This is a genomic window from Stenotrophomonas sp. TEPEL (assembly GCF_004348785.1).
Classification (GTDB): Bacteria; Pseudomonadota; Gammaproteobacteria; order Xanthomonadales; family Xanthomonadaceae; genus Stenotrophomonas; species Stenotrophomonas indicatrix.
Map to the genome: position 1 here is coordinate 2,003,778 of NZ_QQXJ01000001.1, position 57,671 is coordinate 2,061,448.

General features: G+C 65.4%; 48 protein-coding genes (1 of these 48 only partly in view). 31 read left to right on the top strand and 17 right to left on the bottom strand.

Features of this window, described 5'->3' with window-relative positions; translation table 11 throughout:
- Positions 1-159: 159 nt before the first annotated feature.
- From TEP_RS09070 to TEP_RS09080, 3 genes are all read left to right on the top strand, one after another.
- Positions 160-768 (top strand): hypothetical protein, encoded by a 609-nt coding sequence (locus TEP_RS09070; RefSeq protein WP_132825049.1) that lies wholly within the window; start codon positions 160-162, stop codon positions 766-768.
- Between the two features lie 122 nt (positions 769-890).
- Positions 891-1,343 (top strand): GFA family protein, encoded by a 453-nt coding sequence (locus TEP_RS09075; protein WP_132825050.1) that lies wholly within the window; start codon positions 891-893, stop codon positions 1,341-1,343.
- Between the two features lie 60 nt (positions 1,344-1,403).
- Positions 1,404-2,525, top strand: a complete 1,122-nt coding sequence (locus TEP_RS09080) for a hypothetical protein (RefSeq protein ID WP_132825051.1) — start codon at positions 1,404-1,406, stop codon at positions 2,523-2,525.
- Between the two features lie 93 nt (positions 2,526-2,618).
- Here the strand turns inward: TEP_RS09080 and TEP_RS09085 are convergent, their stop codons facing one another.
- Both TEP_RS09085 and TEP_RS09090 read right to left on the bottom strand, forming a co-directional pair.
- Positions 2,619-4,280, bottom strand: coding sequence for a fatty acid--CoA ligase (locus TEP_RS09085; RefSeq protein WP_132825052.1), 1,662 nt, complete (start codon positions 4,278-4,280; stop codon positions 2,619-2,621).
- Positions 4,281-4,305: 25 nt separating this feature from the next.
- Positions 4,306-6,150, bottom strand: coding sequence for a 3-hydroxybutyrate oligomer hydrolase family protein (locus tag TEP_RS09090; protein ID WP_132825053.1), 1,845 nt, complete (start codon positions 6,148-6,150; stop codon positions 4,306-4,308).
- An 88-nt stretch (positions 6,151-6,238) separates the two neighbouring features.
- Here TEP_RS09090 and TEP_RS09095 point away from each other — a divergent pair, with 88 nt between their 5' ends.
- Entirely contained in the window at positions 6,239-6,913 is a 675-nt protein-coding gene (locus tag TEP_RS09095) for a response regulator transcription factor (RefSeq protein WP_132825054.1), read from the top strand.
- Positions 6,914-6,920: 7 nt separating this feature from the next.
- Here TEP_RS09095 and TEP_RS09100 read toward each other — a convergent pair whose 3' ends face one another.
- The 4 genes from TEP_RS09100 to TEP_RS09115 form a co-directional block, all read right to left on the bottom strand.
- Entirely contained in the window at positions 6,921-10,253 is a 3,333-nt protein-coding gene (locus tag TEP_RS09100; RefSeq protein WP_132825055.1) for a PAS-domain containing protein, read from the bottom strand.
- 69 nt (positions 10,254-10,322) lie between these two features.
- A complete protein-coding gene (locus tag TEP_RS09105) occupies positions 10,323-10,796 on the bottom strand; it encodes a MaoC family dehydratase (RefSeq protein ID WP_132825056.1) in 474 nt (157 codons plus the stop codon).
- Positions 10,797-10,804: 8 nt separating this feature from the next.
- Entirely contained in the window at positions 10,805-11,683 is an 879-nt protein-coding gene (locus TEP_RS09110) for an alpha/beta hydrolase (protein WP_132825057.1), read from the bottom strand.
- Positions 11,684-11,694: 11 nt separating this feature from the next.
- Positions 11,695-13,869, bottom strand: a complete 2,175-nt coding sequence (locus TEP_RS09115) for a TonB-dependent receptor (RefSeq protein WP_132826490.1) — start codon at positions 13,867-13,869, stop codon at positions 11,695-11,697.
- A gap of 181 nt (positions 13,870-14,050) precedes the next feature.
- Here TEP_RS09115 and TEP_RS09120 point away from each other — a divergent pair, with 181 nt between their 5' ends.
- From TEP_RS09120 to TEP_RS20010, 3 genes are all read left to right on the top strand, one after another.
- Positions 14,051-15,454 (top strand): GntP family permease, encoded by a 1,404-nt coding sequence (locus TEP_RS09120; RefSeq protein WP_132825058.1) that lies wholly within the window; start codon positions 14,051-14,053, stop codon positions 15,452-15,454.
- Positions 15,455-15,541: 87 nt separating this feature from the next.
- Positions 15,542-16,546, top strand: a complete 1,005-nt coding sequence (locus TEP_RS09125) for a PHB depolymerase family esterase (protein ID WP_132825059.1) — start codon at positions 15,542-15,544, stop codon at positions 16,544-16,546.
- A 185-nt stretch (positions 16,547-16,731) separates the two neighbouring features.
- Positions 16,732-17,043: an excalibur calcium-binding domain-containing protein gene (locus tag TEP_RS20010; RefSeq protein ID WP_132826491.1), complete on the top strand. Its 312-nt coding sequence runs from the start codon at positions 16,732-16,734 to the stop codon at positions 17,041-17,043.
- 143 nt (positions 17,044-17,186) lie between these two features.
- Here the strand turns inward: TEP_RS20010 and TEP_RS09135 are convergent, their stop codons facing one another.
- Genes TEP_RS09135 through msuE form a run of 3 tightly spaced genes read right to left on the bottom strand, consistent with a single transcriptional unit; the run spans position 17,187 to position 19,885 of the window.
- Positions 17,187-18,227: a methionine synthase gene (locus TEP_RS09135; protein ID WP_132825060.1), complete on the bottom strand. Its 1,041-nt coding sequence runs from the start codon at positions 18,225-18,227 to the stop codon at positions 17,187-17,189.
- A 40-nt stretch (positions 18,228-18,267) separates the two neighbouring features.
- On the bottom strand, positions 18,268-19,245 hold the full coding sequence (locus tag TEP_RS09140) for a DUF1852 domain-containing protein (RefSeq protein ID WP_132825061.1): 978 nt from the start codon (positions 19,243-19,245) through the stop codon (positions 18,268-18,270).
- Between the two features lie 58 nt (positions 19,246-19,303).
- Positions 19,304-19,885, bottom strand: a complete 582-nt coding sequence (msuE, locus tag TEP_RS09145) for an FMN reductase (RefSeq protein WP_025874527.1) — start codon at positions 19,883-19,885, stop codon at positions 19,304-19,306.
- 175 nt (positions 19,886-20,060) lie between these two features.
- Here msuE and TEP_RS09150 point away from each other — a divergent pair, with 175 nt between their 5' ends.
- The 11 genes from TEP_RS09150 to TEP_RS09200 all read left to right on the top strand — a co-directional run bounded on the left by TEP_RS09150 (position 20,061) and on the right by TEP_RS09200 (position 33,210).
- Complete coding sequence (locus TEP_RS09150) at positions 20,061-20,975, top strand: LysR family transcriptional regulator (protein ID WP_132825062.1); 915 nt, start codon at positions 20,061-20,063, stop codon at positions 20,973-20,975.
- Complete coding sequence (locus TEP_RS09155) at positions 20,975-21,883, top strand: methylenetetrahydrofolate reductase (protein ID WP_132825063.1); 909 nt, start codon at positions 20,975-20,977, stop codon at positions 21,881-21,883. The genes TEP_RS09150 and TEP_RS09155 overlap by 1 nt, the downstream gene beginning before the upstream one ends.
- Before the next feature lie 140 nt (positions 21,884-22,023).
- A complete protein-coding gene (locus TEP_RS09160; protein ID WP_240790666.1) occupies positions 22,024-23,196 on the top strand; it encodes a beta-lactamase family protein in 1,173 nt (390 codons plus the stop codon).
- Between the two features lie 69 nt (positions 23,197-23,265).
- Entirely contained in the window at positions 23,266-23,847 is a 582-nt protein-coding gene (locus TEP_RS09165) for a hypothetical protein (protein ID WP_132825065.1), read from the top strand.
- Positions 23,848-23,971: 124 nt separating this feature from the next.
- On the top strand, positions 23,972-24,781 hold the full coding sequence (locus TEP_RS09170) for a trypsin-like serine protease (protein ID WP_132825066.1): 810 nt from the start codon (positions 23,972-23,974) through the stop codon (positions 24,779-24,781).
- A 277-nt stretch (positions 24,782-25,058) separates the two neighbouring features.
- Positions 25,059-25,685, top strand: a complete 627-nt coding sequence (locus tag TEP_RS09175; protein ID WP_132825067.1) for a TetR/AcrR family transcriptional regulator — start codon at positions 25,059-25,061, stop codon at positions 25,683-25,685.
- Positions 25,686-25,750: 65 nt separating this feature from the next.
- Entirely contained in the window at positions 25,751-26,863 is a 1,113-nt protein-coding gene (locus TEP_RS09180) for an efflux RND transporter periplasmic adaptor subunit (RefSeq protein WP_132825068.1), read from the top strand.
- A complete protein-coding gene (locus TEP_RS09185) occupies positions 26,860-29,925 on the top strand; it encodes an efflux RND transporter permease subunit (protein WP_132825069.1) in 3,066 nt (1,021 codons plus the stop codon). The genes TEP_RS09180 and TEP_RS09185 overlap by 4 nt, the downstream gene beginning before the upstream one ends.
- 36 nt (positions 29,926-29,961) lie before the next feature.
- On the top strand, positions 29,962-31,239 hold the full coding sequence (gene fabF / locus TEP_RS09190; protein WP_132825070.1) for a beta-ketoacyl-ACP synthase II: 1,278 nt from the start codon (positions 29,962-29,964) through the stop codon (positions 31,237-31,239).
- 2 nt (positions 31,240-31,241) lie between these two features.
- Positions 31,242-31,874 (top strand): TetR/AcrR family transcriptional regulator, encoded by a 633-nt coding sequence (locus TEP_RS09195; RefSeq protein ID WP_132825071.1) that lies wholly within the window; start codon positions 31,242-31,244, stop codon positions 31,872-31,874.
- Positions 31,875-32,007: 133 nt separating this feature from the next.
- The gene (locus TEP_RS09200; protein ID WP_240790667.1) at positions 32,008-33,210 is read left to right on the top strand and encodes a beta-lactamase family protein; all 1,203 of its coding nucleotides are present in this window, start codon (positions 32,008-32,010) and stop codon (positions 33,208-33,210) included.
- A gap of 12 nt (positions 33,211-33,222) precedes the next feature.
- Here the strand turns inward: TEP_RS09200 and TEP_RS09205 are convergent, their stop codons facing one another.
- From TEP_RS09205 to chrA, 5 genes are all read right to left on the bottom strand, one after another.
- The gene (locus tag TEP_RS09205; RefSeq protein ID WP_132825072.1) at positions 33,223-34,824 is read right to left on the bottom strand and encodes a phosphoethanolamine--lipid A transferase; all 1,602 of its coding nucleotides are present in this window, start codon (positions 34,822-34,824) and stop codon (positions 33,223-33,225) included.
- Positions 34,825-34,936: 112 nt separating this feature from the next.
- A complete protein-coding gene (locus tag TEP_RS09210) occupies positions 34,937-35,329 on the bottom strand; it encodes a diacylglycerol kinase (protein WP_132825073.1) in 393 nt (130 codons plus the stop codon).
- A 60-nt stretch (positions 35,330-35,389) separates the two neighbouring features.
- Positions 35,390-36,646, bottom strand: coding sequence for a HAMP domain-containing sensor histidine kinase (locus tag TEP_RS09215; protein ID WP_132825074.1), 1,257 nt, complete (start codon positions 36,644-36,646; stop codon positions 35,390-35,392).
- A gap of 9 nt (positions 36,647-36,655) precedes the next feature.
- Positions 36,656-37,351 (bottom strand): response regulator transcription factor, encoded by a 696-nt coding sequence (locus TEP_RS09220; protein ID WP_132825075.1) that lies wholly within the window; start codon positions 37,349-37,351, stop codon positions 36,656-36,658.
- A gap of 104 nt (positions 37,352-37,455) precedes the next feature.
- Positions 37,456-38,628 (bottom strand): chromate efflux transporter, encoded by a 1,173-nt coding sequence (gene chrA, locus TEP_RS09225; protein WP_240790668.1) that lies wholly within the window; start codon positions 38,626-38,628, stop codon positions 37,456-37,458.
- A gap of 239 nt (positions 38,629-38,867) precedes the next feature.
- Here chrA and TEP_RS09230 point away from each other — a divergent pair, with 239 nt between their 5' ends.
- The gene (locus TEP_RS09230; RefSeq protein ID WP_132826493.1) at positions 38,868-39,215 is read left to right on the top strand and encodes an RcnB family protein; all 348 of its coding nucleotides are present in this window, start codon (positions 38,868-38,870) and stop codon (positions 39,213-39,215) included.
- Positions 39,216-39,294: 79 nt separating this feature from the next.
- Here the strand turns inward: TEP_RS09230 and TEP_RS09235 are convergent, their stop codons facing one another.
- A complete protein-coding gene (locus tag TEP_RS09235) occupies positions 39,295-39,573 on the bottom strand; it encodes a hypothetical protein (RefSeq protein WP_132825077.1) in 279 nt (92 codons plus the stop codon).
- A gap of 141 nt (positions 39,574-39,714) precedes the next feature.
- On the opposite strand from TEP_RS09235, the gene TEP_RS09240 reads away from it, so the two are divergent.
- Genes TEP_RS09240 through arsN2 form a run of 3 tightly spaced genes read left to right on the top strand, consistent with a single transcriptional unit; the run spans position 39,715 to position 41,308 of the window.
- Positions 39,715-40,365 (top strand): hypothetical protein, encoded by a 651-nt coding sequence (locus TEP_RS09240; protein WP_132825078.1) that lies wholly within the window; start codon positions 39,715-39,717, stop codon positions 40,363-40,365.
- A 51-nt stretch (positions 40,366-40,416) separates the two neighbouring features.
- Positions 40,417-40,830, top strand: coding sequence for a Rap1a/Tai family immunity protein (locus TEP_RS09245; RefSeq protein ID WP_240790669.1), 414 nt, complete (start codon positions 40,417-40,419; stop codon positions 40,828-40,830).
- A gap of 52 nt (positions 40,831-40,882) precedes the next feature.
- Complete coding sequence (gene arsN2, locus TEP_RS09250; protein WP_165933909.1) at positions 40,883-41,308, top strand: arsenic resistance N-acetyltransferase ArsN2; 426 nt, start codon at positions 40,883-40,885, stop codon at positions 41,306-41,308.
- 86 nt (positions 41,309-41,394) lie between these two features.
- On the opposite strand, the gene TEP_RS09255 is transcribed toward arsN2, so the two are convergent.
- Positions 41,395-42,369 carry a LacI family DNA-binding transcriptional regulator gene (locus tag TEP_RS09255; RefSeq protein ID WP_240790753.1) on the bottom strand — a complete coding sequence of 325 codons (975 nt, stop codon included), beginning with the start codon at positions 42,367-42,369 and terminating at the stop codon, positions 41,395-41,397.
- A 404-nt stretch (positions 42,370-42,773) separates the two neighbouring features.
- Here TEP_RS09255 and TEP_RS09260 point away from each other — a divergent pair, with 404 nt between their 5' ends.
- The 8 genes from TEP_RS09260 (at position 42,774) to TEP_RS09295 (ending at position 56,249) form a co-directional block, all read left to right on the top strand.
- The gene (locus TEP_RS09260) at positions 42,774-45,905 is read left to right on the top strand and encodes a TonB-dependent receptor (protein WP_132825080.1); all 3,132 of its coding nucleotides are present in this window, start codon (positions 42,774-42,776) and stop codon (positions 45,903-45,905) included.
- A gap of 65 nt (positions 45,906-45,970) precedes the next feature.
- Positions 45,971-46,729, top strand: coding sequence for a SapC family protein (locus TEP_RS09265; RefSeq protein ID WP_132825081.1), 759 nt, complete (start codon positions 45,971-45,973; stop codon positions 46,727-46,729).
- Positions 46,730-46,732: 3 nt separating this feature from the next.
- Complete coding sequence (locus TEP_RS09270; RefSeq protein WP_132825082.1) at positions 46,733-47,752, top strand: cupin-like domain-containing protein; 1,020 nt, start codon at positions 46,733-46,735, stop codon at positions 47,750-47,752.
- Between the two features lie 13 nt (positions 47,753-47,765).
- Positions 47,766-49,295: a tryptophan halogenase family protein gene (locus TEP_RS09275; protein ID WP_132825083.1), complete on the top strand. Its 1,530-nt coding sequence runs from the start codon at positions 47,766-47,768 to the stop codon at positions 49,293-49,295.
- 64 nt (positions 49,296-49,359) lie between these two features.
- On the top strand, positions 49,360-50,853 hold the full coding sequence (gene xylB / locus TEP_RS09280) for a xylulokinase (RefSeq protein ID WP_132825084.1): 1,494 nt from the start codon (positions 49,360-49,362) through the stop codon (positions 50,851-50,853).
- Positions 50,854-50,896: 43 nt separating this feature from the next.
- On the top strand, positions 50,897-52,231 hold the full coding sequence (gene xylA / locus TEP_RS09285; RefSeq protein WP_132825085.1) for a xylose isomerase: 1,335 nt from the start codon (positions 50,897-50,899) through the stop codon (positions 52,229-52,231).
- Positions 52,232-52,278: 47 nt separating this feature from the next.
- The gene (locus TEP_RS09290; RefSeq protein WP_132825086.1) at positions 52,279-53,688 is read left to right on the top strand and encodes a sugar porter family MFS transporter; all 1,410 of its coding nucleotides are present in this window, start codon (positions 52,279-52,281) and stop codon (positions 53,686-53,688) included.
- Positions 53,685-56,249 (top strand): exo 1,3/1,4-beta-D-glucan glucohydrolase, encoded by a 2,565-nt coding sequence (locus TEP_RS09295; protein WP_132825087.1) that lies wholly within the window; start codon positions 53,685-53,687, stop codon positions 56,247-56,249. The genes TEP_RS09290 and TEP_RS09295 overlap by 4 nt, the downstream gene beginning before the upstream one ends.
- A 20-nt stretch (positions 56,250-56,269) precedes the next feature.
- Here TEP_RS09295 and TEP_RS09300 read toward each other — a convergent pair whose 3' ends face one another.
- The gene (locus TEP_RS09300; protein ID WP_132825088.1) at positions 56,270-57,328 is read right to left on the bottom strand and encodes a LacI family DNA-binding transcriptional regulator; all 1,059 of its coding nucleotides are present in this window, start codon (positions 57,326-57,328) and stop codon (positions 56,270-56,272) included.
- Positions 57,329-57,439: 111 nt separating this feature from the next.
- Between TEP_RS09300 and TEP_RS09305 the strand changes: the two genes are divergently transcribed.
- Positions 57,440-57,671, top strand: the 5' portion of a protein-coding gene (locus tag TEP_RS09305) for an alpha-glucuronidase family glycosyl hydrolase (RefSeq protein WP_132825089.1). It continues 1,901 nt past the right edge of the window; only the first 232 of its 2,133 coding nucleotides appear in the window; it begins with the start codon at positions 57,440-57,442; its stop codon lies beyond the right edge, outside the window.

Below are 57,671 nucleotides of genomic sequence, written 5' to 3' on the forward strand. Positions count from 1 at the left end.
CCAGTGGGCCATCGACAGCATGTGGTCGCGGCTTCGTTGCTGCATAACCCCAGCACGGCGACCGTCAAGAAAGTTGTGCGGCTGCCGCTAATGCGCAGGAGGAGGGCGTATCGCTCTCTCGATGTCGCATTCCTGTTCCAGATATAAGGACGTAGTTCTGTGAGAATCACTGTGGTTTTGGCGCTGGCGCTGTCTGTCAGCGGATGCGGCATGCTTCCAAAGAAGGAAACACCCGAGCAGACGGCGGCTGCGTCCCGCCTCTATCCGGGTAAATCAATCGATCAAGTGCGCACCGCGGCTACTGAAGTGTTGAATCTACTGGCGCCGGGCAAGATGAAGTACGACGCTGGCGCGCCCGGTATTGCAGCCAAGCGTGAATATGGCTATGTGGAGCGGCGCATGGGCTACCAGGGAACCATGACGACGTTCTACAACGTGCGTATGACGGCGGTGAGCTGGTATACAGTTGCCTTCTCGGAAGAAGCGGGTGGCACGCGTGCCCGGTTTGCGGTGCAGACCCGTGCCGATGACCAGAGCTCGTACTGGGCAAACCCGGCGATACCGGAGATTCACAACAGCTTCCGCCAGGATCTCCTGATGGACGGGCGTTACGGCGTGGCCGATCTGAAGCTGTTCCACGACCGCGTCGAGTACGTGCTGGGGTTGCGCCCGCAGTGGACATCGTGCGACGAGGTGAAGGCGCCGGGCATGGCCCTCGAATTCTGTGATCGCGCCGGTACCAGCGACGTGGGTCCAGCGCAGCCGTGACCGAATCGGGCCCGGCCTCTGTTTGATATTTGCAGGGGCGGGCCCGGACCTGGAGGCGTCCTGTTGCGAAGGCTGAGCGGTAGCAGCACACTCCTCGCCAGCCACTCCCTTCAGAAACGTTCATGTCCCTTCGCATCACCTGCCTGTGCGGCACAAATACCATGGAGCTGCATGGCCGTCCCGCTGCGCAGGCGAACTGCCACTGCGCCACCTGCAGGGACTTCTACGGCGTTGCGATGCTCTCGGCCACCGCATGGGCGGCCGAATCGGTGAGCGTTTCGGGGACGAAGAATGCGCGTTTCCAACACCCGTCCAAGCAGCTTTCCAAGACCTTCTGCCTGAACTGTGGCGAGGTGTTGTTTGGCACCAATCGCCTGGGCATGCGCGTGGTTCCCAATGCTGTGGTTGCCCGAGCCGCTGATGGCGTACTGGATGCAGCGTTTGCGCCAACGATGCACCTGTTCTACCGGGAGCGTGTCATCGACGTTGCAGATGCGCTGCCGAAGTACCTCGATGGGTGGGATGGTCCACTTCATGTGAGCCAGAAACATCCGCAGCCATGTCCTCGCCCCTGACGATACGAGGCCGCAATGTCCATGGATGAATCGTGGGGCATGATCAAAAGGACTGCGCAGATGAGCTCGCCAATCACTCACGACCTGGTACTGGATACGCTCCGGAAAAGCCTTGAAGGCCTGCCCGCGACCGATGGTGTGGGCCTGCCATTACTTGCAGTCTGCGCAGCATTTGATGACTTCAACGCGCTTTCCATTGGAAGGAAGCTCGATGAGGAAGCGCTTACCAGCCTGTTTCTGGGGCACTTGGGGTCGAGCATCCGCCATGCAAGCTGCATCTGGCCAGAAGGCGACGTTGGCGGCAATCGCATGGGCCTGCGCTGGCTCCATTACAGCCGCCCGGCAGAAAACACCTTTGGCAGTGACTTCGCGCTGCTGATCGCCGCACCTGGGCAGGACGAGCGCTACCGGTTGGCGGTCTTCCAGGCCAAACGCTGCGATGGGTCTGCCGTTGACCTGAAGCGGGCACCCGCATGGGATCTGGGTGAGAGTCCCGATGGCAATGGGGCTCCTGCGTCGGTCAGCAAAGCCAGTAGGGATCAGCTGGAGAAGGAACGCAAGGCAAAGCGTGTGGAGGAAGCCGACGCCGAGCTTGAACGCTATCTTGGGTGGTTACAGAAAACAGATGCCGTACTTGCGGCTGACCAGCTTTCGGAGATCGAACAGCGACAGCCCGGCAAATGCTGGCAACTTACCAAACTGGTCATCCTTGCCCTCAGGCTGAGGCACCAGTTCAACAGGCCGGCGGCGGCGAGCGTGAATTATGTGCTGTGGCCAGAGCAGACCGGCAAGCCTGTGACCTATGCGCCCGTGGCCCATGCCAGATTGGAGCGTCTGGTTGACAGCAAGAGACCCACGACAGCGCCGGTGGCGCAGCGGGATACGGCGTCCGGGGAAATGCTTGGGCGTAGCAGGCAACGTCTGGAACCACCCCAAAGCGAGCTTCGCACGCTTTTGATGGCGTGGCTGACGGAAGACGGGGGCAGCGGCGACTCCTTGAGCGTGGACGAAGCTGCCGACGCCTGCCAGTTGATCACTGACTGTGTCGGCTCGGTCGCCATCGTCGACCTTCGCAGTTCAGGGCCCGCACTCACCCTGGATAGCAGGATCGGGCTGGTAGAACCTGCTGCAGCACTGTCCACCTACGAACACGCGTTCGAAGGCACCGGGCACACGCCCTGATGCAGATGGGCGAAAGGTGCACGGGCCCTGCGATGCTGCAACCCGCATCGTGCGGGTTGCAGCAGAACCGTCTTCGCCCTGCAGGTGCTGGTCTCAGCGGGCGTCGGTGGCACCACCCGAATCATGCAGGCTGCGCAGCTTCTTCTTGTTGATCTTGCCTACGCTTGTGCGTTCCAGCGAATCGACGAAGCTGACGCGGTCGGGGATCGCGTAGCGGGAGATATCACCGGAGCGGCTGCGTGCTGCGACCAGTTCGATGATCTCCGCCTCGGTCACATCGCTGCCGTGCTGCCGGACCACCAACGGCAGCGGTCGCTCGCCCCATTTCGTATCGCTGATGCCGATCACCGCGACCTCGTTGACCGCCGGATGCAGGGCGATGATGTCCTCCAGGGCGAGCGAGGAGATCCACTCGCCACCGGTCTTGATCACATCCTTGATGCGATCGGTCACGCGCAGGTAGCCGCTGCCATCGATGTTGCCGATGTCCCCGGTGTGCAGGTAACCGCCGGCCCATAACGCCGTCGAAGCGTCCGGATTGTGCAGATAGCCGGGGGTGAGCCAGGGCGTGCGCACCACCACTTCCCCGGTGGCGATGCCATCGTGGGCAACATCATTCATGCGTTCGTCGACGATGCGCAGGTCAACCAGCGGCACCGGAATGCCGGCCTTGGTGCGCAGGGACAGCTCCTCGTCCGGGCCGTCCACGGCGTCGGCATCGATCTGCGCGAGGGTGAGCAGCGGGCAGCTTTCGGACATGCCGTAGCCGCCGAAGATGTCGATGCCACGGGCCAGTGCCTGCTGCGCCAGCGCCCGCGGTAGTGCCGCACCGCCGATGATCACCTTCCAGTTGCGCAGGTCGGTATCGGCAGCAGTGGGATGGCCCAGCAGCATATGCAGGATGGTCGGCACGCAGTGCGAGAACGTTACCTTCTCGCGGGCGATCAGCGCCAGCAACGCGCCCGGCAGGTAGCGGCCGGGGTAGACCTGCTTGATGCCCAGCAGCGTGGCCACGTACGGCATGCCCCAGGCATGGACGTGGAACATCGGCGTGATCGGCATGTAGACATCGTCGCGGTGCAGGCGCCCCTGGCTGGACGTGCTGCCGAGGGCTGCCATCGCCGCAAGCGAGTGCAGTACCAGTTGCCGATGGCTGAAGTACACGCCTTTGGGCAGGCCTGTGGTGCCGGTCGTATAGAACGTGGTGGCGCGGGTGTTCTCGTCGAAGTCGGGGAAGCGGGTGATGGGCGTGGCCTCGCGCAGCCCGGCTTCATACTCGGTCACGAAACCCGCTGGCAGCGGGCCCTCATCATCATCCAGCAGGATGCGTGTGCGCATGTCCGGCAGCTGTTCTTCGATGGCGTCCAGCACCGGCAGGAACTCGCGGTTGGCCAGGATCACCCGCGCACCGCTGTGATTGAGCGTATAGGCAATCTGCTCGGGCGCCAGGCGGATGTTCACCATCATCAGCACCGCTCCGATCATCGGCACGGCGAAATAGCTCTCCAGGTAGCGGTTGCTGTCCCAGTCCATCACCGCCACGGTATCGCCGCGCTTTACCCCGAGCGAGGTCAGCAGCCCGGCCAACTGGCCGATGCGCGCCTGCAGGGTGCGGTAGTCGAAGCGGACCTTGTCGCCGTAGACGATTTCCTGCCGTGGACGCACTGCCAGAGGTGTCAGCAGCAGCTGCTTGATCAGCAGGGGGTAGGCCTGAGGCTCGGCGGCGGGCGCGTCTGCGGCGGTGGCGAATGACATGTGATCTTCCTGATGGGGCGGCGCGTCAGCGGCCGGGGGGCGCGGGAATGGACAGCTGCTCGCGCAGCAGCGGCGCCTCCGCGCGTGGGCTCGGCTGGATGAGTGCATCCTGCGGCAGCGCTCGCGCTGGATCTTCAAGGTGTTCCCACACCTGGTCCATCGCCGCGAACAGGTAGGGCAGCAGCGGGACGTAGCGCTTCCGGTAGTCCGGGAAGGCCAGCAGCGAGTCGAAGTGCTGTGCCTTGTTCACCCGCCAATAGGCGATCTGCGCCCCGGCCTTGCGGGCAAGTGGCACGTAGCGATCACTGGTCATGCTGATCGGTACCAGCCCGTCGTCCAGGCCATGGATGACCACGATCGGCAGGCCGCGACGCGGCGCCTTGGCAGTCGCTGCGGTGATGCCGGCGCGTACCCGTCGGGCGTCGGCGCTGTCGCCCTCGCCGAGTGCACGCAGGCAGTTCAGGCCACGCAGCGGATCAGCTGCTGCCCCGGTGGCATTGCCGTCCACCAGAACCACGCCGCTGCCCGGCGGGATGCCACTGCCCTCGCTCCACCAGGTTGCACGAACCTCGGCCGTGGCCGCGTGGGGTCTGCCGTCGGTGCCGGCGGCCGAGAAGCTGTACGCGCAGGGATGTTCGCCCGTGGCGTAGCGTCCATAGGCTGACGAGTAAGTCGCTGCGATGGCGCGCCACAGATCGAAGCCGGTGGAGAATGCGCCGGCGCGAAGTGCATCGGCGCTCAAACCCGCGTCGAGCAGCTGCTGCCGTGCCGACCGTGCCTGTGTTGCAGTGTCATCGCCTTGCACCAACCCAGCGGATTTCAGCGTGGCACATCGCTGGGTCCACCCTGGCACGGCCTGCGCCCGCATCGGCGGTTGTGGTAGATCGTCCTCGGTCAGCAGGGCACAGGGCATCAGCAACGCGGCCTGGGTGACGAAGTCATACAGCGCTGGTGCGCCGGCCACCGAGACATTGGGTTCGCCGGCCACCATCGCATCGAACCAGTCGCCTTCGATCTCCGCCGCGCGCAGCACGGCGCCACCGCCATTGGATACGCCCACGCCGAGCGTGCGCGTGTTCGCCGCCGTGAATGGAGCAGATTCGGGGTAGGCACGGTCCAGCGCCTGCAGGCCGAACTGCAGCGCCTGCAGCAGATGGCGTCCCCAGTCTGCTTCCGGGTTGTCACCCGAATGGGCATGTTTGAAGGCGATTCCCTGCGCGGCTGTCGCACCCGCAGGAAGGAAGGCCAACGCGCCTTGGCTGGCTGGCGTGCCGTCTGCCTGGACGCCGGCCTTGGCGTCCAGGTCGTAGTAATCACTGCCGGCGCCCTTGTCGGTATAGGCGACCGCGCAGCCATGTGCCAGGCCCCAGCTGCCGGCAACCGCGATCGCGCCATGGATGCCACGCGAACCGGAAGATGCCGCGACGACCAGGCAGCGCCGCGCGGCGTCGAAGCTGTCGGGCACCTGCACCAGTACCCGATGGGGATGGCGGGCGCCGGGAACGCGCGCATGGGCGGAGAACTCGCGGCCGGGTACCGCCTGCAGGCTGCCGTAGACATCGCCAAAGCCGCCGCCGGGTGTCAGGTCGGCGATGCCGCGCCAGCTGCTCCAGATCGCACGACGCCGGACTTCCTCCGCTGTGGGCTGGGCCGGGTTGGCAAACGCCGGCGCGGTGGCCGAGCGCAGGGCGTCGATGCCCAGGCCTGCGGTCAGCAATTCGTCGCTGCCGCGATGCACGGTTTCCCGCCACTGCTCGAACACCGGAACAGCGGTAGTGGGGCGGGGCGGGGCGGCGTGAGTGCTGGAGATGCTGCCCAGAAGCAATGGCAGCGCGGCGCACAGCAGCATGACGGGGCGGTGGATGTTCATTGCTCCACCCTAACCATCCGGGCCGCGCACGCCAGCGTACCTTGGTACCCGTGCCCAGGCGCGGGCGATTTGCTAACCTCGGCTGGACATGCCGACCCTGCTCATCGCCGATGACCACCCCTTGTTCCGCGCGGCGCTGCATCGCGCCGCCGAAGAGGCGGTGGCTGACCTGCAGATCAGCGAGGCCGATTCGCTGCACGGCGTGCTCGAAGCGATCGAGAGCACGCAGATCGATCTGATGCTGCTGGACCTGCACATGCCGGGCAACCACGGCCTGGCCGGACTGGCGACCATACGTGCGCTGCAACCGGGCTTGGCGATCATCATCGTTTCGGCCAATGAAGAGCCGCACGTGATCCGCCGCGCCATCGACCTGGGGGCAGCCGGGTACCTGCCCAAGAGCTCGGGCTTGACCGACCTGCAGTCCGCACTGCAGACCGTGCTGGAAGGTGAGCGCTGGATACCGGCGCTGCTGCGCGAGCCGGTGGCGCGGGTGGCGCCCTTCAGCAAGGACGCCGATCTTGCCGCGCGCTTGTCCAGCCTGTCCGCGCATCAGTACAAAGTGCTGAGCCTGGTGGCCGAAGGGCTGCTCAACAAGCAGATCGCCGACCGGCTGGGCGTGCAGTTGCGCACGGTCAAGGCACACATGACCCGCATCATGGGACGACTGGGCGTACGCAATCGCGCGCAGGCCATCCGTGTGCTGCACGAGATGGGGTTGACCGACCCATCCCGGCAGATCGAAGACGCGCAGGACGCCTGATCCTTCGTCAGGTCCTTTCCGTGCTGGCCGTTGCCAGCAGATGGTTGATCGCCCAGCGCAGCGCCAACGGCTTGAAGGGCTTGTTCAGCAGTGACAGGCCCACACTGCGCACCGCATCGCGCGTGTCGCTGCCGGTATCGGCGCTGAGGATCACCGTCGGCCGCGCGCCATGCACGGCGACAAGGCGCTTCCACAGTGCGACGCCGGTATCGCCCTCATCAAGGTGGTAGTCGAACAACCACAGTGCCGCTTCATGTGCGGATGCACCCAGCCCAGCGACATCGCGCGCCGCGATGACATCGCAGCCCCAGGCAAGCAGCATCAGCCGCATTGCCTCCAGCGCCTCCGCATCGTTGTCGACCACCAGCACGCGGATGCCCTTGATGCTGCTGTTGCCAGCGGCGGGCTCAGTGCGTGGGGCCTCAGGCGGCGCTGCACGCGCCACGGTGATGGAGAATGCCGAGCCGCGATTCAGTTCGCTTTGCAGTTCCAACGGTGCATGCAGCAGGTCGGCAATGCGGTGCGCGATGGTCAGGCCAAGACCGAGGCCCTGGCCATTGCTGCGGTCGCCACGGTGGAATTCCTCGAACACCACGGCTTGTTGCTCCGGCGCGATGCCGGGGCCGCTGTCATGCACGCCGATCGACAGTGCCTGGCCGTGCCGGCGAACGCCCAGCAGAACGCCGCCACGGCGGGTGTAGCGGATAGCGTTGGCCAGGAAGTTCTGCAGTACGCGGCGCAGCAGCAACGGGTCGCTGTGCACCCACACGCGGGTGCGCACATGGCGGAACTGCAGGCCGCGCGCCGCGGCCAGCACCGCGAACTCCTGCGCAAGCGGCTCCAGCACGGTCGACAATGCGAACGGGCGCGGATCGGCCACCAGGCCACCGGCTTCCAGTCGCGAAATATCCAGCAGGCCCGACAGCAGATCGTTGGTGGAATCCAGCGCGCCGCGAATCTGGCGCAGGAAGCTGTCCAGGAATTCCGATTCGATGTGCTGCGACATGGCGTCGGTCAACAGCTGCGCCGCATGCAGGGGCTGGATCAGGTCATGGCCGACCGCGGTCAGGAAGCGGGTCTTGGCCACGTTGGCCCGCTCGGCTTCAAGCACCGCCTGCTCCAGCCGGGCCGTGCGGTCCTGTACGCGACGCTCCAGGGTTTCATTGCTGCGCTTGAGCGCGTTCTCTGCCCGCCGGAACGCGGTGACATCGGTGAAGGTGGCCACGTAGCCGCCACCGGGCATCGGGTTGCCGCGGATCTCGACGATGGTGTTGTCCGGGAAAATCCGCTCGGAGAGATGCGGCGTGCCGCGCCGCATGTGCACCACCCGCCGCTGCAACGCCTTGTCGCGCGAGTCACCAGGGGTGTCGCCGATCTTCAGCTGTCCCAGTGCCCACGCCGTCAGGTTCGACACCGGTTGCCCCACCTGCAGCAGCTCCGGCGGGAACTTGAACAGCGCGGCGTAGCGGCTGTTCCAGGCCACCAGTTGCAACTGCGCATCGACCACGCTGATGCCCTGGCTCATGTTCTCCAGGGCAGCCTCCAGCAGGCGCTGGTTGAAGCGCAGTACCTGGGTGGCTTCACCGACCGCGCGGGTAACGGCGTCCAGCGGCGCTGCGCCACCATCGCGTGCCGCCTCCACCAGCAGCCGCGCCATGCCTGCACCGACCACGGCGGTCAGTTCGCGCTCGATGGCGGTCACCCGGTCGTCGTCCAGCAGCTGCCCGGCATGCCCGTCCATCAGCTGCCGTGCCCGTTCCTGGCCGAGGAAGCGACCAGCTGTCTTGCGCAACGATGCAGCGGCCACCGCGTCGCGCTGGCGTGGCATCGGTGGACGCACTGCACGCGACACCAGCACCACCGTCACCAGGTTGACGGCCAAGCTGGCGCCCATGCTGATGGCGATGTGGCCCGGCTGCATGCGCAGCGAAAACATCGTCAGCCAGTGCAGTCCGTCGGGACCGGCCGACGCCAGCGGGGCAGGGAGCACCATGGGCAGCAGCACCAGCCACAACCAGACCAGCGAGCCCAGTACGATGCCGGCGATGATGGCCGGGGAGGGCGTGCGCGGACGGTACACCGCCAGCAGCACCGCCGGTGCCAGCTGCGAGAGCGCGGTGAACGACATCAGGCCGAAATCGCTGAGCGCCTCGGTGCCACTCATCGCACGGCTGTACAGCCACGACATCAGGAACACGGCGAGGATGCCGGCGCGCCGGAAGGCCAGCACCCGCGGTCGTAGATCCGCGCCGGTGTTGAAGCCATTGACCCCGCTCAGCAGGCGCGAGCCCACGCCGTGGTTGCCGAGCATGATCGACAGGGTCAGCCCGGACAGGATCATCATGCCGGTGGCGGCACTCAGACTGCCCAGGTATGCCAGCAGTGCCAGCAGGTGATGGCCGCGCTCCTGCGGCAGGGCCAGCACGTACAGATCCGGCGTCATCGAGGGCGGCAGCTGCGCGGCACCGGCCAGTGCCATCGGCACCGACGGCAGACCGATCAACAGCAGGTAGACCGGAAACAGCCAGCGCGCCGTCTTCAGGTCCGATGACTGGCGCAGCTCGACCACGCCTACATGGAACTGATGGGGCAGGGTGAACGCGGCCATGGCACCGAGCGCCACCATGGTCAGGTAATCCGGCACCACTGCCGGCGGCGGCAGGTGCGCCATCTTCTCAAGCAGCGGCGTGCCGGCCTTGTGCACCGATAGCGCGGCATACAGGCCAATGGCCAGCAGTGCCGTCAGCTTCAACAGCGATTCCAGGCCCAGCGCGACCACGATGCCGCGGTTGTGCTCGGTCGCCGACGCCTTGCGTGCACCGAACAGGGTGGTGAACGCCGCCATCGTCAGCGCGAACCAGAACGACACGTCCAGCTGCCAGCCAACGGGTGCGAACTGGTCACCGAGCAGGGCGGCAAGGCCCTGGCTGACCGCTTTCAGCTGCAGCGCGATGTAGGGAATGATGCCGAACAGCGCGACCAGGGTGATGGTGATGCCCAGCCCTTGGTCGGCGCGCAGGCGCGCGACCACCAGGTCGGCGATGGTGGCACTGTTGTGCTGCTTGGCCAATCGGCCCAGCCGCACCAGGAACGGCAGGCCGAAGGCAAAAATGAGGGCCATGCCGATCAGTGTCGGCGGAATCGGGAAGCCCCATTGCACGCCCTGCGAGGCAGCCCCGTAGTAGGTCCACGCCGTGCAGTGCACGCCCAGTGACAGCGCGTAGATGGCTGGCCATACCTTCGACAGCCGATGCCCCTGGCGTTCCCCCCACAGGGCGACGCCGAACAGCAGCACGGTCCACGCGATGCAGGCGAACAGGACGATGGAGGGCGTCAACATCGCTCCAGTGTAGAGAGAACCGCAGCCGGCGGGCAGCCGGCCCGCCCCGCGCGGGACGACGGTGCGGCGCTAGTCGGCGAGCACGATCAGCGACAACTGTTCGGCGACCACGGCTGTCTCGCCGCCGGGAACCACTTCCACGGTCTTGTGCTGGGTCAGCAGCCACTGCCCGGGCCGGCGCGCCTCCAAGGACATCAGCTGCGAGCGCACCCGTACCTCGGAACCGCTCGGCACGGGCGCCAGGAAGCGGACCTTGTTCAAGCCGTAGTTCAGTACGTGGGCGATGCCGGGAAAACCGGCCAGGGCCGCCACGTCGTCCTCTACGGTAAGCGAGAGCAGAAGGAACCCATGGGCGATGGTCTGCCCGCCCGGCAGGCCGGTCTGTGCGCGGGCCGGATCGGTGTGGATCCAATTGTGGTCACCGGTGGCTTCGGCGAAGGCATTGATGCGCGACTGCGCGATGCGCGTGCTGCCGCTAAGCCGCTCGCTTGCCGCCCATTGGTGCAGGGCCTGCAGGGCAGCAGGCAGCGCATCCCTCGACACGCCGGAACTCATCGCACGCGACCCAGCAATGCCAGGATCGCGTCACGCGCCTCGGGCTCGGACAGCATCGGCGCATGGCCTACCTCCGGTACTTCAACGAGGCGGGCGTTGGGCGATGTGGCGGCCATCTGCTGCGCGACATCGGCAGGCAGGATGTCCGACAACGCTCCGCGGACCACCAGCACCGGCACCCGCGAGGTCAGGCCACGCACAGCGCGCCACAGCACCGGGCGCAGCAGCCACAACACCCACGGCCGCGTGGTATGGATCACCGCCGGGTCGTAGTCCAGCTCCAGCAGGCCATCGCTGCGCTGGCGGAACGTGCGTACGGCCATCGCCCGCCAGTCGTCGGTGGTGAAGCGCGGAAACGCGGCCTTGCCGATGGATTCCACATAGGTCGTGGCCTGTGCCAGGTCCATCGGTGGCACGGACTTGCCGGCGTACTTGCCGATCCGCGCCAGCGCTTCGCGCGGCACCCTGGGGCCGGCATCGTTCAGAACTGCCGCGGCGATCAGCCCGGGCGCACGCGAGGCCAGGGTGATGGTGACCAGCACCCCCAGCGAGGTGCCGACGAATACCGCCTTGTCGATGTTCTGCGACCGCAGCAGCGCCACCATGTCGTCGGCATAGGTGCGCGGGTTGTAGCTGGACGGGTCCGATGCACGTTCCGAACCTGCGCGTCCACGCAGGTCAACTGCGATCACCCGCCAGCCGACGGCGGTCAGCGATGCGGCCAGCGCATCGAAGTCGGCGCCATTGCGGGTCAGGCCGGGAATGCAGACCACGGTGCCGCGCGCCGGCTGCGCGCCTGCAGGAGCATGGTCACGCGCATGCAGGCGCAGGCCATCGTCACTTTTCCAGTACAGATCATCGTAAGACGGTGTCATGCAGAAGCTTCCTAGAAATCGTAACGGACGCTGAGGCTATATTGGCGCGGCGGCCCATAGAAACCAATCAGCGTGCCGACCGCCGGAATGTTGTAACCGGTGGTACGGTATTCCTTGTCGGCCAGGTTGGTGCCCTGCAGCGAGAAGGTCCAGGCGTCGTCGAGCTTCCAGATCACGCCGGCATTGACCAGCCCGTAGCCGTCCTGGCGGATCACCGGGCTCAGATCGGTGGTCGGCCATACTTCGCTCTGATAGCTGTAGCTCACCCGTGCGGACAGGTTGTTGCCATTGGCCAGGTCGGTGCGGTACTCCACGTTCAACGCGCCCGAGAAGTCCGGTGCGTTGGTGAACTTCATCTGCTTGGCCACGTTGACGCCACGGTCCATGTACTCGTCATACTTGGCATCCAGCCAGGCCAGGTTGCCGGAGATCAGCCAGTGCTGGCTGGGCAGGTACTGGTACTCGATTTCCAGGCCGTTGATGGTGCCGGCGCCGGCATTGGTGAAATCGCCGAAGAAGGCATCGTCGACGCCGTCGCCATTGGTATCGATGCCGGTGAACACCGACAGCTGGATGTCCTTGTACTTGTTGTGGAACGCCGACAGGTTCAGGAACAGGCGCTGATCGAGGAAGGCCATCTTGCTGCCGATCTCGAAGCTGTCGACCGTCTCGTCATCGAACGGCTCGGCCGAGCGTGGCACCGCAACGGCATTGGCGCGGATGTTGTAGCCGCCCGACTTGAAGCCACGCGTGGCCAGGCCGTAGACCATGATGTCCGGGCTGATCTGGTAATCCAGCGACACCTTGGGCGAGACGTTCTTGAAATTGGTCTTCTTGTCGAAATCGGCGGCGACCGCGATCGGACGGGTGAACGTCGCATCAGAGTAGAAGCGGTTGAGCACGATCGCGCGCTTGTCCTCGTCGGTGTAGCGGGCGCCGACGTCCAGCTTCAGCTTGCTGGTCAGGTCGAACGTCCAGTCGGCGTACAGCGCGATGCTGTCGGTCAGCACCTTGCCGCGGGTGTCGCCGAACTGCAGGTTGAAGAAGTTGTTGCGGATCTGTCCGCCGGCCTCGCCACTGAACTGGTACAGGCCCACCACCCCCCGCACGCGGCCGCCGGCATCATAGTTCAGCTGCACCTCGTTACTCACCTGGTCGTCATGGTAAGTGCCACCTACATCGGCCAGCTTGACCGGCGTGCTGTCGAAGTCGATGTTCGCGTCGCTGTCCGACCCGCGCTTGGCCACCACGTACTTCAATGCAACGTCTTCGCTGGGCCGCCAGTTCACCGTGGCCGAGGCGCCCTTGGTCTCCACACTGTTGAGGTTGCGCATGCCCGAGCGTATGTCGTAGCGGTCATCCATCGGCGGGTAGGCGCGCACGAACGGGTTGGGCGCCAGCATCTTCGAGCCACGCATGCCGGACTGGTCGTCGATCCAGTCCAAAGCGAACTGCACGTCGAAGTCGTCGCCCGCATACGCACCCAGGTTGAAGCGTGCAGCATTGATCTGCTTGTCACTGACCGGCTGGTCGGTGAAGGTGTTCTCGCCGAAGCCGTCACGATTCATGCTGGCCACCGCCACGCGCGCGCGCAGGCCGCTGTCGGCCCCGCCGATCGGGCCGCCGATCGCCGCCTTGGCGTCCAACTGGCTGTAGTTGCCGACGGTGATCTGGGCGAAGCCTTCGGTCTGGGTGGGCAGGCCGCGCGAGATGTACTTGATGGCACCGCCAATGGTGTTCTTGCCGTACAGCGTGCCCTGCGGACCGCGCAGCACCTCGATGCGCGAGACATCGAACACGTCCAGCAACGCGCCCTGCGGACGGGCGATGTAGACGTCGTCCAGGTAGATGCCCACGCCCGGGTCAGCGCCCCAGGTAGGGTCGGACTGGCCGATGCCGCGGATGTAGGCGGTGACCGTGCTGCTGGCGCCGCGCGCCGCGTAGATGGTCAGGTTGGGGACCTGTCCATCAAGGTCGCTGATGTCCTGGACGTTCATCTTGTCCAGGGCTTCGGACGTAAAGGCGGTGACGGCAACCGGAACCTCCTGCAGGGTTTCCTCGCGCTTGCGTGCGGTCACCGTGATGCTGTCCAGGTTGGTGGCCGAAGCGGTGCGGGCGGCTGCCGGCGCGCCCTGCGGTGCGTCCTGCGCCAGAACCGGCCCGGTGGCCAGCAGTGTGCCGATCATCAGGCTCAAGCAATTCCGTTTCATTCGGTCCTCCCCCAAGGCATGTACGCGGCGAATGGCCCATTGCCACCCATGGACGCTAGGCTAGCGGCGCGGTTGCGCACCGGCGAGTGGACCTAGGTCCAGTCGGCAGCGGTCGCCAGATCCGGATACTGGGCGCGTCCCCACCCGGAAGCGCCGTATGTCGTTACTGATCGTACTTGCAGCGCTGGCCTTCCTCATCCTGGTGGCCTATCGCGGCTACAGCGTGATCCTGTTCGCGCCCATCGCCGCGCTTGGCGCAGTGCTGCTCACCGATCCCTCGCTGGTGGCACCGATGTTCACCGGCTTGTTCATGGACAAGATGGTTGGCTTCCTCAAGCTCTATTTTCCGGTGTTCCTGCTGGGCGCGGTGTTCGGCAAGCTGATCGAACTGGCCGGCTTCTCCCGCTCGATCGTGGGCGCGGCGATCCGCTTGTTCGGACCGCAGCGGGCGATGCTGTCGATCGTGCTGGTGTCGGGCCTGCTCACCTATGGCGGCGTGTCATTGTTCGTGGTGGTGTTCGCGGTCTATCCGTTCGCGGCCGAGATGTTCCGCCAGAGCAACATCCCCAAGCGCCTGATTCCGGCCACGCTGGGGGTGGGCGGCTTCAGCTTCACCATGGACGCATTGCCGGGTACGCCACAGATCCAGAACATCATCCCGACCACGTTCTTCGGCACCGATACCTGGGCGGCTCCGGTGCTGGGTACGCTGGGCAGTGTGTTCGTGCTTGCGGTAGGCATGGCCTACCTGGAGTGGCGCCGTCGCGCGGCGGTGCGCAGTGGCGAGGGCTACGGAGACCCGGCCACGCTGGTGAACGAGCCGGCACCGTTCGCAGGCACGCATCTGGCCCACGCGGGCATCGCCGTGCTGCCGCTGCTGCTGGTGTTTGTGTCCAACAAGCTGTTCACCCTGGGCATACCGCACTGGTACGGTGCGGAGCACAGCTTCGTGCCGTCGATCATGGGCAGCGCCGCGCCGGTGGTGCAGGGCGTGGCGAAGATCACCGCAATCTGGGCCGTGCTGGGGGCGCTGCTGGTTGGCATCCTGTCGGTGCTGGCGCTGGCCTGGCGCTCGGTGGTCACCCAGTTTGCCGAGGGCACCCGGGCGGCGATCGGTGGTGCCGTGCTGGCCGCCATGAACACCGCATCGGAATATGGCTTCGGCGCGGTCATCGCCGCGTTGCCGGGCTTCATGGTGGTGGCCAATGCGCTGGGGGCGATCAAGGACCCCCTGCTGCATGAAGCGGTCACCGTAACCGGTCTGGCCGGTGTCACCGGCTCTGCATCGGGCGGCATGAGCATCGCCCTGGCGGCGATGTCGGAGACCTTCATCGCCAACGCGCAGGCTGCCGGCATCCCCATGGAGGTGCTGCATCGCGTTGCCGCGATGGCGTCGGGCGGCATGGACAGCCTGCCGCACAACGGTGCGGTCATCACCCTGCTGATGGTCACCGGGCTGACCCATCGCCAGGCCTACAAGGACATTTTCGCAGTGACCATCATCAAGACCCTCGCGGTGTTCGTGGTGATCGGCATCCACTACGCCACCGGCTGGGTTTGACAGCGGCGTCGCAGCACCCTCTGGAAGGTCGGTCCACGAGGATTTCCGGTACCACTTCATCCACGACTCACGCATGAGGATCTGGTCATGAAATCTGGAATCGATTCAATCAAGGCGCTGATGCTGCTGCTGTGCACCTGGCTGGCGACCACGGGCGCCGCCTCTGCGGCAGACCCACCCGGGCATTGGGACGTTGGCCTGTACGGCAATCTGTTCGGCGCCCGCGAGTACCAGGTGTGGGTGCCGGCCGGCTACGACGAAACGCGGCCACTGCCCCTGTTGCTGGTGCTGCACGGCTGCGTGACCGGGCCGAACCTGATGGGCGAGGCCTCCGGCTTCAACGAGGTCGCCGACACCGAAGGCTTCATCGTGGTCTACCCGCGACAGAACGTAACCTCCAACCCCGCACGCTGCTGGAACTGGCAGCTGCCGATCAACCAGGCGCGCGACAGTGGCGAAGCCTCCATCCTGGCCGGCATCGTGGACAAGGTGAAAGCGGGCTACAGCATCGATCCGCACCGGGTGTACGTCACCGGCATTTCCGCCGGCGGGGCGATGACTTCGATCATGCTGGCCTGTTATTCGGATGTGTTCGCGGCGGGCGCGATCCACTCCGGCGGCATGTACAAGGGCGCGACCACGATTTCCGGAAGCGCCTATGCGCTGTTGGCCGGCAGCATCTACTCACCGGACAGCAACGGGCGGCTGGCGTGGCAGTGCTCGGGCTCGCCGTCGCCGCGGCCGATCCCGGTGCTGGTCTTCCATGGCACCGCCGACGCCACGGTGAACCCGATCAACGGACAGCAGGCCGTGCGCCAGTTCCTGCAGACCAATGACCTGGCCGACGATGGCCTGGACAACGACTCGGTGAAGTACGTGCCGACCAGCACCTTCCACGGCCAGGTGCCGGGTGGGCGCGCCTACACGGTTGACTCCTACACCTATGGCGGCAGGACGCTGGTGCAGCACTACGTGGTGCAGGGAATGGGGCATGCCTGGAGCGGCAGCCAGTCCGGTTTGCCGTTCACCGATCCCGAGGGGCCGGATGCCACGTTGATTACCTGGCTGTTCCTGAAGGATCAGCAGCGCTGAGTGTGGGGGCACAGGAGCAGGGGAGGCGGCGCCAGTGTGGGAGCGGTGGGCTCCCGCACTGGCGCGCGGCCTTTGCCTCGTAGCATCGAGCCGACGGGACGGCTAGGCCGCGTGCTAGCCTTGTCAGCGGGAAAAACGCCTGACAGGGGGGCATTGTGATCCACGCGAATCTCACTTTTGCGGTCGTGATCGCATTGGCGTTACCTGTCGAGGCGTCAGCGCACAGCGGCGGTCTCGACAAGAACGGCTGCCATACCAATCGAACAACGGGCGACTACCATTGCCATCGAGGCGGCCCGGTTGCACCTCGCAACTTCGACGCACCCCGCAACAATTTCACCCCAGGGCGTGCGCGCGGATCAGGCGCATTCGCAAACTGCGCCGAAGCCCGCGCAGCCGGTGCGGCACCTGTGCGCCGTGGAGAGCCTGGATATGGGCCCCACCTTGATCGTGACAATGATGGGGTTGGGTGTGAGCCCTATCGTGGGCGCCGGTGAGGCGGGGGTACGGTTGCACGTCAGTGGTGCACGCTCGCTGGCAGCCGAGTTGAAGATGAATTGCAAGAAGGTGGGGGCACCCCCCACCTGCATTGACTGGAGATCACGCACTGGGCAGGGCGCCCGCAGGCGCGCCGTCCCGCTTAGCCGCGGGCCTGAAGCTCGTCGCGGATGATCTGTGCGCCTGCGCTGAGCGCGCGCAGCTTGCCTCGTGCCACGTCACGCGTCAGCGGCGCCATGCCGCAGTTGGTGCTGGGGTAGAGCTTGTCAGCATCCACGAACTGCAGGGCCTTGCGCAGCGTGTTGGCCACTTCTTCCGGCGTCTCGACCGTGCTGGACGCCACATCGATGGCACCGACCATCACCTTCTTGCCGCGCACCAGCTCGATCAGGTCAATCGGCACGTGCGAGTTGTGGCACTCCAGCGAGATGATGTCGATGCTGGACGTCTGCAGCTTCGGGAACGATTCTTCATACTGGCGCCATTCCGAGCCCAGCGTCTGCTTCCAGTCGGTGTTGGCCTTGATGCCGTAGCCATAGCAGATATGCACCGCGGTTTCGCACTTGAGCCCTTCGACCGCGCGCTCCAGTGCAGCGACGCCCCAATCGTTCACTTCGTCGAAGAACACATTGAAGGCAGGCTCATCGAACTGGATGATGTCGACGCCGGCTGCCTCCAGCTCCCTGGCTTCCTGGTTGAGGATCCCGGCGAACTCCCATGCGAGCTTTTCGCGGCTCTTGTAGTGCGCATCGTAGAGCGTGTCGATCATGGTCATCGGGCCCGGCAGCGCCCACTTGATCGGCTGCGTGGTGTGCCTGCGCAGGAACCTCGCGTCCTCCACGAACACCGACTTCGGACGACTCACCGCACCCACTACGGTGGGCACGCTGGCGTCGTAGCGGTCGCGGATGCGGACGGTTTCGCGCTTCTCGAAATCGACACCACTGAGGTTCTCGATGAACGTGGTGACGAAATGCTGCCGTGTCTGCTCACCATCACTGACGATGTCGATGCCTGCATGCTGCTGCTCCTGCAGGGACAGGCGCAGGGCATCCTGCTTGCCCTCCAGCAGCTCTTCATCCTGCAGTTTCCAAGGCGACCAGAGCTTCTCGGGCTCGGCCAGCCAGGAGGGCTTGGGCAGGCTGCCTGCGGTGGAGGTGGGGAGCAGTTTCTTCGTCGACATTGCGTCTTGTGTCCTGAGGGGCGAATGGAAAAGCGGTGGATCAGCGGGCGGCCCACTGCTCAAGCACGGCGCGGTACGGCTTGATGAAGTGCTCTTCGGTGAACCGGCCTTGCTTGACGGCCAGCTGGCTGCGCTCTTCGCGGTCGTAGACGATGCGGGTGGACGAATAGTCCTGGTGCTTCAGGCTGGGCTGGTAGACCTTGCCCGCTACGGAATTGGCGTTGTAGATCTCGGGGCGGTAGATCTTCTGGAAGGCCTCCATCGTGCTGATGGTGCCGATCAGTTCCAGGTTCGAGTAGTCGCCCAGCAGGTCACCCTGGAAGTAGAACGCCAGTGGCGCGACGCTGCCTGGCGGCATGAAGTAACGCACCTGCAGCCCCATCTTGTCGAAGTACTGGTCGGTGGGGGAGAACTCGCCTTGCCGATACTCGACGCCCAGGATGGGATGGTGGTTCTCGGTGCGATGGTAGGTCTTGCTGCTGGACACGCTGATGCAGATCACCGGCGGCTTGCTGAAGTGCGCACGGTAGGCGTCGGACGCCAGGAAGTGCTTGAACAGCTTGCCATGCAGATCGCCGAAGTCTTCCGGAATGCCGAAGGTGGCCTTGCCTTCGTTGCTGGCGGGCAGCACGACGCTGAAATCGTAGTCGCGGACGTAGGAGGAGAAATTGTTGCCGACGATGCCTTCGGTACGCACGCCGGTACGCGTGTCGACGATGGTCGGCCGCAGCACCTCGATCAACGGGAACGTACCGCTGCCGTCGCTGCCATCGATGTGCATCTCCACCGAGATGATGTCCAGCTCGACCGCGTAGCGATCCGCGCTGGGGTTGTCCCAGTGCGCCAGATCGTTGAAGCGGTTGTTGATCATGCTGATCGTGTTGCGCAGGTTTTCCCGGCGGCGCTCGCCGCGGGCCAGGTTGGCGAAATTGGTGGTGATACGCGTACCGTCAGCGGGCTGGTAGTCCTCGTTGAAGGGAATACGGGTGATGCTGAAGGTGAAGTTCTCGGTCGTCATGGGCGGCGTTCCGGGTTGCGGGGGTGACATCCGAATGCAGGTCGCTGGCATTCGGCATTCAGAGGACTGCAGCGGCCTCGGTAACGGCAGGTGCTGCACGATGGGAGAGGGCAAGCAGCGGCATCGCTCGCTGCACCGCCAGCCGCGCCCGCTGCATCAGGGCCTCGTTCTGCACGCAGCCGTCGGCGAAATCCTTGTCGGTTGCGTAGACACCCAAGGGCAGGGTCCGCGCCTGGAAGAAGCTGAAAAGCGGTCGCAGCTGGTGGTCGATCACCAGTGCGTGGCGTTCGCTGCCGCCGGTGGCGGCCAGCAGGATCGGGGTATCGACCAGCGCGTCCTGGTCGATGAAATCGAAGAAGTGCTTGAACAGGCCGGTGTACGAACCGCGGTAGACCGGTGTAACCACCACCAGCACATCGGCACGCTCGACAGCGGCCAACTGCCGCTCCACGGTTTCAGGCAACTGCGAGCGCCGCAGCGCACCGGCCAGTTGCGGCGCCAGTTCACCCAGTTCAATCAGGTGCTGATCGCAGGGGACGCCTTCGCCGATCAGGTCCAGCAGGTGCTCGGCCAGGGTCGCGGCCCTTGAGGGGCGCTGCAGCCCGCCGGAAACGGCGACGATACGGAGGGGGCGGGTCATCTCTTCGCTTCAGCAGGGGAGGGGCGGCTCCGGGGTGACCTGCAGGAGCGCAGTCCTGCGTGCCGGCTGGGTAGCCGCGCTGGCAGGGATCCGAAGGCATGAGCCGATGCTAGCCAGCCCTTCCCATGACGTAAAATGGTATTACTTCACCAATCCATGAGTGAGATTCATCGTCATGTTGGAGCGGATCCATCTCAGCATCGTGCAGCAGGTCGAGCAGCAGGGGTCGCTCACGGCCGCCGCCGGCGTGCTGAACCTGACCCAGTCAGCCCTGAGCCACAGCATGAAGAAGCTGGAGCAGCAGTTGGGCACCAACGTCTGGTTGCGCGAAGGCCGCAGCCTGCGCCTGACGCAGGCGGGCCAGTACCTGCTGGCGGTGGCCAACCGGGTGCTGCCGCAGCTGGACCTGGCCGAGGAACGGCTGGGCCAGTTCGCGCAGGGCGAGCGTGGCGCGCTGCGCATCGGCATGGAATGCCACCCCTGCTACCAGTGGCTGCTGAAGATCGTCTCGCCCTATCTGGCCAGCTGGCCCGACGTCGATGTGGACGTCAAGCAGAAGTTCCAGTTCGGCGGCATCGGCGCCCTGTTCGGCTATGAGATCGACCTGCTGGTCACGCCCGACCCGCTGCTGAAGCCGGGCCTGAAGTTCGTCCCCGTCTTCGATTACGAGCAGGTGCTGGTGGTGGCCAAGGGCCACGCGCTGGCGTCGGTCGAGTACGTCAAGCCCCGCCAGCTCAGCCAGGAAATACTCATCAGCTATCCGGTGCCGTTCGAGCGCCTGGATATCTACAACCAGTTCCTGCTGCCTGCCGGGGTCACGCCCCGGCGCCACAAGGCCATCGAAACCACCGACATCATGATGCAGATGGTGGCCAGCGGTCGCGGCGTGGCCGCCATGCCGCGCTGGCTGGTGGAGGAGTACGCCGCCCGGATGGACGTGGTGCCGGTGCGTCTGGGTGCGCGGGGGATTCCCAAGCAGATCTACCTGGGCGCGCGTGAGGCCGATACCGGTATCGATTACCTGCAGGCATTTGTCGAACTGGCACGGAACAGCTCCACAAGCGCCGGCAACCTGCGTGGTGCCGGCTGATGTCAGCAGGCGTTGGCCGCATGGAGCCACTGGCGCAGACCTTCGTCAACGCCTTTTCATTGGAAGTCAGTGCCAAGGCCATGCCTGCGTTGCGCGCCGAAGCCTCCCGCATTGCACGGGGGACGACGATCTCCATTCCCTACCTGCCGAGCGAGGACGATGCTGCGCGACTGGCGGCGGCACGCACGGTTCGCGATCTGGGGTTCGAGCCGATGCCGCACCTTTCCGCACGCCGCATCGGCTCGCGGGCGGCGCTTGAGCACTTCATCGAGCGTGCCGTCATCGACGCCGGCATTGAGCGCTGTTTCGTGATCGCAGGCGATCTTGCCACGCCTGCCGGGCCATTCGCCGACAGCACATCGATCATCGAGAGCGGCATTCTCGAGCGCGCCGGCATCAAGGTCGTGGGGGTGGGCGGGCATCCGCAAGGCCATCCGGTGATGACCAGCGCCGAGAGGTGGCGCGTGCTTGAAAACAAGTGCCAGCGTATCGAAGCGCGAGGCATGGCAGCGCTGGTCATCACCCAGTTCGCATTCGACGCCGATATCGTTCTGGCCTGGTTGAATGAACTGCGCGCCCGTGGCATCACCCATCCGGTGCTGGTGGGCGTCCCCGGGCCGGCCAGCATCGCGCGGCTTGTGCGCTATGCAGCCATGTGCGGCGTCGCTGCAAGCACCTCGATGCTGTCCCGCTACGGCATCTCCATCGGCCGCCTGCTGGGAAGAGCCGGGCCGGACGTGTTCGTGGACCGCCTGGCAGAGGGCTTGACCGAAGCCCATGGGCAGGTCAGCCCGCATCTGTTTCCCTTCGGAGGTATCGCACCAACCATGGAGTGGGTGGAGCACTACCGGATGCGTGCAGGCGATGCGTGCGTGGCGCGCTCACCCCTTTCCGATCAACTGCCGTAGCGCGCATGGGCGTGCGCCGCTCCGCGGAGGTCGACCGCGACCGGGTTCGGCATCCATCAGGAATCGCGCCCCTGCCATCGGGTATCCTTAAGAGTCCTTTTCCACCTCCCTTCAAGCGCCTACGCATGGAAGCGACGTCAATGAATGTTCGAACCAGGCGATGGCTCCGCTGCCTCGTAGTGTCGGCCGCGCTGTTGGCCGCAGGCTGCGCCAGCGAGAAGGCCGCAACGAAGGATCTCGGGGCGGAGATCGACGAAGTTGCCGCGACGCTGATCCAGCAGCCGCTGCTTCATTCGACCTCGATCGGCGTCGTGTACCGGGGCGAGGAATACATCTGCCATCGCGGCGACATGGAAACCGGCAAGCCTGGCCCTCCAACCGATGCGACCCTCTACGAGATCGGTTCGTTGAGCAAGACCCTGGCCGGCACCCTGATGGCCAATGCCGTTCTGGAACACAAGGTCAGTCTGGACGACGACGTCCGGCAGTACCTGCAGGGGGACTATCCGAACCTGCAGTACAAGGGCGAGCCCATCCGCATCCGCCATCTGCTGTCGCACACCAGCGGCCTGCCGAACATGCTGCCGGAACGCGCGAACACGGTGTTGGAGGACTTCACCGATCATCGTACGCCCAGCGAACTCAACACCCTCTATGCGCACTACGGCAAGGCTGATTTCTTCAAGGATCTGCACGCCGTCGAGATTGACCAGGCACCCGGCAAGGACTACGCCTACTCCAGTGCCGGAACGGAACTGACAGCGCATATCCTGGAAACCGTCTACAACAGCGACTACGAGTCGCTGTTACGCGGATTCCTTGGCGATTCCGCGGCGATGACGGGTCTCAGCATCAGACTCAGCGACAGCGAAGCGTCCCGGCTTGCGGTCGGCTATCACAGCGACAACCCGATACCGACCACGCCGATGCCACAGCTGCCGTGGGGCGCCTCCGGGAACGTGAAGGCAACTGTCCCGGAAATGGTGAAGTACCTCAGGTTCCAGCTGGCCAACGGGCCGGTGGTAAAGGAGTCGCATCGCCCTCTGCTCACGTTCGATTCGGAGTTCAGCATCGGCTACTTCTGGAACATCGTTTCCGGTGACCGGCTGAAGGGCGTCTACCATGCGCATCATAGTGGCGTACCGCGGTCGCAGTGCTACATCTACATCGTGCCCAAGTACGATCTTGGCATCTTCATCATCACCAACCAGAGCGGCGACCAGACGGCGCGCGCCATGGAGGCTGCGATCGATACGCTGGTCGAAAAAATCGCCGCGCGGGAAGCTCTCGCTGGTAATGATGTTTCCCGATAGAGAGGGTGTTTCCCAGCTGTCCGGTGTGGTGCCGCACAGTGTTGGCAGCCCAGGCAGGAGCATTGCGCATTGATCACCCGCACGTTGAACAGGATTCTACTGCTCGCAGGCTTGGGGCTTGTCATTGCGCCGAACGCCCCGGCAGCAGAATCGATCCGCAACACCGTTCCCAGGCGGGATGAAATCGATCAGGCGCTGGCGCTCGCGTCCTGCAAGGCGGATCGCACCGCATTCCGGGCGTTGGCCCATCAATTGCGTGACATCGCAACCCGCGGGAAGCCATCGGGTGGCTGGCAGCCGATCGCCGGCAAGGGTGGGGGTTACAGCAACGCACTGGGCGACATGCCCGGCGTTGTCGCGGAAATGAAGCTTCCAGCACCGGCTCTGGTCTTCGGTCATCCGTCCACGCGGCTGATACTGTCGCGCAGTTCCGTGGTGGCTGTCTTCGATGCAGCCTTTGCTGCAGACCTCACCGAATCGCTTTCCCTCGATGGGCCGGGGACGCAGGGCGAACCCGGAGGAATGCGGGTGGTCCAGTCAGTACCGGAAGCCCAGGGCGATGGCATTGAAGTGATGGCACTGGTGGCCCAGCGCATCGAGGCCGACCCGATGCCGATCGCCGTGGCCGGGTGTCTGTACTTCACCCGGTGAAGTGTGCGAGGTTCTCATGGACGGCGGCCTTCCGTTCGTCGGCCACTGCGGGAATTGGTTCCATCAGCAGTGTCGATGCGTCCGGCCAAGCTGGACGCATCGACCACAAGGATGAATGATCTCGATGAATCGCTGGCTCTTTCTACTGCTTGCCGCGCTCCCGTTCGCTGCCGGGGCCATCGTCATCCGTGATGATGTCGACGATGGCAGGTACCGCATCGAACGATCCGACTTCCCGGCGCTGGCGGACATGCCGGGAGAGGGGCACGGCGTTCTCATCGCCCCGCGTTGGGTGCTGACCGCAGCGCATGCAGCGCCGATGGAAGGGATGGGTGCAACGATCGCGATCAATGGCAACGCGTATGGCGTTGAACGCGTATTCCTGCATCCCGGCTACCGGAGGATGCCCGAGGCCCTGGGCAAGGAGGCGATGGCAACAGGAAGTCCTTCCCGGATCCATGCCTTCCTGGCGGCCTCGGATGACATCGCGCTGATCAAGCTTGCCGCGCCGGTGACCGATGCCACGCCCGTGGCGCTGCATCGGGGTTCAGCAGAGGTCACGCAGGTCGCCGTCCTGATAGGGAAGGGCGCCACCGGCAACGGTGCGGTTGGCCAGTTGCCGGATGCGCCGCACCGTACATCCCTGCGGCGGGCCCACAACACGATTACCGGCGGCAATCAGCGGTATCTCTGGTACCGGTTCGATCCGCCGCCGCAGGGCCTGCCGCTTGAGGGCGTACTGGGAAGTGGAGACAGCGGTGGTCCGCTTGTGGTCAACGACCACGGCACCTGGCAATTGGTGGGACTGGGGTCCTGGATCACGGCCGTACCCGAGCATGCCCTTGAAGCGGGCTTCCATGGCCAGATGGTCCACAACGTTCGCGTGTCACGCTACGTCGACTGGATCGAGGCCGTCACGGGGGATGATCGATAACGTTTGACACCAGGGGGCGGCGCGCCGATAAGCGCTGTCCGGTGTTCCCCTGCGGCGGCACAGTGCGCTTTGAAGGTGCATTGCGCTGCAGAGGGTCGCAGCAACGCTGAAGCTCATTGCTGGACATGCATTCTGCGAGGCCGGCAATTCATACCTCCCGATGGGATGAATCGTCTTCTGCCGGAGCTGAAAATCAAACAGCCGCCGGGTGGTTGGTGGACCGATACCCAAACGGTCACCATTTGCCGGCGTGACGGCGCGGCGCTACGCTTCCACGATGTCTACTTCGACCTCCGCAGCACTCGACGGCGGGCGCGGCCCCGCCGAGCACGACGTGCGCACCCAGATCATCGTGGCCGCCACCGCGCATTTCAGCCATTACGGCTACGACAAGACCACGGTGTCCGACCTTGCCAAAGCCATCGGTTTTTCCAAGGCTTACATCTACAAGTTTTTTGCCTCCAAGCAGGCCATTGGTGAGGTGATCTGCGCCAATTGCCTCGGTCAGATCGAAAGCGAGGTTCGTCAGGCCCTGCAGGGGGTGCAAGCGCCTGACGATAGGCTGCGTGTGTTGTTCACCGTCATTGTGGAGGCCGGTCTTCGCCTGTTTCTGCAGGATCGGCGCCTGTATGAAATCGCCGTCGCCGCCGCGACGGATCAATGGCCATCAGCGAAGGCGTATCAAGACCGGATCGGGCAGCTTGTTGAAGACATCATCAAGGAGGGACGTGCCTGCGGAGCCTTCGAGAGCCGGACATCACTTGAAGAGACCGGCCGCGCGGTCTATCAGGTCCTGCTTCCTTATCTGAACCCGGTGACGCTGCCGCACCTGGCGCCCTTGCACGAAGAAGCGCCCAACGCCTTGCAGGAGCTGGTCCTCAGGAGCTTGCAGCCACATCATTAGTGACTATTGACGAAATGAGTCACTAGGAACAAAATGCGTCCGGACACCCCACTCCGGAAGGCCGCATGCGTCGCCGTTTTGTAGTCACAGCCATTTCCTGTGTTGTTCCGTTGCTCCTTGTGGCCTGCAGCAAGCCGGGTGAAAGCGACCCTCGAACCGCGCCGCCCATTGTCCGGGTCGCCCAGGTGCAGCCGGGCGCGGGAAACGCGCGGACCTTCACCGGCGTAGTAGCCGCACGGGTGCAGAGCGATCTGGCCTTCCGGGTGGGGGGCAAGATCACCGAGCGCCTGGTCGAGACGGGGCAGACGGTCAAGCGCGGCGACGTGCTGTACCGGATTGATCCCATCGATCTGAACCTGGCCGCGGCGTCCCAGCAGCAGGCCGTCATCGCAGCCCGTGCGCAGAATGTGCAAGCCACCGCGGACGAGGCGCGCTATCGCGACCTGGCGGCCAAGGGCGTTGTATCCCGGTCGGCCTACGATCAGATCAAGGCTGCCGCAGACGCGGCGTCCGCGCAGCTCAAGGCCGCCGAGGCCCAAGCCCGTGTCGCGCGCAATGCCAGTCAGTACACGGCGCTTGTTGCCGATGCCGATGGGGTGGTCATGAACATCCTGGCCGAGCCCGGCCAGGTCGTTGCAGCGGGGCAGATCGTCGCCCGGCTTGCCCGTGCAGGCAGTCGCGAGGCCGTCGTCCAGTTGCCCGAGACACTTCGGCCGCAGATCGGCTCGGCGGCGTCCGCTTCCCTGTTCGGGGCCAGTGGCAGGATTCCGGCACGGTTGCGCGTGCTCTCTGAATCGGCAGACCCCGCAACCCGCACCTTTGAAGCCCGCTACACCCTGGAGGACGGCAGCACGACATTGCCGTTGGGGTCCACCGTGGCGGTAGCGGTTGAAGGCACCGCAGCTGCAGGCAGGGCCGGGGGCATTGAGGTCCCGTTGGGCGCGGTGTTCGATCCCGGCAACGGGACCGGCGTCTGGGTCATCGGAGGCGAGCCACTCAAAGCCCACTGGACGCCGGTAGTGGTCAAGCGATTGGGTGACGACCAGGCCCTGGTTGAGGGCGCGTTGAATGCATCCGACCGCGTGGCCGCGCTGGGCGCGCACCTGCTCCGCGAAGGGCAGGTGGTTCGTCTGGCCGATACCGCCACGACCACCGCTGGCAAGGGAGCCCACCCGTGAGTGGGTTCAACCTGTCGGCGCTTGCGGTGCGCGAGCGTGCGATTACCGTCTTTCTGATCTTCCTGGTCTCGGTAGCCGGCATCGTGTCGTTCTTCCAGTTGGGCCGCGCAGAGGACCCGGCGTTCACCGTCAAGGTCATGACGGTGATCACGGCGTGGCCGGGTGCCACACCCACGGAGATGCAGGACCAGGTGGCCGAGAAGCTGGAAAAACGCCTGCAGGAGCTGCGCTGGTATGACCGCAGCGAAACCTATACGCGTCCCGGCCTGTCTTTCACCACGCTGACCCTGCAGGACGGTACGCCTCCTTCGGAGGTGCAGGAAGAGTTCTACCAGGCGCGCAAGAAGATGGCCGACGAAGCCGCAAACCTGCCCGCAGGTGTCATCGGCCCGATGGTCAATGACGAATACGCCGATGTCACCTTCGCGCTGTTCGCGTTGAAAGCCAAGGGCGAGCCGTTTCGCGCGCTTGCACGTGACGCCGAAACCCTTCGCCAGCGCCTGCTGCATGTCCCGGGGGTAAAGAAGGTCAACATCATCGGCGAGCAGTCCGAGCGGATCTACGTGGAGCTTTCCCACCAACGTCTGGCCAACCTGGGCATCACGCCGCAGGCAGTGTTCGCCGCGCTGAACGGGCAGAACGCGTTGACGCCCGCCGGCTCCGTGGAGGCCAAGGGCCCGCAGATTTTCATCCGCCTCGACGGCGCGCTGGATCAGCTGCAGAAGATCCGGGATACCCCCATCGTTGCGCAGGGCAGGACGCTGAAGCTGCAGGACATCGCCACCGTCAAGCGCGGCTATGAAGATCCGTCGACCTTCATGATCCGCAACGGGGGCGAGCCCGCCATGCTGCTCGGGATCGTCATGCGCGACGGCTGGAACGGCCTGGATCTGGGCGCCTCGCTCGACGCTGAGGTCAAGAAGATCAACGACGGCCTGCCGGTGGGGATGGCCTTGGAGAAAGTCACCGATCAGGCGGTGAACATCAGCGCCTCGGTCGACGAGTTCATGATGAAGTTCTTCGTCGCACTGCTGGTGGTGATGGTGGTGTGCTTCGTCAGCATGGGCTGGCGCGTCGGCATCGTGGTGGCAGCTGCCGTACCGTTGACGCTGGCCGCGGTGTTCATGGTGATGGCTGCCACCGGAAAGAACTTTGATCGCATCACGCTCGGTTCGCTGATCCTGGCGCTGGGGTTGCTGGTCGATGACGCGATCATTGCCATCGAAATGATGGTGGTGAAGATGGAAGAGGGCTACAGCCGGATCAAGGCATCGGCCTATGCCTGGAGCCATACGGCGGCGCCGATGCTGGCCGGCACCCTGGTCACGGCCGTGGGCTTCATGCCCAATGGCTTTGCCCGCTCAACTGCCGGCGAATACACCAGCAACATGTTCTGGATCGTCGGCATTGCGCTGATCGTGTCGTGGGTGGTCGCGGTTTTCTTCACGCCCTATCTTGGCGTGAAGCTTCTGCCTGAACTGAAGGCCGTGGAGCGCGGCCACAGCAGTCTCTACGATACGCCGCGCTACAACCGCTTCCGGTCGATCCTGGCGCGCGTGATTGCGCGCAAGTGGCTGGCCGCAGGTTCGGTGATCGGCCTGTTCGTGCTTTCGGTGGCAGGCATGGGGTTGGTGAAGAAGCAGTTCTTCCCCATCTCTGATCGCCCGGAGGTACTGGTCGAGGTACAGATGCCCTACGGCACCGCCATCGAACAGACCAGCCTGGCGGCCAGCAAGGTGGAGAAGTGGCTGTCCGCGCAGGAGGAGTCGAAGATCGTCACGGCCTACATCGGCCAGGGCGCGCCGCGCTTCTACCTCGCCATTTCGCCGGAGCTGCCCGATCCCGCGTTTGCCAAGATCGTTGTCCGCACCGACAGCCAGCAACAGCGCGATGCGCTGAAGGCAAGGCTCCGCCAGGCAGTGGCGGAGGGACTGGCGCCTGAAGCGCGCGTGCGCGTCACGCAGCTGGTGTTCGGGCCTTACTCGCCTTATCCGGTGGCCTATCGGGTCAGTGGCCCGGATCCGGATGTCATCCGCGGCATTGCGGCCAAGGTGGAGCAGATCATGCACGCCAGCCCGATGATGCGCACCGTGAACACCGACTGGGGCGTTCGCACGCCAACGTTGCACTTCACGTTGGATCAGGACCGCTTGCAGGCGATGGGCATAACCTCTGCGTCTGTCTCGCAGCAGTTGCAGTTCTTCCTCAGCGGGGTGCCGGTCACTGCCGTTCGTGAGGACATCCGCACCGTCGAAGTGGTTGCCCGATCTGGCGGGGATACGCGCCTGGACCCGGCGCGCATTGCCGATTTCACTTTGGTCGGCGCCGGTGGCCAGCGCGTGCCGTTGTCCCAGATCGGCGCTGTCGAAGTGCGCATGGAAGAGCCGGTACTGCGGCGGCGCGATCGCGTGCCGACCATCACCGTGCGCGGTGATATCGACGATGCCCTGCAGCCACCGGACGTATCGGCGGCCATCAGCAGGCAGCTTCAGCCACTCATCGCCTCGCTTCCCGAGGGATATGCCATTGCCCAGGCCGGCGCCATTGAAGAGTCCGGCAAGGCGATGAGCGCCATGCTGCCGCTGTTCCCGATCATGCTGGCGATCACCTTGCTGATCATCATCCTGCAGGTGCGCTCGATCTCGGCAATGATCATGGTCTTCATGACCAGCCCCCTCGGCCTGATCGGCGTGGTCCCGACTCTGCTGCTGTTCCAGCAGCCGTTTGGCATCAACGCCCTGGTGGGACTGATTGCATTGTCAGGCATCCTGATGCGCAACACGCTCATCCTCATCGGTCAGATCCGCGAAAACGAGGAAGCCGGGATGGAAGCCTTCCACGCGATCATCGAGGCGACGGTTCACCGGGCGCGCCCGGTGATCCTGACCTCCCTGGCAGCGGTGCTGGCCTTCATTCCGCTGACCCATTCGGTGTTCTGGGGAACGCTTGCCTACACGTTGATCGGCGGCACCATCGCCGGCACCGTGATGACGCTGGTCTTCCTCCCGGCGATGTATGCCATCTGGTTCAAGGTCCGAGCGGACAGGGCCCGCGTTGCCTGAAAGTGGCCTGGATCTCTTTTGCATGGGAAGTGAGTCATGAGCATTGCCGACAAAGATCGCATCGTAGTGACCGGAATGGGGGTGGTAAGCCCGCTGGGGTGCGGCGTGGAAACAGTGTGGTCGCGCCTGCTGGCGGGACGTTCCGGAATTGGCCCGTTGGGCGAGCCGCTCTCTGCCGGAACGGGCTGCAACGTAGGCGGCCGCGTGCCCGACCGGGTGCAGGATCCTGAGGCGGGCTTCGACTCCAGCGGGATCATCGCGCCGAAAGATCTGAAAAAAATGGACCGGTTTGTCGAGTTTGCGCTGGTAGCCGCCCACGAAGCGCTTGCGCAGGCCGGATGGCGTGAGGCTGATGATCGTGGGCTGTTGCGAACGGCGACCGTGATTGCGACGGGGATCGGTGGGTTTGGATCCATCGTCAATGCGGTGCACACCACCGAAAGCCGTGGGCCTGGCCGCTTGTCGCCGTTCACTGCGCCTACCTTCCTGGCCAATATGGCGGCAGGGCAGGCGTCGATCCGGTACGGGTTCAAGGGGCCGCAGGGCGCACCGGTCACGGCATGCGCGGCGGGCGTCCAGGCCATTGGTGATGCGGCGCGCCTCATCCGGTCCGGCGAGGCGGACATTGCGCTGTGTGGCGGTGCGGAAGCGGCGATGCATCGGGTCAGCCTGGGCGGCTTTGCGGCGGCCAAGGCGCTGAGCACGTCGTTCAACGACACACCACAGGCGGCGTCGCGCCCGTTTGATGAGCAGCGGGACGGCTTCGTCATGTCCGAAGGGGCAGGGCTGCTGGTGATCGAGCGGCTGGACCATGCGCTCGCGCGTGGCGCCACCCCGCTGGCCGAGCTGGTCGGCTACGGCACCACCTCCGATGCGTATCATCTGACTGCGGGCCCCGACGACGGCAGTGGTGCGCGCAGGGCGATGGAGATCGCGCTGGCGCAGGCGGGCATTGCCGCCGGGCAGGTCGACCACATCAACGCGCACGCAACCTCGACCCAGGTGGGGGATCGGGCAGAGCTTGCGGCCATGCGTGCCCTGTTCGGTGCCCGCCCAGATCTTCTGATCTCTGCCACCAAGTCCAGCACCGGGCACCTGCTGGGGGCAGCTGGTGGCATCGAAGCCATCTTTACCGTGCTTGCTTTGCGAGACCAGGTCGCGCCAGCGACGCTCAACTTCGGCCGCGCGGATCCGTTGGCCGAAGGGCTGTCGATCGTCGCCGGCGTGCCGCGCAAGGCAGGCATCAAGTTCGCGCTGACCAATGGATTTGGTTTTGGCGGCGTGAATGCCAGTGCACTGTTCAGGCGCATGTGAGCATGGCTGCCTCCAGCGGCTTTCCAAGCAAAACCGCCCTGCGCTGGGAACGTGCACGAGCGTTGAGCCGGCGCTGGATGCTGGATGCAGCCGGCACTGTGTTTGCCGAAGAAGGGTTCGAGAACGCGACGATGAAGCGCATTGCCGAGGTCTGTGGCGTCACCAAGGTCACGATCTATGCGCACTATCGTGACAAGGCGCGGCTCTACAAGGCGGTCATGGACGGCCATCTGGCATCGATACCGGATGCCCGGCTCGACGCGGACGGAGCAATGGAACTTGGCCATGCGCTGATGCGCATCAGTGATGGCATCGAACGGCTGGCAGCGGACCCGGCATGCCAGGCCTTCTGCCGGACGCTGTCGCGTTCTGATCATGCACGTGATGTCTACATGGAACACTGGAACACCAGGCTGGAACCGTATCTGGACCTTGCGACACGAGCGATGGCGAGCGCCCCGGTCCGCTCGAGCCACCCGGCTGACAGTGAGAAGTTCCTCAGGCTCATCCTCGCAGAACATGGCTTGCCTCATGCGGCGAGGCCCGTGACCGGGAGTGAAGCAACCGTGGCGCTGTTCATGCGCGCCTATGGGATGACGCTCCCGGAGGCCTGGAGAACTCCCCGGAAATGGTGAGTCGATGGTTCAAGGCCACCCGCCCTTCGCCAGGGGCCGGCCAGGCATTCAGCACAAACTCGAATCCAGTCCAGCAAGCATGACTTCATGCACTGCAGATTGACTACAGATGTAGTCATTGTCTCTGTGTCCATTGAAGGAGCCCGCCATGAGAGCACGCCTGCTTGCCTGCCTATTCTTCCTGGCATTACATCCGTTTGTGGCCGCAGCCAACACACCTGATGCGTTGGCAGCGATCGAGCGGAATGCCCGCAACGCGCATTCCGATGCGGTCTACATTGAATGCGGGCGCAGGGTGCTGCTGCAGATCGCGCCGGCAGCCGGTGAAGACCGCATCCATCTGATGTCGGCGACCAAGTCCGTCGTCGCCCTGGCCATCGGGCTGCTGCTCGATGACGGCAAGCTCGCCTCCATCGACGAACCGGTCAGCACGGTGTACCCGGAATGGCGCCAGGGCAGGAAGCGGGACATCACGATCCGGATGTTGATGGACCACACCTCCGGCCTGCAGAACGTGGCCAACGCGGGGGTGGAACTGGAGGGCGCGCCGGATCTGGTGAAGCTGGCGCTGGCGGCCGAGGTGTCCAGCGATCCAGGCACCACCTTCGCCTACAACAACAAGGCGACCAATCTTCTGCCGGACATCGTGCAGCGGCTTGCCGGCAAGCGACTGGATGTCTATCTGGACGAACGGTTGTTCAAGCCGCTTGGCATCACCGGCCATGCATGGATGAAGGATCAGGCCGGGACGCCCATGGGCATGGCCGGGCTGTCGCTGTCGGCGGTTGATCTTGCAGCGATCGGACGATTGATGCTGGACGGCGGTGTCACCCCGGGTGGCAAGCGGTTGCTGAGCGAACGCTCGGTGGCGTTGATGACCGCCGAAAGCGCGCGTTCCCCCGACGTCGGCCTGTTGTGGTGGCGCATCCCCGCATGGGAGCACTACCGATTGAAGGCCGGTGCAGCCACGCTTCTGAGCGCTCGCAGCATGGATCCCGTGATGCTGGACGCGCTGCTGGCCGCCGACGGCCAGGTATTTGACAGCAAGTCAGCGCTGACCAGCTTCCTGGCCGAACGGCTGGGACCGAGCTGGCCACAGCGCTACGCTGCGGAAATCACCGGGCGTGGACTGAAGCTCGGCGACATCTTCGACATCGACCGAGGGCCGGTAGCGGCCTACGCCGCCAACGGCTATCTCGGCCAGCACCTGGTCATTGTTCCCGACAAGGGCGTGGTGGCGGTAAGGCAGATTCAACGGCGGGATAGCCACAGCGCCCCGCTCGACGATTACGCCGGGTTTCCCATGGATGTACTGCGGCTGGCAGAGACGCTGTGACCGGCCAGCACGCTAGGGAATGCGGCAGCCCGCGAACACATCCAGTCCCGGCTGGTAGACGCCGCTGCTGATGGCGAACAGTCCCAGCAGGGAGTGGAAGAGATTGTCGTGGCTGTAGGATCCGGTGCCCGCAGCATGGCGCAGGCAGGCCAGATCAAGGCGGGCATGGCGTGCAAAGCCAGGGGAGAACCACATCACCATCGGCACCTGGGTCTGCTCGCGTGGCGCAATGAAGTAGGGCGTTCCGTGCAGATACAGGCCGCGCTCGCCAAGCGACTCGCCGTGATCGGAGACATAGATCAGTGCAACGTCACGCTGCTCCGAATAGGTCTGCAGCAGGTCGATGGCCTTGCCCAGCAGCCGGTCGGTATAGACCAGCGTATTGTCGTAGGTGTTGGTCAGCGCTTCGTTGCTGCACGTCTGTATCTGGTTGCTGTCGCAGGTGGGGCTGAACGCCCTGGCGTCGGCGGGATAGCGTTCAAAGTAGGTGGGGCCATGGCTGCCCAGCTGGTGCAGCACGATCAGACCATCACCCTGCATGGCCGCGATGCGCGGGTCCAGCTGGTGCAGCAGGATCTCGTCATGGCAGGTGCCGTCCTTGTTCACGCACACCCCCGGCACCTTCAGCGGCGGCATGTCGTCGGTGGGGATGCGGTTGCACACACCCTTGCAGCCACCATTGTTGTTGTCGCGCCAGAGCACGCTGGCGCCGGTGCGCTGAAGGATGTCCAGTACGTTCTCTTCCGATGCCGCAGCGACGCCATCGTACTGCGATCGCGGCATCTGCGAGAACATGCACGGCAGTGATACCGCCGTCGATGTGCCGCAGGATGCAACGTCCCGGAAACTGATGACGCCGTCCAGGCGTGACAGCCGCGGGTTGGTCGGTCGCGGATAGCCGTTGAGCTGGAAGTTCTTTGCACGTGCCGTCTCGCCGGCCACCAGGATGACCAGGCGCGGGCGCTGGCCGGGCGTGCGCGCGGCGTCTTCGCCGATCGTGCGCAGCGGCTGTGCCTTGGCGCTGTAGCTGCTCCGGAGGTAGCCATAGGTGTGACGAAGGACGTTCAGCGGCAGTACCTGCTCGCGGATGTAGCGGTTGTTGCGGAGCAGCGACGAATACTCCTTGTAGAAGGCCAGGCTTACCGCTGCCAGCACCATCAGCGTCGCCAGCACGTTCCCCAGCCACGCCAGCGCCGCCCGCAAAGGCCGCCCGCTGTTGCCACTGCGCATGACCAGCAGAACGCAGGTGGGCAGCGCGCCCAGCAACAGCACCGTCACCAGCAACGGCAGCGACAGGTAGGAGGTCATTTCAGCCTGGTTTGTCTCCAGCGCGTTCTGCACCATGTCGCGGTCGATCAGTACGTTGTAGTGCAGCATGAAGTAGGTGCACGCAGCGCTGACGACCAGCAACAGCGCCAGCACCGGCTTGCGCACATGGGGAAGCATGCCAATGGGCGTGAGCAGCAGATTGAACAGGCACAGCAGCAGCACCGGAAGGCTGCAGAAGAACAACGCGCTGCGCAGATCATGGATGTCGATGACAGACCAGAGCGTCTTCCAGAGAGCGATGTTTCCCAGCGTGGTGAAGAACGATGCCGTGCACCAGACAAGCATGATCGGATGTTGCGGGACAGACCTGAAGCATGAACGCACGTGCAGAATCCGCTGAGCCAGAAGTGCGCGCAGTATCTGGACGCGTTCATCAGGAAGTTGTCAGCTTCCTTGCTCATCCCATCAGGACCGCGGCCCACACCGTAGCCACCATCAGCAGGGCCGTGCTCTGTGCGGCACTGCCCATGTCCTTGGCGTTCTTGGAAAGCGGATGCCATTCCAGAGAGATGCGATCGACCACCGCTTCGATGGCCGAGTTGAGCAGCTCCACCAGCAGGCTGATGAAGCAGGCCATCAGCATCAGCGCGCGCTCGCTTCGGCTGACGTCCAGCAGGAGCGCGACGGTTGCCAGCGCGCCATGCAGCAACAACAGCTGCCGGAACGCGACCTCACCCTTGAATGTCGCGACGAAACCGTCGCGGGAATGGATCACGGTATGCAGGATGCGGCGCAACCCGGTCTTGCCGTGCGCGTACTTGCCGTTGCCCTTGGGTTGCCCTGGCTGCATTTCGTACCTGCCTTCATGAAGAGATCCGGCAAGGGTGGAAGGGGCAACGTCAGGAAGCTGTCAGGTATCGGCTGCGGCTGGGCGCATCTGCAGGGTGAAGCAGCAGCCCCGCGCCGAGGTCTCGACCGTCATCTGCCAGCCAAGATGCTCGACCACTCGCTGCACGATGGACAGGCCCAGGCCTTCGCCACTCTGCCGGGCGCTGGGCACGAAGCGCTGGAACTGCTGCGCGTCGATGCTGGACGGCAGCCCCGGGCCGGTATCGGCAACCCGCAGCGTGGTGCCACGCAGTTCCACCCGTACCTCGCCTTCCTCCGTGTACTGGCACGCATTGCGCAGCAGGTTCCAGATCACGCTCTGTGCCAGCACGTCATTGGTCAGCAGCTGCTCGTCCTGCGCCGCATCAAGGGTCAGCCGCACTGGTTTTGCTGCCAGCCACGGCACGCATCGCGCCATGCATTCCTCGATCACCGGTCGCAGCAGGAGGTTGCTGCGTGGCACTGTCCTGGGGTCGCGGGAAAGCAGCAGCAGGCAGGTCAGCTGGCGCTGCATTTCCTGCGTGGTCCGCACGATGCGCTCGGCGCTGGCCAGCAACCGGCTGTCGGCCGGCAACTGGTGCAGCAGCGTCTCGGCGGCGCCACCGATGATCGCCAGTGGTGTGCGCAGTTCATGGCTGGCGTCGCCGGCGAAGCACTGTTCACGCTGCAGGAACTGCTCAAGTTCGTCGCTGTGCTGGGCAAAGGCGCGCGCCAGAACGCCGATTTCGTCGCGCGCGTCCTGGAAGGGGAAGGGCTTGTGCTTGTTCTGCACGGCATCAGCCAAGCGCGTAATGGGCGCGATGACGTGGGCCGAGGTCCGGCGACCAATCCAGAACGCACACAGCACGCAGGTCAGGATGACCAGCGCAGCAAAGGCGTTTATCAGATGCTCGAGGTAGGCATAGTGATCACCGTGCTGCAGCAGGTAGTAGCGCTGTCCGTTGCTTTCGAAGACCCGAAGGTGCCACTCGTTTGGTGCGGCTTCACCGTGGTAACCCGGCCCGTACCGGCGCAGCACCTGCGGAACCGTATGCGGATCAAACAGCTGGCTGCCTTCCGGCAGGTCCGGTTGCGCACCTTGCGCCAGGGCTGCCTGCAACCTGCGGACCTCCCGGTCCTGGCTCTTGAAAACGACGGAGGCCCTCACGTCGTCATAGTCCACCTGTTCGACCAGAACGATGAAGCCCATGGCACCGGCCATCAGCAGCACGAACGCGACGGTGATGCGCGTTCTCAGGGTCAAGCGTCGATGGAGGGACTGCAGCGAGCGGGCATTCATGGGGGCCGACTATTCCGCGTGTGCTGGCGCCGGCGTGCCCAGGCGCCAGCCGACACTGTGCACGGTCGCGATGAGTGCGGGATCGAACGGCCTGTCCACCTGAAGGCGCAGCTCATGGATATGCGTGCGTAGTGCGCCGCTCTCAGGCGGCTGGTCGCCCCATATCAGGTACTCCATCTCCTGCTTGCGCACCACTGCCGGAGCGGCCCGCATCAGGCACATCAGCAGCTTGTGCGTGGTCGGTGTCAGGTTGAGGGGCTGGCCCTGGCGCCATGCCTGTGGCGAGCGGGTGTCGACCCGCAGGTCCGCCCAGGCCAGCACGCTCTGCACCTGCCGGCCCTGGGCACGGCGGACCAGCGCCCTGATGCGCGCGTCCAGCTCCTTCAGGGAAAAGGGCTTGACCAGGTAATCATCCGCACCCAGCGCGAGCCCCTGCACGCGGTCTTCCACCGGATCACGGGCGGTCAGCATCAGGATCGGCACCGGGTTCTGGAACTTCTCGCGGAGTGTCTGGCACAGCGCCATGCCATCAAGGCGGGGCAGCATCAGGTCAAGCAGGATGGCATCGTAATCATGCTGCGTTGCCCTGCGCAGGCCGCTGGCACCATCCCGTGCATCGTCAAGTACGTAGCCCAGTGGCTCGAAGAATGCGTAGAGGTTGGCAACCAGCTCGGGGTTGTCTTCAATGATGAGCAGTCGTGTCATGGGCTACGTGCATCCGTGCATGAGCAGCGGACTTTGGACGATCACCTGGGGTTTGCCAAGTGCGGGAGGTGCTGCAGGCCATCGCCAAGCGCAGGCAGAGAGGCCTACATGAGCCGTTGTACGGCCAGCGCAGCAACAACGCACCACAGCACCACCCACACTGCCGAGATCCGCGCAACCGCCAGCAGCGCAAAGCCCACTGCGGCGATCGCAAGATCAATCGGCGCCCGCACACCTTGCGTCCACACCGGATCATGGAACGCGGCGGCCAGCAGGCCGACCACCGCCGCACCGGCCCCGGCCACTGCTCTGGCCGCCCACGGTCGGCACACCAACTGGTTCCATATCGGCAATACCGACAGCAGCAACAGGAATCCCGGCAGGAAGAGGGCCAGCAGCGCGATCCCTGCACCGAGCACTGCTGGCAGGCCCGATGAGACCTCCGCACCCAGGAACGCCGCAAGCGAGAACATCGGGCCGGGCATTGCCTGCGCGGCACCGTAGCCGGCAAGGAACGTGTCCGCTCCTACCCAACCGCTGTCGACCACCGCATGCTGCAGCAGCGGCAGTACCACGTGGCCTCCGCCAAAGACCAAGGCCCCTGCCTGATAGAACGCGCTTGCAATGCGTGGTGCCGTCGGCACGGTAGAGGAGGGCAGCAGCAGGGACGCCGCCAGCCCGAGCACAAAAAGCCCCAGGCTGAGGGCGGCGCCACGTGCGCCATAACGGACCGGAAACACCGCAGCAACCGGCGCCCTTGCGTGCGTGCACAGCCACATGCCCAGCAGGCCGCCCAGCGCCACCGCCATCAACGATGCCCATGCATTGCCTGCCAGGACCGCTACGGCCAGGGCGAGGCAGGCAATCAACGCGTGCCGCAGATCGGGCAGCAGTTGCCGCGCCATGCCCAGCAGGCCGTGGGCGACCACCGCCACGGCCACCAGTTTCAGACCGTGGATGACGGCCGGGTACATTCCGTGATGCAACCGGGAAACTGCTGCGGCAAAACCAAGCATCAGCAGCGCAGAGGGCAGGGTAAATGCAGTGAATGCCGCCAGCGCGCCCGGCCAGCCACCCCGGAACAGGCCGATCGCCAGGCCCATCTGGCTGCTGGCCGGCCCCGGCAGGAACTGGCAGACCATCAGCAGTTGGGCGAAGCGGGCATCATCGAGCCAGCGACGACGCTGCACGAATTCACGGTGGAAATAGCCGATATGGGCGATAGGCCCACCAAAAGATGTCAGCCCCAGTTTGAGGAAGACAAAAAACACCTCCATAGCGTTGCCGCGGCCTTTCATCGCGTCAGCGGCATCAGCTTCGGGCGGGGGCGGCGATACGGTCACGGGCCGAGGATACACAGTCCCGATGTCGCTGATTGCAGATGCTTTTCAGGGCGGCAGCACGGGGTGGGGCCACGCTGAACCGTTACCGGCCGGGCGCGTGGATTCGTTCACAGGCGCTGTTCTATATTCCGGGCCACGACGCCGCATACCGCGGCTGGACCGGGAGTATCCCCATGAAAACCGGACGTTTGCTTGGCATTGCCCTGGGCGCGTCAGTTACCCTGGTGGCCGCCCCTGCCTGGGCCGATCCGCCGCACCATGCACGTGGCAACGGACCGCCGCCCCATGCAGGCGGCCCCCACAACCGCGACGCACCCCCGCCGGGCTGGCAGAAAAAGGCATGGCGCCGCGGCGACCGCTTGCCTTGGGCCGAGGTTGACCGGCGCTACTGGGTGGACGACTACGCGCATTACCATCTGCGCGACCCCGGCCGCGGTCAGCGTTGGGTGCGGCAGTCGGATACGGAATACCTGCTGGTGGAGATCGCCACCGGCGTGATCATCGACGCCTTGCGTCGCTAGGGATTCCGGCACTGGCCCCCGGGCGGCACGCCGCCGCCGCGGGGGTCATGGCGGCAAGACCGCCGGCGACATCGCGCTCTCACCCCGGCAACTCGCACTTCATCCTGCCGTCCACGTAATACGGCTTGGGTACGTTCGGGTTGTCGCTGGTCTTCTCGAAGACCACTTCGAACGACGCTGCGTCGGGCGAGCCCTTGCGATCGGTACACGCGTCGTGGAGTTTCTTCTTGACCGCGGCAATGCCGGCCTCGCGGTTGGCACCGTCGGCGCTGTTGGTCAGGTTTACGGTTTCAGCCAGGGCCAATGGGCTGAAGGCAGACAGGCAGCCGGCGATCATCAGGGTATGCAGCTTGGTCAAGGGTGCACCTCGCGGAAGTCCAATGAGGCCGTCAGCATAATGCGGGAGCGTTAACAGCACGTGCCCGCTAGCGGCAGTTGGCTTGGCTGACGTTGTTTGGTACAAGCCAAGCTGTCGAAGATCAGCGAATGGGCGCGAGCCATGTCCGAACCCTATTCGGCCCTGCTCAGGCTGCAGCTGCCGCGCGAGCGTCTTGCACGCTGGTTGGCGGCCCCGGTGCCTGCAGCATCGAGGTGGAATGACTGGCGATCCATCGCCGGCCGGTGGCGCCTGCCCGGCGGCGTCGATCTGGCTGCGTCCAGTGATGTGGAGCTCGGTGAATTCCTCTCCGATTGCACTGCAATGCTGGCCCGGCACGCGGACAATCGCGCAGCGTTGGCCGCCCTCCTGGAATCGGCGCAGGCGGAGAACATCAAGGTTGCGGCCTACGATCATGCTGGCGCGTACTTCGTGGCAGGGTCGCTGACGTATTCCGAGAACCTCTATGATCTGGTCGTGTTTCTGGCGATGGCGCGGGGCGCCGCCGATTTCCTTGAGCCTGGCGAGCACGGCGTGGCACTGGTGCACGACTACCTATGGGCCGAGGACGGTGAGCGGGAGACGGTTGCTGCGGTCCACCTCGCCGGCAAGGGCGATTCGGGCTTCATGACGCCGGCGCAGGCCGGCGAGACCGCTGCGACCTTCGATGCAATGGTGGAGCTCATGCTGGACGGAGCGGACGACCCGCAGTTCACTCCACGCAATCAGTTCGACCGTATCCAGGAGCGCGGCCATGCGGCCCAGGAGAACTAGATGACAAGCACAGGCACCCGCAGGGATCCAGTCAGCAGGAGAGCACGCTGCTTGCCCGGCGCCCTTGTGCTCTGCTTCTGCATGCTCACCGGATCTGCGCTGGCGCAGACAGCGCAGGTCACGCGCACCTGGTTCGTGAGCGGAGCAGAGTTGGCCAGGCTCCTGCAGGGCAGGGGTGAAGACGGATTCTGCAGCGGCGATCCGTGCCGGAACCTGTCGAGCGCCCGCGCGGGCGCCTACATCCAGGGCGTTGCGGATACAGGCCGAGGGCAGTGGTGTGGCCAGGGACATATTCTTCCCCATGAACTGGTCGATCGTGTGTCTTCGCACATCCGGCAGCTACCCGCCGAACGACTGCATCAGGATGCCGCATCTCTGGTCATTGAAGCGCTGGAGACTGCGCTTCCCTGCCAGCAGGCGGCGTCCACCGGCGACCGCGCCCACGCCGCGCAGAGTGGGCGATGAGCCCCTGCCGCCGCTGCAGGTCGCCTGGCCGGAACAAAGCGAGAGCTGCCGCATGCGAGTGATGGAGACAGCGTTGTCTGCCGACGTGCTGGCCCTGCTGGAGGCCAGCGGCCTGCCTACGAAGGATCTGCGTGCAGGCAGGCCGATCACCTTTCTGGCAGCGTCGTTGAACGGAGAGCTGCTCGGTTGCGTGGGCTATGAGTCGAGCCGCGACGTCGTGCTCCTGCGCTCATTGGCGACCCAGCCGATGTCGCAGGGCAGTGGCCTGGGGTTGCAACTGGTGATGGAACTGCAGCAGCACGCCAAGGCGGCGGGTGGCAGGACCGTGTTCCTTCTCACGACCACGGCAGCGCCGTTCTTCGAGCGGCTTGGCTACGAGTGGATCGCGCGCGATGGCGCACCGGCATTCATCGCTGCGTCGACGCAGTTCAGTGGACTGTGCCCGGGCTCGGCCCAGCTGATGACGCGCCGGCTGTAGGTCGACCGGGACCGGGCAGGTGATTCAGCCCCTTGTCCATCGATGTCCGGGGCCTGCCGCGCTGCGATCCGGGATGCCCGGCGTCCTCAGCACAGCTGTGGTGTCGATACCGAGGCGCGCGTGATCAACTGGTGCGCGAGCACATGGTTGACGGTGGCGCGCCTTGAAGACGCGAGCCGGCGCATTTCCCGCAGCAGGATGTCGATCGCGTTGTCCGCCATCTCCGCGACCGGCTGATGGATGGTGGTCAGTTCCGGCCACACCATGGTCGCGGCGGAGGTGTCGTCGAAGCCCACCACCGAAAGATCCCCCGGCACCTGCAGGCCGCGGCGGTGGGCCACTGAAACAACCGCCGATGCCATGTCATCGTTGCTGGCGAAGATCGCACTGGGGGGCGGGGCCTGGGCCAGCAGCCGCTCGGCTGCCTCCAGGCCGGAACGGTAGGTGAAACAGCCGGGTTGCACGAGCGCGTCGTCGTAGCCGATGCCGGCGTCGGCCAGTGCATCCCGGTAGCCCTGCCAGCGGTGCGCGCTGGCGGTCTGGTTCGGATCGCCCTTGATATAGCCGATGCGGGTATGCCCGTGGGCGATCAGGTGCGTCACCATGTCATGGCTGGCCTGGCGGTCGTCGATGCGCACGCAGGAGATCCTGTCGCTGAAGCGGCTGGACGCGATGGAGACGACGGGAATTCCCGCATTGACGAATACCTCGACGATGTCCTTCGATTCACACAGCGGCGGCGGAAGGATCACGCCTGCCACGGTGGTGGCGAGTTGCCGTGCCGCCTCGCGACGCGCGGCGCTGCCCAGCTCATCCCAGGCAGCGATCACCAGCTGCGCCGCCGACCGGGTGGAACCACGCAGCGCGCCGACCAGCAGTTCGCGCAGGTAGCTGGAGCTGGGGTTGGTGTAGATCAGGGCGATGCAGGTGTGCTGCGCCGCAGCCAGGGCGGAGGCAGCAGGGTTGGGGCGGTAGTCCAGCGCCAGCACGCTGCGCAGGACACGTTCGCGGTTGCCTTCGCGTACCCCGGCATGGCCGTTGATGACGCGTGACACCGTCATGGCGGAAACACCTGCATGGGCAGCGACGTCATCGATGGTGATGGCGCTTGCTTTTCGACGGACCGCTTTGTGGCCGTTTTTCAAGGCTGGTTTCCTTTGCTGCGCTGCATGATGACAAGCGCGATTGCGGATGAGTAGTCTGCGCCCTGACGCGATGGTAGCGCTACCACTGAGCCGGTGTAAGGCCAGCGGACGCCCCCCTTTACCGCGCGGCTGTTCCGGCAAGTCTGAAAGCGAGTTTGAGTCGCAGTGGGTGCACAGCGCACTGCGATGTTCGGTGTGGAAGACGGGCGTCGCCCGTGCGTGCCCCCAGGAGGGGCGGTACATCCATTCGATCGTATGTCAGAGGGGAGAGTCATGAGCGCTGCTACTTTCCGTCGTACCCCAGGCCGGAGGGCTCGTCGATGAGCCGGACGCTGGCGAAGTTCACTTCCAGGGCCATGTTCACCTTTGTCGGTGGCGTCCTGGTCATCAATCCCGCATTCGCACAAGAGGCGTCAACACCGGCACCCGTCGCCGGGCAGCAGAACCCGCCCAGCCCGACACAGCTGGACACCGTGCAGGTCACCGGCATCCGCAACAGCCTCAGCCAGGCCATGGACATCAAGCGTGATTCGGCCGGCGTGGTGGATGCGATCAGTGCGGAGGACATCGGCAAGTTCCCCGATACCAACCTGGCCGAATCCCTGCAGCGCATCACCGGCATCTCGATCGAGCGCCGTGATGGTGAGGGCGCACAGGTAACGGCACGTGGTTTCGGCCCCCAGTTCAACATGGTGACGCTCAACGGGCGGCAGATGCCCGGCGCCGATGCGTTCGGTGCTTCGGGGCAGGTCGCCATCGGTGGTGTCGACGGCGGCACCCGTGCCTTCAACTTCGCCCAGCTGGCCGCTGAAGCCATCAATGGCATCGAGGTCTACAAGACCAGCCAGGCCAATGTCCCCAGCGGTGGCATCGGTGCCACCATCAACATCCTGACCTCGCGGCCGTTCGACCACGAGGGCATCGTCGCCAGCGCCGGGGCGAAGGCCGTCTCCGACCGCAGCCAGCCGTTCGGCGACGACCTGACGCCGGAACTGTCCGGCATCTTCAGTTACACCAATCCCGACAAGACCTTCGGCGTGGGCGTGAGCGCCAGCTACCAGAAACGCAAGGGCGGTTCGGTGCAGGCCACCGACAACTACTGGAACGTGCAGCCGTGGACCGGCACGATGCCGGGCAACCCGAGGGTGGTCAATGCACCGGCTATCGGTGCGCTGTATGCGCGGCCGAACGACCTGCGCTATGCCTTCTCCGAATTCGAGCGTGAGCGCATCAACGGCCAGGCCGTGCTGCAGTTCGCGCCGACCGATGCGGTAACCTTGACCCTGGATTACACCTATTCGACCAACGAGATCACTGAAAATCGTGGCGAGCAGGGCATGTGGTTGCAGAACAGCAACTACACCGATGTCGAATTCGATACCAGCGGCGCGATTGCCACGCCGATCTACATCCGTGAAATCGCCGGCACCAAGGACTTCGGCCTTGAGCAGCAGCGCAGCATGCAGAAGTACAAGCTGGGTTCGTTGGGCCTGAACGCGGTCTGGAATGTGACCGACCGCTTCAAGCTCAGCTTCGATGCGCACAACTCGAAGAACGAAAGCCGCCCGAACGATCCACTCACCGGTGGCGGCTCCATCTTCAGCAGCATCGCTGGCACCAACAACTGCACCACCGGACCGCATTGCGGTGGGTCATGGGTGCAGGAAATGGTCTTCAACAACGGCCTGCCGGTGGGCACCCAGGTCTGGTACCCGAGCACAGCCGATGCCATCGCCAACACCAACGGCGTGGTCAATCCGGGTTTCGCGCCGGGTGAAATCGGTTCGCAGGTGCTGCGCATCAACTCGCAGACCCAGATCAGCGAGATCAAGCAGGGGCGTGTCGACGGTGAGTGGAGCTTCGACAAGGGGCGCTTCCAGTTTGGCGTGGACTCGAGCAAGCAGACCACCCACCGCATCCAGGCAGCGGAGAACTACAACACCCTGGGCGATTGGGGCGTGGCCAACGTTGACGGGGATGTTGCCAATGGGCTGATGGACCTGCTGCAGCCGGTCAACATCGTCGGGCTGTTCAACGACTTCAGTGCCAACAGCTTCACGGCCTGGCGCGGCGATGCCGGTCGCCTCGCGCAGTGGGCGGCGGACAACTATGGTGCCAATCTCGGCGTGAGCCCGCAGCGCGCCGCCGACAACCTGGTGGAAGAGAAGACGAAGTCGGCCTACTTCCAGGTGGAACTGGACGGTGAACTGGGCGGCATGCGTACCAACACCCGCCTGGGTGTGCGCTATGAAACCACCGACGTTGTCTCCACATCGAACATCGCCATCCCGGAAGCCATCGAGTGGCAGTCCAACAATGACTTCCGCGTGGTGTTGTCCGACGAACAGCAGCCGTTCACCGAGAAGAACAGCTACAGCTACATCCTGCCCAATCTGGATTTCAGCATCGATCTTCGTGAGGACCTGAAGGGGCGTGTCTCGTTCGGCAAGAGCATCGCGCGTGCGCCGATCGGCAACCTGTATGCCGGCCCGACCGCCCAGCAACCGTTCGGCTCGGTCCTCATCGACCCGTCCTCGCGGGCCAGCGGCACCGCACAGAACCCGCAGCTGAAACCGCTGGAATCGGACAACCTGGATCTGGCGCTGGAGTGGTACTTCGCCGATGCGAGCTACGTCTCGCTGACCTACTGGAACAAATCGGTCGACAATTTCGTCGGCAATACCATCGTGCAGGAAAACCTGTACGGCCTGCGCGATCCTACCGCCGGTCCGGATGCGCAGGCGGCGCTGGCGTTCCTTACCAGCGGTGCCTGCGTCACACAGGTCGGCGCTGCCAATGCAGCGGCGTGCTCGGCCAACGACACCTCGCTGTTCACCGCCCTGGCCCTGCTGCGCAACAATCCCGCCGGGTTGGGCGCCTACAACGGTACCGACGCCCAGGTGCTGGCCACTGAAGCAGCCTACGACCTGTACGGTACGGCCGGCGATCCGCTGTACCAGTTCAACGTCAATCGTCCCATCAACCAGAACAAGGCCAAGCTCCACGGCTGGGAACTGGGTGGGCAGTACTTCTTCGGCGATACCGGCTTCGGCATCCTGGCCAACTACACCCTGGTCAATGGCGATGTAGGCTTCAACAACGCCGGCGACCCGGGCATCGACCAGTTCTCGCTCACGGGACTGAGCGACACGGCCAATGCGATGCTGATGTACGAGAAATACGGTTGGTCGGTACGACTGGCGTGGAACTGGCGTGACCAGTACCTGATCCTGGCCAACCAGGGAGCCAGCCGCAATCCGTACTACGTGGAGGCGTACGAACAGTGGGATCTCAGCGTGAACTACACCCTGGATGACCACTGGTCGTTCGGCCTGGAGGCGATCAATCTGACCGGTGAGGACGTGCGCTGGCGTTCGCGTACTTCGCAGATGATCGTGAAGCTGGCCGACCAGAGCCCGCGTTACATGCTGGGCGTGCGTTACAGGTTCTGAACCGTGGGTTGCCGCTGCCACGGCAGCGGCACCCGTTCAAGGCTGCTGACGGATTGGACAACACCATGTCGCGTTACGAAATGCTCAACAACATTGCCCATCGGGACCTGCGTGTGGCCACCGGCTTCGGCGCCGAGTTCGGCGACGCGGTGGGCATGGTGCCGGCCTATCCAAGCGAGTTCGCCGAACTGCAGCGGGAATATCCCATCTTCCTGCGCAAGGACCCCGCCACGGGCGGCTGGCAGGCGGTGGCCCTGCTGGGGTTCGAACAGCACGAGAACCTGTTCCTGCAGGACGGTCGCTGGAACGCCTCCTATCTGCCCGGCGCCGCGGCCAAAGGGCCATTCCTGATCGGTTTCCAGGAAGCCCACATCGAGGGTGCGCTTACCCGGGAAGCGGTGCTGCACGTGGATCTGGATCATCCGCGCGTGACCGCAATGCACGGCGAGCCGGTGTTCCTGCCACAGGGTGGCAACTCGCCCTATCTGGACCATATCGCCGGGGTGCTGCGCGGCATCCACGACGGCCACGCCTTTGCCGCGGACATGTTCGCCACGCTCGATGCAAAGGGCTTGATCCAACCGATCGCGCTGGACGTGCGGATCGACGCTGAGCATCGGGTCGGCGTCAACGGCCTGCATGCGGTCGACCGTGACCGCCTCGCGCTGCTGGACGGTTCCGCGCTGGCCGAACTCAACCGCGCCGGCTACCTGGAGGGTGCCTATCTGATGCTGGCATCGCTGCACAACATGCGCCGGCTGATCGCCGAGAAGCAGCGACGCCTGCGCGCAGCGGATACCGCCGTCGCGGCCGGCAGGAACTGACCGGTGCAGGACGGCGTCGCCATGCGCACACTGGAAGGCCTGGATCCCACGGCGCTGCCGCTGCAGGCGCTGGTGGCCGCCGGCGAGCCAGTGGTGCTGCGCGGCATCGCGCGCGACTGGGCATTGGTGCAGGCCGGGTCGCGTTCCGTCCAGGAGGCCATGGCCTACCTGCGCGGTTTCGAAGCAGGCGTGCCGGTTCCCTATTCCTTCGGCGACCCCGAGATCGAAGGGCGTCCGTTCTACAACGCGGACTTCACCCGCTTGAACTTCGAGGTCCGGCGTGGCCTGCTGTCCGAGGTGCTGGACGAAATCGCCGACCACCTCGATTCGCCGAGCCCGCCCACCTATTACGTCGCTTCGCTGCTGATCGCACGTGCGTTGCCCGGCTTCGCCCAGCACAACGACGCCGGGCTGGCCGGGCAGGGCATCGATGCTTCGGCCAGCATCTGGGTCGGCAACCGGGTGACGGCTTCCTGCCATTACGACATTCCGGACAACCTGGCGTGCTGCGCGGTGGGCCGGCGCCGCTTCACCCTGTTTCCGCCGGAGCAGATCGACAACCTCTACCCGGGGCCGATGGAGCCCACCCCGGGTGGGCAGGTGGTCAGCGTGGTGGATTTCGACCAGCCGGATTTCGACCGCCATCCGCGCTTCCGTGATGCCCTGGCAAGCGCGCAGACCGCCACGCTTGAGCCCGGTGATGCCATCTTCATCCCGGGCCTGTGGTGGCACCACGTGCGCAGCCTGGAACCGTTCAACGTGCTGGTGAACTACTGGTGGCGCAGTGCGCCTGCCTATCTCGGCTCACCCCTGCCGGCGCTGCAGCATGCGATGTGGGCCCTGCGCGATCTACCGGCGCGCGAAAAGCAGGCGTGGGCAAAGATCTTCCAGTACTACGTGTTTGGTCCCGGCGAGCAGGCAGGGCAACACCTGCCCGAAGCGGCCCGGGGTGAGCTGGCACCGTTCGACGAGACGCAGGCGCGGCGCATGCGCGCCCAGCTGCTGGGTCGACTCAACCGCTGATGGGAGCATCGCATTGAACGCTGCGGACACTACACAAGGGCCGATCCGGAGAGTGGTGATCGCCGGTGGCGGCACCGCCGGCTGGCTGGCCGGCTGCGCACTGGCGCACCAGTTCCGCCAACAGCTGGACATCACCCTGGTGGAGTCCGAGCAGATCGGTACGGTGGGTGTGGGCGAATCCACCGTGCCGCCCATCCGCACGTTCCACCGTTTCCTGCAGATCGATGAGCAGGAGTTCCTGCGTGCCGTCGCCGGCACGTTCAAGCTGTCAATCTCGTTCGAGAACTGGCGTCGCCCTGGTGAACGCTTCATCCATCCTTTCGGCACGATCGGGCAGGGCACCTGGGCCACGCCGTTCCATCACTTCTGGCTGGACAGCCTGCGCCGCGGCATGCCCTCCGAGCTGGGCGACTTCTGCCTGGAAAGCGCCGCTTCGCTGGCCGACAGGTTCTCGCTGCAGACCCAACCGCAGGTCAACTACGCCTACCATTTCGACGCCGGGCTCTATGCCAGGTTCCTGCGCGGCAAGGCCGAAGCAAACGGCCTGCGGCGGGTGGAAGGCAAGATCCGCGAAGTCCGGCAGCATCCCCATGACGGCTCGGTGGCGTCGCTGGTGCTGGAGGACGGGCAGGTCATCGAAGGCGATCTGTTCATCGACTGCACCGGTTTCCGTGGCCTGTTGACCGAGCAGACCCTGCATACCGGCTATGAAGACTGGAACGAATGGTTGCCCAGTGATCGCGCCGTTGCCGTGCAGACCGACTCAGCCGCGCCGCCGGTGCCCTATACCCGTGCCATCGCGCACGAGGCCGGGTGGCGCTGGCACATCGCGCTGCAGCACCGGGTCGGCTGCGGGCTGGTGTTCTCCAGCCGCCATATGTCCGATGACGAGGCGCAGGCCAAGCTGCTGCGTGATGTCGACGGACAGCCCCTGCGCGATCCGTGGCTGGTGCCGTTCCGCAGCGGGCGCCGGTTGCAGGCCTGGAACGGGAACGTGGTGGCGCTGGGGCTGGCCAGTGGCTTCATCGAGCCGCTGGAATCGACCAGCATCCACCTGACGATCAGCGCGGTGGTGCGCCTGATCCAGCTGTTCCCGTCCGACGGCATCACCCCTTCGCTGGTGGCGCTGTACAACGACGTGAGCCGCCAGGAGCTGGAGCACGTGCGCGATTTCATCATCCTGCATTACCACGCCAACCAGCGCGACGAGCCGATGTGGAAGGCCTGCCGCGAGATGGCGCTGCCTGAATCGTTGCAGGTCCGCCTGCGCGCGTGGCGCGAGCGTGCCCATGCCTGGCAGGACCCCGGCGAGCTGTTCCGGGTCGACTCCTGGACCAGCGTGCTGATGGGCCAGGGCATCCAGCCCGGAGCGCCGCACCCACTTGCGCGGGCCATCGGCGATGCGGACCTGCGCACCCTGTTGCATCGCATCCGGCAGCCAGTGCAGGAAACGGTGGCGAAGATGCCGACGCAGGCAGAGTTCATCGAGCGCTACTGCAAGGCGGCGCCGGACGCATGGCAAAGGGGCAGGGCCGTGGCGTAGCCGCAGTGCGCGCTGTTGCATCGAATTGGTAGCGCTACCTTCAAACCACTACGGGGTGCAGTGAATGGAATTGGTTGCGGGAATCGACGCTGGTACGCAAAGCCTGAAGGTGGTCGTCTACGACCCTGAAGGGCGCAGTCTCGTGGCCAGCGCCAGCGCGCCATTGCAGCTGACCAGCGCTGCAGACGGCAGCCGGGAACAGCGGCCGGCCGATTGGGTGACGGCACTGCACGCCTGCTTTGCTGCGATCGATCCGGCGGTGCGCTCCCGGATTGCCGCGCTGGCAGTTTCAGGACAACAGCATGGGTTCGTGCCGGTCGATGCGGCCGGGGAGGTGCTGGCTCCGGCCAAGCTGTGGTGCGACACCAGCACCTCGGCCGAATGCGTGCAGATCATGGACGCCGCAGGCGGCACGGCGCGCACCATCGCGTTGGCCGGCAACCCGGTGCTTGCCGGTTACACCGCCTCCAAGCTGCCGTGGACGAAAACGCACCGGCCCGACGCCTACGCGCGGCTTGCCACCATCCTGCTGCCGCACGATTACCTCAATTTCGTGTTGACCGGCGAGCGCTTCTGCGAATACGGCGATGCGTCGGGCACCGGCTGGCTGGATGTGCGCACCCGGACCTGGTCGGCCGAACTGCTGCACGCGACCGATCCGCAGCGCGATCTCGGCGACTGCCTGCCACGCATCGCCGCGCCGGAAGAGATGTTCGCCATCACCCCCGCTGCGGCGGCAGCGTTGGGCCTTCCCGCATCGGTGAAAGTGGCCGTCGGCGGTGGCGACAACATGATGGCGGCCGTCGGTACCGGCTGCGTCGTACCCGGTCGCCTGGTGATGAGCCTGGGTACGTCGGGCACCCTGTTTGCCTTCTCGGACACGCCCGTGGTCGACCCGGGCGGGGCATGGGCCGCGTTCTGCTCATCGACCGGCGGCTGGCTGCCGCTGATCTGCACGATGAACTGCACCGTGGTGACCGGACAGGTCGCCGACGCCTTCGGCTTCAGCAGCCGCGACGGCGACCGGCACCTGCAGGCCACGCCGCCCGGTGCCGACGGCCTGGTGATGCTGCCGTTCCTCAACGGCGAACGCACGCCGGACCTGCCGCAGGGCAAGGGGGTGCTGGCGGGCCTGGACACGGCCAACATGACGCCGGCGCACATCTACCGCGCGGCCATGGAAGGGGCCACCTACGCCCTGAAGTATGGCTACGACGCATTCGTCGGTGCGGGCATGCAGTTCGAACGCATCGTGCTGACCGGCGGCGGCAGCAACAGCGCGCAGTGGCGGCAACTGGTGGCCGATGTGTTCGGCCTGCCGGTGGACGTGCCGGCCCAGTCCGAAGGCGCGGCATTCGGTGCGGCATTGCAGGCCCTGTGGGCATTGGGCCACGGCCGCGGCGATGCGGCCTCCATCGCCGACGTCGCCGACCGCCACGTTGCGCTTGACCCGCTGCGTTCGGCACGCCCGGACCCGGCGCGCGGCGAAGCCTACGCCACGGCCTACGCCCGTTTCCTTCGACATCTCGATGCGATCACGCCGCTGTACCGCGGCTGATCTCCTTTCCGCGATACCTCGCACAACGACAGGAAGACGCACCATGAGCACGCAACCTTTCATCGGCGCCAAGGAATACTTCCCGGGCATCGGCCGCATTCCCTTCGAGGGCCGGGGCTCGGACAACCCCCTCGCGTTCAAGGTCTACGACGCGGACAAGGTCATCGGCGGCAGGACCATGCAGGAACACCTGCGCTTTGCGGTCTGCTATTGGCACACCTTCTGCAATGCCGGGCACGATCCGTTCGGTCCGGGTACCCGTCATTTCCCGTGGGAGGCCGGCTCGCCGATGGCGACCGCCGAGGCGAAGGTGGACGCGGCGTTCGAGTTCTTCACCAAGCTGGGCGTGCCGTACTGGTGTTTCCACGATATCGACCTGGCGCCGGACGCCGAGGATGTCGGGCAGTACGAAAAGAACCTCAGGCACATGGTGGGCCTGGCCAAGGCGCGCCAAGATGCAACCGGCATGAAGCTGCTGTGGGGCACGGCCAACCTGTTCTCGCACCCGCGCTACATGAACGGTGCGTCCACCAACCCGGATTTCGCAGTGGTGGCGCGTGCCGCCGTGCAGGTAAAGGCGGCGCTGGAGGCCACCGTTGAACTGGGCGGCGAGCATTACGTGTTCTGGGGCGGCCGCGAAGGTTATGCCGCGCTGGCCAACACCCAGATGAAGCGCGAAGTCGACCACCTCGCGCGGTTCCTGACCATGGCGCGCGACCATGGCCGCAGCATCGGCCTGAAGGGCAACTTCCTGATCGAGCCCAAGCCGATGGAGCCGATGAAGCACCAGTACGACTTCGACAGCGCCACCGTGGTGGGATTCCTGAAGGAACATGGCCTGGACAAGGATTTCAAGCTCAACATCGAAGCCAACCACGCGACGCTGTCCGGCCACACCTTCGAACACGATCTGCAGGTCGCCTCGGACCACGGCCTGCTCGGCAGCATCGACGCCAATCGCGGCAACGCCCAGAACGGCTGGGATACCGACCAGTTCCCCACCGACCTGTACGACACCGTGGGCGCGATGCTGGTGGTGCTGCGCCAGGGCGGGCTTGAAGGCGGCTTGAACTTCGACGCCAAGGTGCGCCGTGAATCGACCGACCTGGAAGATCTGTTCATTGCCCACGTCGGCGGCATGGACGCCTTCGCCCGCGGGCTGGAAGTGGCCCATGCGCTGCTGAACGACTCGCCGCTGGAGCAGTGGCGCAAGGAGCGTTACGCCAGCTTCGACAGTGGTGCCGGCAAGGACTTCGCGGGCGGCGCGCTCAGTCTGGCAGAGCTGGCTGCGCTGGGCGCCAAGGGCGGCGAGCCCAGGCAGATCAGCGGCAAGCAGGAGCGCTACGAGAACCTGATCAACCAGTACCTGCTGCGTTGAGCACAGCGGCTCGCATCGATGACACCGAACCGGGGAGGGGCACGGCAATGCAGCAGGCAATGAGCGGTGGAGAGAACACCCGGCTGATCGTTTTGATCAGCGTGGTGGCGACGATTGGCGGATTCCTGTTCGGGTTCGACAGCGGCGTGATCAACGGCACCCAGGACGGCCTGCACCAGGCGTTCAGATCCGGCGAGTGGATGCAGGGGTTCGAGATCGCCTCGATGTTGCTGGGCTGCGCCGTGGGTGCCTTCAGCGCCGGCCGGCTGGCCGACCGTCTCGGCCGCCGCAACGTGCTGATCGTCTCGGCAGTGTTGTTCCTGCTGTCGGCGATCGGCGCCGGCGCCGCATCCTCCTCGGCGATGTTCATCGTCGCACGGGTGCTGGGGGGCTTTGCGGTGGGGGCCGCCAGTGTCATCTCCCCGGCCTACATCGCCGAGGTCGCGCCGGCGCGCTACCGTGGCCGGCTCGCCACGGTCCAGCAGATCGCCATCATCAGCGGACTGACCGTCGCGTTCCTGTCCAACTATCTGCTGGCGGCCAGCGCCGGTGCGTCCACCGAGGCGCTGTGGGGCGGGCACGCAGCGTGGCGCTGGATGTTCTGGATGCAGGCCGTGCCCTCGCTGCTGTTCCTGGCGCTGCTGCTGACCATTCCGGAAAGCCCGCGCTACCTGATGGTGAAGCGCCGCAAGGACCAGGCGCTACAGGTGCTTGCACGGCTGTACGGCGGTGTCGAGGCGCAGGCGAAGCTTGCCGAAATCGACGCTTCGCTGTCGAGCGACCACCATCGGCCGCGGCTGTCGGACCTGCGCAACAAGGCCACCGGCAGGATCCGCCCGATTGTATGGGTCGGCATCGGCCTGGCCACCTTCCAGCAGCTGGTCGGCATCAACGTGGTGTTCTACTACGGTGCCGTGCTCTGGCAGGCCGTCGGCTTCTCCGAGAACGACGCGCTGCTGATCAACGTGCTGTCCGGTGCGCTCAGCATCGGCGCCTGCATCGTCACCGTGCTGCTGATCGATCGCATCGGGCGCAAGCCATTGCTGTGGGTGGGCTCGGCCGGCATGGCGGTGTCACTGGCACTGCTGGTGGCCGCATTCGCCAGCGGCTCGCTGGTCGATACGCACCTGCAGCTGCCTGCGGGCATGGGCACGCTGGCGCTGGTGGCGGCCAATGCCTATGTCGTGTTCTTCAACATCTCGTGGGGCCCGGTGATGTGGGTGATGCTGGGCGAGATGTTCCCCAATCAGATCCGCGGTTCGGGCCTGGCGGTGGCCGGTGCGGCGCAGTGGACCGCCAATTTCGCCGTCACCGTGACCTTCCCGATTCTGCTGGCCGCCACCGGGCTGGCAGCCACGTACAGCATCTACCTGGTGGCGGCGGTCATTTCGGTGTTCTTCGTGCTCAGGTACGTGCACGAAACCAAGGGCAAGGAACTGGAGCAGATGGAAGGATGAACGCGATGACCCATCGACACGTTGGCCGCGCCCACGCTGGCGTGCTGCTGACCACGCTGCTGCTGGCACTGGCGGCCTGCGGCAAGGATGAAAAGGTTGCCGCAACTGCAGCCGCGACGCCGGACCCGTGGCCGCAGGTCGCCTGGCCACTGGCCGAGGACCCCGCGCTGGAAAAGCGCATCACCGACCTGATGGCCACCATGACGGTGGAGGAAAAGGTCGGCCAGCTGGTGCAGGGCGATATCGCCAGCATCACCCCCGACGACGTGCGCCGCTATCGGTTGGGCTCGGTTCTGGCCGGCGGCAATTCCGATCCCGGTGGCCGTTACGATGCCGCGCCGGCCGAATGGCTGGCGCTGGCCGATGCGTTCTACGCCGCGTCGATGGACACCTCCACCGGTGGCAAAGCGATTCCGGTGCTGTTCGGCATTGATGCCGTGCACGGGCAGAGCAACATCATCGGCGCGACGCTGTTCCCGCACAACATCGGCCTGGGCGCGGCCCGCAACCCGGATCTGCTGCGCCGGATCGGCGAGGTGACCGCGCTGGAGACCCGTGCCACCGGTATGGAGTGGGCATTCGCACCGACCGTGGCGGTACCGCAGGACGACCGCTGGGGGCGCACCTACGAGGGCTATTCCGAATCGCCCGAGGTGGTGGCCAGCTATGCCGGTGCAATGGTCGAAGGCCTGCAGGGCAAAGTGGGTACGCCCGCGTTTCTCGATGGTCGTCATGTGATCGCCTCGGTGAAGCACTTCCTCGGCGACGGTGGCACCACCGATGGCAAGGACCAGGGTGATACCCGGATCAGCGAAGCGGACCTGGTGCGCATCCACGCGGCCGGGTATCCGCCGGCGATCGCTGCAGGCGCACAGACCGTCATGGCCTCCTTCAACAGCGTCAACGGCGAAAAAATGCATGGCCACCGGCAGTACCTGACCGATGCGTTGAAGGGCCGCATGCACTTCGGTGGGTTCGTGGTGGGCGACTGGAACGGCCACGGGCAGGTCAAGGGCTGCACGACCACCGATTGCCCGGCCACCATCAATGCGGGCCTGGACATGGCCATGGCCTCGGACAGCTGGAAGGGCTTCTACGAGACCACGCTGGCCGCCGTGAAGAACGGCACCATCAGCCAGCAACGGCTGGACGAGGCGGTACGCCGGATCCTGCGCGTCAAGATGCGGCTGGGGCTGTTCGAGGCCGGCAAGCCGTCCACTCGTGCGGTCGGCGGCCAGTTCGCCCTCATCGGCGCACCGGAACATCGTGCGCTTGCGCGGCAGGCGGTGCGCGAATCGCTGGTACTGCTGAAGAACCAGGGCGGCGTACTGCCGTTGTCCCCGAGGCAGCGCATCCTGGTCGCCGGTGACGGTGCCAACGACGTGGGCAAGCAGGCCGGCGGCTGGACGCTGAACTGGCAGGGCACCGGCACGACCCGCAACGACTTCCCCAATGCGGACACGATCTACGAGGGCATCGCCCAGCAGGCGTCGGCCGCCGGTGGCGAGGCAGTGCTGGCGGTCGATGGGAAATATGTGACGAAGCCGGATGTGGCCGTGGTGGTATTCGGCGAGAGCCCGTATGCCGAGTTCCAGGGCGATCTGCCGACGCTGGCCTACAAGCCGGGCGACGATGCCGACCTTGACCTGATGAAACGGCTGAAGGCCGACGGCATTCCGGTGGTGGCCGTGTTCCTGAGCGGACGCCCGCTGTGGGTCAACCGCGAGATCAACGCCGCCGATGCGTTCGTGGCGGCGTGGCTGCCCGGTTCGGAAGGTGCCGGCGTTGCCGACGTGCTGCTGCGCAGTCCTGATGGCAGCGTGCAGCACGATTTCAAGGGCAGGCTGAGCTTCAGCTGGCCGCGCACGGCGACGCAGTACGCCAACAATGTGGGGCAGAAGGATTACGACCCGCAGTTCGCCTTCGGCTTCGGCCTGTCCTACGCCGACAACGGCGATCTGGCGGCGCTGCCGGAAGTCTCCGGGGTAACCGGCAATGAAGGTGCCGCCGGCGTGTTCTTCGCGCGCGGCGAAGCCGGTTCAGGCGTGGCCCTGCGCCTGCAGAACGGCACGGGGCAGGGCGTCACGGTCACCAAGGTGCCGGAGGCGCTGGAGGGCGATCTGCTCAAGGTCACCGGCGTGGACCACCTGGCACAGGAAGACGGCCGCCGCCTGGCCTGGTCGGGCAAGGCTGAGGCAGTTGCCGCGCTGCAGTCGCACACGGCATTGGATCTGCAGCGCGAAAGCAACGGCGACCTGATGCTGCTGACCACGCTGCGGGTGGAGTCTGCACCCCGCGGCGAGGCCTGGCTGGCGGTGGGCTGCGGCACGGGCTGCTCGGCCCGCATTGCGCTCACGCCGACGCTGGCAAAACTGCCGGTGGGCCAATGGACGCGCGTGGGCGTGCCGCTGAAGTGCCTTGCAGCCGCAGGTGCGGACGTCGGCAAGCTGGATCGCCCGTGGTCGATCGCAACGGCGGGGGCGATGACACTGTCGGTGTCACGCGTCGCGCTGGGCGCCCTGAACGAGGCGGAGACCAGCATCGGGTGCGCAGGCGCGTGACCGTGACGCTGCGTCCTGCGCTACCGGGAACCGGGTGGGCGCGTGACCGAATCGCGCACCACCAGCCGGTACGGCACCACGTGGTCGGTCAACACGCGCACGCCCTCGCTGCGGCGGCGGATGGTGCGCAGCAGGATCTCGATGGCGGCATCGGCCATCGAGGCGATGGGCTGATGGATGGTGGTGAGCTCGGGCCAGACCGTCGTGGCGGCGGAACTGTCATCGAAGCCCACCACCGACAGGTCGCGGGGCACCTCCAGGCCACGCCGGTGCGCGACGGAGATCGCCGCCGCGCCCATATCGTCGTTGCTGGCCATGATCGCGGTGGGCGGCCTGGGCTGGCACAGCAGTTTCTCGGCAGCGGCCAGCCCGGAGCGGTAGGTGTAGTCGCCCTGTTCGACCAGGGCGGGGTCGACCTCCAGCCCGGCGTCGTGCAGCGCGCTGACAAAGCCGTCATAGCGCCGCGCGCTGGCGCTGAGGTCGGTGCGCCCGCAGATGAAGCCGATGCGGCGGTGACCCTGCTGGATCAGGTGTTGCGCCAATTCCCTGCCGGCGTGGAAGTCATCGATGCGCACGCAGGAAATGTCATTGCCGAGGTGACCGGGCGCGATCGCCACCACCGGGATGCCGGCCTTGACCAGCTCGGTCACCACGGGCTGCGATTCGCACAGCGGCGGCGGCAGGATGACGCCGTCCACCCGCCCGGCCAGGGCACGCGCGGCCTTGCGCTGGGCGGCGGGGCCCGGCTCGTCCCAGTAGTCGATGACCAGCTGGATGGCAGCATTGGACGCTACCCGCAGCAGGCCGACCAGCAGTTCGCGCAGGTAGGCACCGCTGGGGTCGGTGTAGATCAGTGCAATACGCGTGTGCTGCGCGGCGGCCAGCGAACTGGCGGCGAGGTTGGGCGTATAGCCCAGTTCACGCACTGCGCGCATCACGCGCTCGCGGGTGACGTCGCGCACCTTGCCTTGGTTGATCGCCCGCGACACCGTCATCGGCGACACTCCGGCCAGGGCCGCCACCTCGTCGATCGTCACGCCACTGGTCTTGCGGCGGACCGATTTCTTCGGCTTGTCCAATACGCGCTCCCGTTCTTCTCTGTGACGCTGCCGAAGCCCGCGCACGTCCGGAGCTTACAAGGTTTGCCGGCCAACCAGCGGTCCGGTCCGGATGGCGAGCGGTGTCATTGGATGTTCGCTGCCGTGCTGGCGCTGCTGGCGCTGCTGGCGCTGCTGGCCTGCATGGGCGACGCGCGCGCAGAGGATGGCCATGCCCTGTGGATGCGCTACGTTCCGCTCGAACCGGCCCTCGCTGCCGACTACCGCATCCGCCTGGGGCAGGTGGTGGCCCCTGATCACACCGCCACGCAGCGCGCCACGCGCGATGAACTGCAGCGTGGACTGGCCGGGCTGCTCGGCAGCG

What these genes read in the sequence shown, in the direction of transcription:
- TEP_RS09085 (WP_132825052.1), bottom strand. Translation starts at nt 4,280, where the DNA reads ATGTCATTCGCCACCGCCGCAGACGCGCCCGCCGCCGAGCCTCAGGCC.
- TEP_RS09210 (WP_132825073.1), bottom strand. Translation starts at nt 35,329, where the DNA reads ATGCAGCCAGGGCAACCCAAGGGCAACGGCAAGTACGCGCACGGCAAG.
- TEP_RS09095 (WP_132825054.1), top strand. Translation starts at nt 6,239, where the DNA reads ATGCCGACCCTGCTCATCGCCGATGACCACCCCTTGTTCCGCGCGGCG.
- arsN2 (WP_165933909.1), top strand. Translation starts at nt 40,883, where the DNA reads ATGCGAGTGATGGAGACAGCGTTGTCTGCCGACGTGCTGGCCCTGCTG.
- TEP_RS09100 (WP_132825055.1), bottom strand. Translation starts at nt 10,253, where the DNA reads ATGTTGACGCCCTCCATCGTCCTGTTCGCCTGCATCGCGTGGACCGTG.
- TEP_RS09220 (WP_132825075.1), bottom strand. Translation starts at nt 37,351, where the DNA reads ATGACACGACTGCTCATCATTGAAGACAACCCCGAGCTGGTTGCCAAC.
- msuE (WP_025874527.1), bottom strand. Translation starts at nt 19,885, where the DNA reads ATGACCCGCCCCCTCCGTATCGTCGCCGTTTCCGGCGGGCTGCAGCGC.
- TEP_RS09155 (WP_132825063.1), top strand. Translation starts at nt 20,975, where the DNA reads ATGTCAGCAGGCGTTGGCCGCATGGAGCCACTGGCGCAGACCTTCGTC.
- TEP_RS09135 (WP_132825060.1), bottom strand. Translation starts at nt 18,227, where the DNA reads ATGTCGACGAAGAAACTGCTCCCCACCTCCACCGCAGGCAGCCTGCCC.
- TEP_RS09140 (WP_132825061.1), bottom strand. Translation starts at nt 19,245, where the DNA reads ATGACGACCGAGAACTTCACCTTCAGCATCACCCGTATTCCCTTCAAC.
- TEP_RS09150 (WP_132825062.1), top strand. Translation starts at nt 20,061, where the DNA reads ATGTTGGAGCGGATCCATCTCAGCATCGTGCAGCAGGTCGAGCAGCAG.
- TEP_RS09180 (WP_132825068.1), top strand. Translation starts at nt 25,751, where the DNA reads ATGCGTCGCCGTTTTGTAGTCACAGCCATTTCCTGTGTTGTTCCGTTG.
- TEP_RS09255 (WP_240790753.1), bottom strand. Translation starts at nt 42,369, where the DNA reads ATGACGGTGTCACGCGTCATCAACGGCCATGCCGGGGTACGCGAAGGC.
- TEP_RS09265 (WP_132825081.1), top strand. Translation starts at nt 45,971, where the DNA reads ATGTCGCGTTACGAAATGCTCAACAACATTGCCCATCGGGACCTGCGT.
- xylA (WP_132825085.1), top strand. Translation starts at nt 50,897, where the DNA reads ATGAGCACGCAACCTTTCATCGGCGCCAAGGAATACTTCCCGGGCATC.
- TEP_RS09195 (WP_132825071.1), top strand. Translation starts at nt 31,242, where the DNA reads ATGGCTGCCTCCAGCGGCTTTCCAAGCAAAACCGCCCTGCGCTGGGAA.
- TEP_RS09295 (WP_132825087.1), top strand. Translation starts at nt 53,685, where the DNA reads ATGAACGCGATGACCCATCGACACGTTGGCCGCGCCCACGCTGGCGTG.
- TEP_RS09290 (WP_132825086.1), top strand. Translation starts at nt 52,279, where the DNA reads ATGCAGCAGGCAATGAGCGGTGGAGAGAACACCCGGCTGATCGTTTTG.
- TEP_RS09160 (WP_240790666.1), top strand. Translation starts at nt 22,024, where the DNA reads ATGAATGTTCGAACCAGGCGATGGCTCCGCTGCCTCGTAGTGTCGGCC.
- TEP_RS09240 (WP_132825078.1), top strand. Translation starts at nt 39,715, where the DNA reads ATGTCCGAACCCTATTCGGCCCTGCTCAGGCTGCAGCTGCCGCGCGAG.
- TEP_RS09115 (WP_132826490.1), bottom strand. Translation starts at nt 13,869, where the DNA reads ATGATCGGCACACTGCTGGCCACCGGGCCGGTTCTGGCGCAGGACGCA.
- TEP_RS09260 (WP_132825080.1), top strand. Translation starts at nt 42,774, where the DNA reads ATGAGCCGGACGCTGGCGAAGTTCACTTCCAGGGCCATGTTCACCTTT.
- TEP_RS09120 (WP_132825058.1), top strand. Translation starts at nt 14,051, where the DNA reads ATGTCGTTACTGATCGTACTTGCAGCGCTGGCCTTCCTCATCCTGGTG.
- TEP_RS09230 (WP_132826493.1), top strand. Translation starts at nt 38,868, where the DNA reads ATGAAAACCGGACGTTTGCTTGGCATTGCCCTGGGCGCGTCAGTTACC.
- TEP_RS09090 (WP_132825053.1), bottom strand. Translation starts at nt 6,150, where the DNA reads ATGAACATCCACCGCCCCGTCATGCTGCTGTGCGCCGCGCTGCCATTG.
- TEP_RS09110 (WP_132825057.1), bottom strand. Translation starts at nt 11,683, where the DNA reads ATGACACCGTCTTACGATGATCTGTACTGGAAAAGTGACGATGGCCTG.
- TEP_RS09125 (WP_132825059.1), top strand. Translation starts at nt 15,542, where the DNA reads ATGAAATCTGGAATCGATTCAATCAAGGCGCTGATGCTGCTGCTGTGC.
- TEP_RS09075 (WP_132825050.1), top strand. Translation starts at nt 891, where the DNA reads ATGTCCCTTCGCATCACCTGCCTGTGCGGCACAAATACCATGGAGCTG.
- TEP_RS09175 (WP_132825067.1), top strand. Translation starts at nt 25,059, where the DNA reads ATGTCTACTTCGACCTCCGCAGCACTCGACGGCGGGCGCGGCCCCGCC.
- fabF (WP_132825070.1), top strand. Translation starts at nt 29,962, where the DNA reads ATGAGCATTGCCGACAAAGATCGCATCGTAGTGACCGGAATGGGGGTG.
- TEP_RS09080 (WP_132825051.1), top strand. Translation starts at nt 1,404, where the DNA reads ATGAGCTCGCCAATCACTCACGACCTGGTACTGGATACGCTCCGGAAA.
- TEP_RS09215 (WP_132825074.1), bottom strand. Translation starts at nt 36,646, where the DNA reads ATGAATGCCCGCTCGCTGCAGTCCCTCCATCGACGCTTGACCCTGAGA.
- chrA (WP_240790668.1), bottom strand. Translation starts at nt 38,628, where the DNA reads ATGGAGGTGTTTTTTGTCTTCCTCAAACTGGGGCTGACATCTTTTGGT.
- TEP_RS09170 (WP_132825066.1), top strand. Translation starts at nt 23,972, where the DNA reads ATGAATCGCTGGCTCTTTCTACTGCTTGCCGCGCTCCCGTTCGCTGCC.
- xylB (WP_132825084.1), top strand. Translation starts at nt 49,360, where the DNA reads ATGGAATTGGTTGCGGGAATCGACGCTGGTACGCAAAGCCTGAAGGTG.
- TEP_RS09205 (WP_132825072.1), bottom strand. Translation starts at nt 34,824, where the DNA reads ATGCTTGTCTGGTGCACGGCATCGTTCTTCACCACGCTGGGAAACATC.